Source organism: Bradyrhizobium uaiense, assembly GCF_010811875.1.
Taxonomy (GTDB): domain Bacteria; phylum Pseudomonadota; class Alphaproteobacteria; order Rhizobiales; family Xanthobacteraceae; genus Bradyrhizobium; species Bradyrhizobium uaiense.
Genome location: NZ_VKHP01000020.1, coordinates 1 through 57,671 on the forward strand (window position 1 = coordinate 1; position 57,671 = coordinate 57,671).

The 57,671-nt window shown below is 58.4% G+C and carries 46 protein-coding genes and 1 pseudogene; 21 read left to right on the forward strand and 26 right to left on the reverse strand.

Annotated elements, in window-relative coordinates:
- Positions 1-256: 256 nt before the first annotated feature.
- Positions 257-496: a hypothetical protein gene (locus tag FNJ47_RS07740; RefSeq protein WP_163152265.1), complete on the reverse strand. Its 240-nt coding sequence runs from the start codon at positions 494-496 to the stop codon at positions 257-259.
- A 171-nt stretch (positions 497-667) separates the two neighbouring features.
- Here FNJ47_RS07740 and FNJ47_RS07745 point away from each other — a divergent pair, with 171 nt between their 5' ends.
- On the forward strand, positions 668-1,264 hold the full coding sequence (locus tag FNJ47_RS07745; protein WP_163152267.1) for a hypothetical protein: 597 nt from the start codon (positions 668-670) through the stop codon (positions 1,262-1,264).
- A gap of 141 nt (positions 1,265-1,405) precedes the next feature.
- Here FNJ47_RS07745 and FNJ47_RS07750 read toward each other — a convergent pair whose 3' ends face one another.
- Positions 1,406-2,020, reverse strand: coding sequence for a hypothetical protein (locus FNJ47_RS07750; RefSeq protein ID WP_163152269.1), 615 nt, complete (start codon positions 2,018-2,020; stop codon positions 1,406-1,408).
- Between the two features lie 1,496 nt (positions 2,021-3,516).
- Here FNJ47_RS07750 and FNJ47_RS54645 point away from each other — a divergent pair.
- A pseudogene (locus FNJ47_RS54645) lies at positions 3,517-4,047 on the forward strand (DNA-directed RNA polymerase subunit alpha C-terminal domain-containing protein); the annotation flags it as partial.
- Between the two features lie 273 nt (positions 4,048-4,320).
- Here the strand turns inward: FNJ47_RS54645 and FNJ47_RS07765 are convergent.
- Both FNJ47_RS07765 and FNJ47_RS07770 read right to left on the reverse strand, forming a co-directional pair.
- Positions 4,321-5,244 carry a nucleotidyl transferase AbiEii/AbiGii toxin family protein gene (locus tag FNJ47_RS07765; RefSeq protein WP_163152271.1) on the reverse strand — a complete coding sequence of 308 codons (924 nt, stop codon included), beginning with the start codon at positions 5,242-5,244 and terminating at the stop codon, positions 4,321-4,323.
- Positions 5,241-5,876: a type IV toxin-antitoxin system AbiEi family antitoxin domain-containing protein gene (locus tag FNJ47_RS07770; protein ID WP_235999634.1), complete on the reverse strand. Its 636-nt coding sequence runs from the start codon at positions 5,874-5,876 to the stop codon at positions 5,241-5,243. The genes FNJ47_RS07765 and FNJ47_RS07770 overlap by 4 nt, the downstream gene beginning before the upstream one ends.
- A 68-nt stretch (positions 5,877-5,944) precedes the next feature.
- Between FNJ47_RS07770 and FNJ47_RS07775 the strand changes: the two genes are divergently transcribed.
- Positions 5,945-10,000, forward strand: coding sequence for a helix-turn-helix domain-containing protein (locus FNJ47_RS07775; protein ID WP_163152273.1), 4,056 nt, complete (start codon positions 5,945-5,947; stop codon positions 9,998-10,000).
- 1,350 nt (positions 10,001-11,350) lie between these two features.
- Here FNJ47_RS07775 and FNJ47_RS07780 read toward each other — a convergent pair.
- The 3 genes from FNJ47_RS07780 to FNJ47_RS07790 all read right to left on the reverse strand — a co-directional run bounded on the left by FNJ47_RS07780 (position 11,351) and on the right by FNJ47_RS07790 (position 16,046).
- Complete coding sequence (locus FNJ47_RS07780) at positions 11,351-13,579, reverse strand: hypothetical protein (RefSeq protein ID WP_163152275.1); 2,229 nt, start codon at positions 13,577-13,579, stop codon at positions 11,351-11,353.
- Positions 13,580-14,186: 607 nt separating this feature from the next.
- The gene (locus FNJ47_RS07785; protein WP_163152277.1) at positions 14,187-14,540 is read right to left on the reverse strand and encodes a hypothetical protein; all 354 of its coding nucleotides are present in this window, start codon (positions 14,538-14,540) and stop codon (positions 14,187-14,189) included.
- Between the two features lie 267 nt (positions 14,541-14,807).
- Positions 14,808-16,046 carry a cytochrome P450 gene (locus FNJ47_RS07790; RefSeq protein WP_163152279.1) on the reverse strand — a complete coding sequence of 413 codons (1,239 nt, stop codon included), beginning with the start codon at positions 16,044-16,046 and terminating at the stop codon, positions 14,808-14,810.
- Positions 16,047-16,982: 936 nt separating this feature from the next.
- Between FNJ47_RS07790 and FNJ47_RS07795 the strand changes: the two genes are divergently transcribed.
- Positions 16,983-17,861 carry a radical SAM/SPASM domain-containing protein gene (locus FNJ47_RS07795; protein WP_163152281.1) on the forward strand — a complete coding sequence of 293 codons (879 nt, stop codon included), beginning with the start codon at positions 16,983-16,985 and terminating at the stop codon, positions 17,859-17,861.
- A gap of 1,068 nt (positions 17,862-18,929) precedes the next feature.
- Here FNJ47_RS07795 and FNJ47_RS07800 read toward each other — a convergent pair.
- The 3 genes from FNJ47_RS07800 to FNJ47_RS07810 form a co-directional block, all read right to left on the reverse strand.
- Entirely contained in the window at positions 18,930-19,670 is a 741-nt protein-coding gene (locus FNJ47_RS07800) for a hypothetical protein (protein ID WP_163152283.1), read from the reverse strand.
- Positions 19,671-21,386: 1,716 nt separating this feature from the next.
- On the reverse strand, positions 21,387-21,827 hold the full coding sequence (locus FNJ47_RS07805; RefSeq protein ID WP_050420720.1) for a VirK family protein: 441 nt from the start codon (positions 21,825-21,827) through the stop codon (positions 21,387-21,389).
- Positions 21,828-21,963: 136 nt separating this feature from the next.
- Complete coding sequence (locus FNJ47_RS07810) at positions 21,964-22,194, reverse strand: response regulator (protein WP_163152285.1); 231 nt, start codon at positions 22,192-22,194, stop codon at positions 21,964-21,966.
- A 969-nt stretch (positions 22,195-23,163) separates the two neighbouring features.
- On the opposite strand from FNJ47_RS07810, the gene FNJ47_RS51095 reads away from it, so the two are divergent.
- Positions 23,164-23,508, forward strand: a complete 345-nt coding sequence (locus tag FNJ47_RS51095) for a hypothetical protein (RefSeq protein ID WP_235999636.1) — start codon at positions 23,164-23,166, stop codon at positions 23,506-23,508.
- A gap of 1,657 nt (positions 23,509-25,165) precedes the next feature.
- On the opposite strand, the gene FNJ47_RS07820 is transcribed toward FNJ47_RS51095, so the two are convergent.
- Entirely contained in the window at positions 25,166-25,393 is a 228-nt protein-coding gene (locus tag FNJ47_RS07820; protein WP_163152287.1) for a hypothetical protein, read from the reverse strand.
- Positions 25,394-25,492: 99 nt separating this feature from the next.
- Between FNJ47_RS07820 and FNJ47_RS07825 the strand changes: the two genes are divergently transcribed.
- Genes FNJ47_RS07825 through FNJ47_RS07835 form a run of 3 tightly spaced genes read left to right on the forward strand, consistent with a single transcriptional unit; the run spans position 25,493 to position 28,305 of the window.
- Positions 25,493-26,182: a response regulator gene (locus FNJ47_RS07825; RefSeq protein ID WP_163152289.1), complete on the forward strand. Its 690-nt coding sequence runs from the start codon at positions 25,493-25,495 to the stop codon at positions 26,180-26,182.
- 26 nt (positions 26,183-26,208) lie between these two features.
- A complete protein-coding gene (locus tag FNJ47_RS07830) occupies positions 26,209-27,663 on the forward strand; it encodes a type II and III secretion system protein family protein (RefSeq protein WP_163152291.1) in 1,455 nt (484 codons plus the stop codon).
- 9 nt (positions 27,664-27,672) lie between these two features.
- Positions 27,673-28,305 (forward strand): CpaD family pilus assembly lipoprotein, encoded by a 633-nt coding sequence (locus FNJ47_RS07835; protein ID WP_163152293.1) that lies wholly within the window; start codon positions 27,673-27,675, stop codon positions 28,303-28,305.
- A gap of 183 nt (positions 28,306-28,488) precedes the next feature.
- On the opposite strand, the gene FNJ47_RS07840 is transcribed toward FNJ47_RS07835, so the two are convergent.
- The 11 genes from FNJ47_RS07840 to FNJ47_RS07890 form a co-directional block, all read right to left on the reverse strand.
- On the reverse strand, positions 28,489-29,526 hold the full coding sequence (locus tag FNJ47_RS07840) for an EscU/YscU/HrcU family type III secretion system export apparatus switch protein (protein WP_163152295.1): 1,038 nt from the start codon (positions 29,524-29,526) through the stop codon (positions 28,489-28,491).
- Positions 29,523-30,338 carry a type III secretion system export apparatus subunit SctT gene (gene sctT, locus FNJ47_RS07845; protein WP_163152297.1) on the reverse strand — a complete coding sequence of 272 codons (816 nt, stop codon included), beginning with the start codon at positions 30,336-30,338 and terminating at the stop codon, positions 29,523-29,525. Before sctT ends, FNJ47_RS07840 begins: the two co-directional genes overlap by 4 nt.
- 696 nt (positions 30,339-31,034) lie before the next feature.
- Entirely contained in the window at positions 31,035-31,310 is a 276-nt protein-coding gene (locus tag FNJ47_RS07850) for an EscS/YscS/HrcS family type III secretion system export apparatus protein (protein ID WP_025038819.1), read from the reverse strand.
- Between the two features lies 1 nt (position 31,311).
- Complete coding sequence (gene sctR, locus FNJ47_RS07855; RefSeq protein WP_050420712.1) at positions 31,312-31,977, reverse strand: type III secretion system export apparatus subunit SctR; 666 nt, start codon at positions 31,975-31,977, stop codon at positions 31,312-31,314.
- Entirely contained in the window at positions 31,970-33,025 is a 1,056-nt protein-coding gene (gene sctQ / locus FNJ47_RS07860; protein ID WP_175068357.1) for a type III secretion system cytoplasmic ring protein SctQ, read from the reverse strand. The genes sctR and sctQ overlap by 8 nt, the downstream gene beginning before the upstream one ends.
- Positions 33,026-33,082: 57 nt before the next feature.
- Positions 33,083-33,619, reverse strand: a complete 537-nt coding sequence (locus tag FNJ47_RS07865) for a hypothetical protein (RefSeq protein ID WP_163152299.1) — start codon at positions 33,617-33,619, stop codon at positions 33,083-33,085.
- Positions 33,595-34,950 (reverse strand): type III secretion system ATPase SctN, encoded by a 1,356-nt coding sequence (gene sctN / locus FNJ47_RS07870; protein ID WP_163152301.1) that lies wholly within the window; start codon positions 34,948-34,950, stop codon positions 33,595-33,597. The genes FNJ47_RS07865 and sctN overlap by 25 nt, the downstream gene beginning before the upstream one ends.
- On the reverse strand, positions 34,947-35,570 hold the full coding sequence (gene sctL / locus FNJ47_RS07875; protein ID WP_163152303.1) for a type III secretion system stator protein SctL: 624 nt from the start codon (positions 35,568-35,570) through the stop codon (positions 34,947-34,949). Before sctL ends, sctN begins: the two co-directional genes overlap by 4 nt.
- On the reverse strand, positions 35,567-36,187 hold the full coding sequence (locus tag FNJ47_RS07880; protein ID WP_163152305.1) for a nodulation protein NolU: 621 nt from the start codon (positions 36,185-36,187) through the stop codon (positions 35,567-35,569). The genes sctL and FNJ47_RS07880 overlap by 4 nt, the downstream gene beginning before the upstream one ends.
- Positions 36,188-36,209: 22 nt before the next feature.
- Positions 36,210-36,986, reverse strand: coding sequence for a type III secretion system inner membrane ring lipoprotein SctJ (gene sctJ / locus FNJ47_RS07885; RefSeq protein ID WP_163152335.1), 777 nt, complete (start codon positions 36,984-36,986; stop codon positions 36,210-36,212).
- Between the two features lie 95 nt (positions 36,987-37,081).
- Entirely contained in the window at positions 37,082-37,603 is a 522-nt protein-coding gene (locus tag FNJ47_RS07890; RefSeq protein ID WP_235999638.1) for a nodulation protein NolB, read from the reverse strand.
- 193 nt (positions 37,604-37,796) lie between these two features.
- Between FNJ47_RS07890 and FNJ47_RS07895 the strand changes: the two genes are divergently transcribed.
- The 10 genes from FNJ47_RS07895 (at position 37,797) to FNJ47_RS07940 (ending at position 47,995) form a co-directional block, all read left to right on the forward strand.
- Complete coding sequence (locus FNJ47_RS07895; protein ID WP_235999640.1) at positions 37,797-38,510, forward strand: secretin N-terminal domain-containing protein; 714 nt, start codon at positions 37,797-37,799, stop codon at positions 38,508-38,510.
- 288 nt (positions 38,511-38,798) lie between these two features.
- Entirely contained in the window at positions 38,799-39,428 is a 630-nt protein-coding gene (locus tag FNJ47_RS07900; protein ID WP_163152307.1) for a hypothetical protein, read from the forward strand.
- Between the two features lie 614 nt (positions 39,429-40,042).
- A complete protein-coding gene (locus FNJ47_RS07905; RefSeq protein ID WP_165445590.1) occupies positions 40,043-41,848 on the forward strand; it encodes an HrpF/NolX family T3SS translocon protein in 1,806 nt (601 codons plus the stop codon).
- An 849-nt stretch (positions 41,849-42,697) separates the two neighbouring features.
- Positions 42,698-42,994: a hypothetical protein gene (locus tag FNJ47_RS07910; protein ID WP_163152309.1), complete on the forward strand. Its 297-nt coding sequence runs from the start codon at positions 42,698-42,700 to the stop codon at positions 42,992-42,994.
- Positions 42,995-43,067: 73 nt separating this feature from the next.
- On the forward strand, positions 43,068-43,274 hold the full coding sequence (locus FNJ47_RS07915; protein ID WP_163152311.1) for a nodulation protein NopA: 207 nt from the start codon (positions 43,068-43,070) through the stop codon (positions 43,272-43,274).
- Between the two features lie 115 nt (positions 43,275-43,389).
- The gene (locus FNJ47_RS07920; protein WP_163152314.1) at positions 43,390-44,280 is read left to right on the forward strand and encodes a SctD/MshK family protein; all 891 of its coding nucleotides are present in this window, start codon (positions 43,390-43,392) and stop codon (positions 44,278-44,280) included.
- Between the two features lie 219 nt (positions 44,281-44,499).
- Complete coding sequence (gene sctX, locus FNJ47_RS07925; RefSeq protein WP_235999642.1) at positions 44,500-44,853, forward strand: type III secretion apparatus assembly protein SctX; 354 nt, start codon at positions 44,500-44,502, stop codon at positions 44,851-44,853.
- Between the two features lie 2 nt (positions 44,854-44,855).
- Positions 44,856-45,284 carry a type III secretion apparatus assembly chaperone SctY gene (gene sctY, locus FNJ47_RS07930; RefSeq protein ID WP_163152318.1) on the forward strand — a complete coding sequence of 143 codons (429 nt, stop codon included), beginning with the start codon at positions 44,856-44,858 and terminating at the stop codon, positions 45,282-45,284.
- 8 nt (positions 45,285-45,292) lie between these two features.
- On the forward strand, positions 45,293-47,404 hold the full coding sequence (sctV, locus tag FNJ47_RS07935; RefSeq protein WP_163152320.1) for a type III secretion system export apparatus subunit SctV: 2,112 nt from the start codon (positions 45,293-45,295) through the stop codon (positions 47,402-47,404).
- Between the two features lie 105 nt (positions 47,405-47,509).
- Complete coding sequence (locus tag FNJ47_RS07940; RefSeq protein WP_235999650.1) at positions 47,510-47,995, forward strand: tetratricopeptide repeat protein; 486 nt, start codon at positions 47,510-47,512, stop codon at positions 47,993-47,995.
- A gap of 369 nt (positions 47,996-48,364) precedes the next feature.
- Here the strand turns inward: FNJ47_RS07940 and FNJ47_RS51100 are convergent, their stop codons facing one another.
- Positions 48,365-48,550 (reverse strand): hypothetical protein, encoded by a 186-nt coding sequence (locus FNJ47_RS51100; protein WP_163152323.1) that lies wholly within the window; start codon positions 48,548-48,550, stop codon positions 48,365-48,367.
- Between the two features lie 788 nt (positions 48,551-49,338).
- On the opposite strand from FNJ47_RS51100, the gene FNJ47_RS07950 reads away from it, so the two are divergent.
- From FNJ47_RS07950 to FNJ47_RS07960, 3 genes are all read left to right on the forward strand, one after another.
- Entirely contained in the window at positions 49,339-50,049 is a 711-nt protein-coding gene (locus FNJ47_RS07950; protein WP_235999651.1) for a hypothetical protein, read from the forward strand.
- 889 nt (positions 50,050-50,938) lie between these two features.
- Positions 50,939-51,688, forward strand: a complete 750-nt coding sequence (locus tag FNJ47_RS07955) for a P-loop NTPase family protein (RefSeq protein WP_163152346.1) — start codon at positions 50,939-50,941, stop codon at positions 51,686-51,688.
- Positions 51,689-51,748: 60 nt separating this feature from the next.
- On the forward strand, positions 51,749-52,468 hold the full coding sequence (locus FNJ47_RS07960) for a hypothetical protein (RefSeq protein ID WP_163152325.1): 720 nt from the start codon (positions 51,749-51,751) through the stop codon (positions 52,466-52,468).
- A 226-nt stretch (positions 52,469-52,694) separates the two neighbouring features.
- On the opposite strand, the gene FNJ47_RS07965 is transcribed toward FNJ47_RS07960, so the two are convergent.
- The 3 genes from FNJ47_RS07965 to FNJ47_RS07975 all read right to left on the reverse strand — a co-directional run bounded on the left by FNJ47_RS07965 (position 52,695) and on the right by FNJ47_RS07975 (position 57,205).
- On the reverse strand, positions 52,695-54,515 hold the full coding sequence (locus FNJ47_RS07965) for an NEL-type E3 ubiquitin ligase domain-containing protein (RefSeq protein WP_163152327.1): 1,821 nt from the start codon (positions 54,513-54,515) through the stop codon (positions 52,695-52,697).
- Between the two features lie 663 nt (positions 54,516-55,178).
- The gene (locus FNJ47_RS07970; RefSeq protein ID WP_244485016.1) at positions 55,179-55,424 is read right to left on the reverse strand and encodes a hypothetical protein; all 246 of its coding nucleotides are present in this window, start codon (positions 55,422-55,424) and stop codon (positions 55,179-55,181) included.
- 185 nt (positions 55,425-55,609) lie between these two features.
- Entirely contained in the window at positions 55,610-57,205 is a 1,596-nt protein-coding gene (locus FNJ47_RS07975; RefSeq protein WP_163152329.1) for a hypothetical protein, read from the reverse strand.
- Positions 57,206-57,671 lie beyond the last annotated feature (466 nt).

Here is a 57,671-nt window from a genome sequence, read left to right on the forward strand (position 1 = left end):
AGGTCATTCATCTTGTGCGCACGACAAATCCGAAGCCCGAGCAAGATCCGAGCCACGGCTATTCGTTCGTTCCACTGTCGCCCGCAGGGAGCGGTAGACGCAACGAGGCTTTTCTCATGACGCGGCCACGCCCTCGGCATGACGGAAAATGAGCTTGAGCAATTCGTGGGCGCTTTCGAACACAACGAGCGTGCGGCAGTTCAATCGGAGCAACAACCTTGATTGCAGGCATCTCAATTTCTCCAATCCGCTGTATCTAAATTAGTCCCCGAGATTTGAGCCGTTCATTGCGGGCGGCCTCGCTCCGAGCCGCTTCAATCATCTCTTCGGCTTCACGCTTGTGTGCCTCGTTCAATTGGTGCCTGCGGTTCCATAGAGCGAAGCCGTTGATACCAACAATTAGAACAGCGAGCGTTTCAATTTCCCAAGTACGACCGGAGAAGAGATAGTCAAGCAAACAAGCAATAGCTACAAGGATATTGGCCCAATAGATCATTGCCCCCTCGTGCGCGAACGCCCTCCAAACCTTGTCAGTCCGCTCACCCATGGCGCGCCCTCCAACTCGCGAGGGCTCAACCTAGACGAGCCTTGTAAAAGCCGCAACGGATTGACCGCCCGTCCGGCGCTACTCCTCGACAAATGACTTGCAAGAAGGCATCCTTGCTGAATGCAAAGAAGACTTCTCTTCGGCCTGATTGTTTTCTTGGTTATCCTCTCGGCGATCGTTGCGATCGTTGGCTTTGTCCAAGCCTTCGCACATCTTGACGAGAGCAAGCGGTGCTTTTCGAGCGGCTTCGCGCACGCTCAATGGCCAAAATGGATCGGCTGCGCTGTCGCCGCGCATGAAAGCTTGTCTGCCGGACTGATTGGCGCTGCTGGAGCTTTGTTTGCAGCAATCATCGCCGCTGACGCTGTCTGGCAGCAAATTGCGGACGCTCGGCGGCAAATGCGGCTAGCTGATCAGCGCCGCGAGAGATTTGAGCTTTATAATCTCCGACGGGTCGTTGATTATTATTCTCGACTGCTGAAACCATTCGACGAGGCTCCCGGAACCGAAGATATCAAGCACGTACACGGCCTGAACACGCTACATAAAACGGGAAACCTCGTGGCCTTCTTCGGCTCTGCCGACCTGCCATCTGAGTATCAAGGCATCGTGCGCGAAACTTGGGAACGGTTGAGCAGCCTCAACTCGGCTCTCGATGAGGTACAGAAAAATTGGCATGGGTGGCGCGCCAGATATCAAGGGCCGAGCCGAAATTAACAGGAACATCGGCGATGTAGTGGCGAGCATGCGCGAACATCGTAACCTCGCACAGTCGGAATTGGATAGTCGAACTGCGGCTTTAGAGCTGCAGGGTTAGACCGCCGAGCAGCAATGCGATCCGTTGCGCCGCCCGAGGATTTACGTGACTTTGAGCGGGTATTGTTTCGTCGGAAACTCTTGGGCACCGTGAACACCGTAATCAGTGAACGGCCCGTCATAGCCAATTAAAAGGAAAGTCAGCTGCCGCAGCAACAGCTCGGCACGATGGATATTGTTGATCAGCCTTTGACTGTCCTTGGACGAAGGTTTCTTTAAGTCCCTCAGTTTTGGGTCCACGTGCCGATTGCGCAGATTTTGCCAAGCCTTGACGCAGGTCTTCTCCACGTGGCCCGTTTTGGCGAGCGCGTACATCACATCCTGCGGGCGTTTTTCACCCAAAACGCCGATTAGTCCCTCAGCTCGCTTTGTTTGATCTTCTGGGAAGGATTGTTTGGCGAGCCATGCCCGCATTGCTCCCTGAATGCGAGCAATTTGTGCAGCTTTCTTCTTATCGGCTTTAAGGATCACGAGGCTGGCAATAGCTTCCACGGCGACGGATACTCCAACCGCCCAAGCGTCAACGGAGTTCGCAGTGGCTTCGCAGGCATTATAGAGATGATAGGCGACGGGGTTCCAGTACGTACCCTCCGTGCGCTTTGCGACATATGCTAGATATTTCTCAAATAGCTTCCACACTTGCTTGTGAAAATCCAATGAGACCGCTGAAATCGGTTGAGTGAACTGCGTTCGCGACGATTTTCGCCAAGGCATCGCAAGTTCGAGCCGAAGTCCCCCACGGGCCGCACTCACTCGCGCGCGCCAAATTGCCGTCTTAGCAGTTACATACTGTACCGCTTCTTGCACCCTTAGATCGAACGCGAGAGGAAATTTCCTCTCGGATGAAACCTCAATTGTCGTTGCGCCCGATCTCTTGCGAACCACAAACTGCGAACCGCGCGCTTCAAACTCCGCGTGGTCGGCGACCAGCGTGTTCCATCTTCGTCTTTGAACTCGCTCATTTGACGAAGTGGGATTTCAATATCTTCGAAGAAATGGAGGCGCAGATAGTGTTTTGACCGAGATTTATAGAAGAAGCGTGGCGATTGACTGCAATCTTCCGCTTACAATGATGCTGATGTCGTCTGGGTCGCCGAAGTCCCAACTTGGGTTTGGCACAATTCGTGCTGCTGTCCACTGCACGCCGTTGTGTGTAGTCGGCTCATCGATGCTTTCGATGTCACCTGCAACAGTGCTTGTTGCTCAAAGAGCGTCCAATATTCCAGGAAGTCAGGAGATCGTTGTCGGGCAGGAGCGACGCCGTTGTGCTCTGCCGCGATCTGCAAGAACATCTCGCAAGCATCATGGAATGTGAGCACCGCGGCCGCCGCAAATGGCTCTGGCTTGTGAGACTGATCTACTCCGAGCCCATACAAATATCGCACGAACGCAAGTCGTCGGTTCAGGTCCCTAGTGAGCGGTTGCGGCGTTGACGACATCAATCCACCTTGGTGTTCTGAGGCTTGCGCGGCTTCGCGGACTAACGCCTCGACCCGCAGCCAGACAGCGCGGCGGGGTAATATCTCGGACCCATCCTTGCATCAGAGCGCGCTGCGCCGCTTCGCGCAAGATGTTGGGCCGCCCTAATCTTGGCCCGTACAGCCCATCCCATTTTGCGTTCTCTTCTTGTTCGTAGACCAATCATGTGAAACGATCAGGCGAAGGAAATCCTCTTCATGTCCCTCAACGATGTGTATCGGGATAGACACTACGAGGCTGGTAACGTCTACATTGCCGGCTCTTTGTCTGGGCGTGTCATCAAGATCGGCACGGCGAAAAACATGGGGAGCTATCCGCGATATCTTCAAAACAAGAAATATGCCAGCCTCGACGATTGGCAAATCCTCTATTGCGTTTGGGTAAACGAGGGCGCGGGAAGGATTGAACACGACGCGCGAGCGCGATTGCAACAGTACAAGACTATGAGGGGCTATGAGAAGGACGGACGCTGGCAGAAGGGGCGCGAGATTTTAAAATGTTCTTTCAGCGCCGCCCTAGAGGCGCTCACTGCTGCAATCGGCGACGATAAGAAGTCAAACGAGTGGCAATCAAACCATTGTCGCTACTATGAGTTCGGACGGTACAGACCTAGCCCAGTTTTCCAGAACGATATCATAACCGAGGCCGCGCCGGCGCCCCTCGAAAAAGTGCGCTTCAACAATATTTTTCTGATGAAGGTCGACGAACTTGAATTGTCGGTTCGTTCGGCAAACTGCCTGAAGAACGACAACATAATTTACATCGGCGACCTCGTGCAAAAGGCCGAAGCCGAAATGCTCCGCACGCCGAACTTTGGTCGGAAGGCCCTCAACGAGATCAAGGATGTGCTGGCGCAGATGGGTCTGCGTCTCGGGGTGGAAATTTCAGGTTGGCCGCCGGCCAACCTCGAAGAACTCACCAAGCAATTTCAGACGGTATTCTTCAAGAAGGTCGATGAACTCGAATTGTCGGTTCGTTCGGCAAACTGCCTAAAGAACGACAACATAATTTACATCGGCGACCTCGTGCAAAAAACCGAGGCCGAAATGCTCCGCACGCCGAACTTTGGTCGGAAGGCCCTCAACGAGATCAAGGAAGTGCTGGCATGGATGGGTCTGCATCTCGGGATGGAAATTTCAGGCTGGCCGCCGGAGAATGTCGAAGAAATTTCCAAAGCCGTTGGGCTGCAGTACCCGCTGTCGTAGCGCCTTCGGCCTTCTCGTCGCGAGCGAGGCGATAATCTTCGGCTCAACGCTGCTGTTCGATGAAGGTGACGAGCACGAAGCATTTGCTCACCTTCGTTCATTAATCTGCGTAAGAGGATCTAATTATGCTCAAGCGCTGAACGGATGCAATGTTCACGCCTTGGGAAAGGAAATCGTGTGCATCGATCTATTGGGGATTTTCAATTTGATGAGACGGGACAGGACATAATCGGAATCATCGCTCAATTTGAAAGGCCTGCGCTGCGTCTGCATTTACTCCCAGGCGCTGCGGTCAGGGCTCCAGCGACCGCTCGCACTCTCTGGCAAAGCGAGAGCAGCAAGTACCGGCTCGAAGAATCGCCGTAGCTCTATCAGTAGCTCGTTGAATGGCGGCGGTGGCAGGGTCGGAGGGTTGCGGCGCAAGAACCCTGTCCAGAGCGCCTGCTTGTCTGCCATCTCCGCAAACTGCGGCGTCAGCGCCACCGGCATCTCCGTCGGCGCGGCGGTCTCCCGCCGTTGTAGGGTGCCGGCGACAGCTTCGACCAATGTGGAGAGATCGAAAGAAAAGGTTCGCGACGTAACCCAGATGTCGTGGAAATCTTTGATCCGACCGTTGGCCTCACCGAAGCGGATCATCGCTTCAAATTTCTCTGCCACCACGGTCTCGGGCGGATACATTAAGACATCGGCCGCGGGCAGATCGGGCAACAGGCTGGGGAAATTCTTCCGACTAGGCGCGGGATAGACGCGGTCGCCAAAACCGATGTCCACCTGGACAGGGATGACCGCCGTGCCCAGGCAGCCACTCAGAGTCAACCTAACGCCTTGGTATTTTTCTTCCTCTCGGACCGCCTCCACCCGCAAGGTGGACGGGTCAAAGATAATGGCGTCGGCCGGCATATCGACCTGGCAGATGCGGGTGAACAGTTCGGTGATTGCACCGGGGTCAGGATCTCCATGTCCGAGAAGGTCGAGATCACCCGTAGGCCGGAAGACCTGTTCCGGCCAGGTCACGAAGAGCATGGCGCCCTTGAGGATATATTCGTCACGCGCTTCAGTCTGGCTCAATCGGAAAAGCAAGCGCTCAATCGCGTAGCGTGTGAGGATACGCTGATAGTCGTCGCCATGCGTCTTGGCGTGGTTGAGGAGACGCTGACGGATCGAGGCGCTCGGGTTTTTGAGAGGCTTGGGTGTCATTGCAGCGCTTTGAGATAGGGACGGATACGCTCGGCCACGCGATCGATCTCGGCGTAGCGCAGAATATCGGTCACGGTCGTCTTCCGCATGCGGAGCGCATCCCGCAGCGCCTCGATGGCGACGTCCTCGCCGACATGGCGTCGATGCTTGAAGCAATCGGCGATGGTCTTCGCCACGCCGTAGATGGGAACGTCGACACCTTCGACCTGCACATGTTCGACACCGGCCGTTAGCACCTCGCCGGTGGCACGGACGATCTCCAGCGGCAAGCCATCGGCCTTCGGTGTCCTGGCTTTGTGTGGTATGGTCAGCCAGACGGCGTGAGGCAGTTGGGTCGTCAGCCCGTGGTGCCGCAGCGCGCTTGCAAGACTGATGACGCCGTTGGGAACGGCCCTGGCGGCTTCGGCAAGATTATGGGCGATGTCCTCTCCGACTCGTTCCGGATCCTGGTAGAGTCCTCTTCCGAGTCGAATGAGTTCCCCGCTGTCCGTCAGGCGCTTCAGATAGATCAGCGGGATGCCCGCTGCCTTGAAGTCTCGAGCGCGGGCGATGCCTCGGTCTTGGACCAGACTGAGGGCGCGCTCGCGATGATTTATATGACGTTTCGCCATCTTGTTATCTTTTGTCGGCAAATTTTAAATCTTGCCGACGATAAAGAACATTTGGGGAATCGCAACTGACGTCATATATTTCGTATGACATGTCTCCGTCCAGCCCCAACGTCGAACTGACCCCAAAGCACGTGCGCGCTGCGCGCGCCCTGCTGGCTTGGTCCCAGCAGGACCTCGCCAAGAATGCTGCCGTGGCGACCTCGACCATAGCCGACTTCGAGCGGGGCCGCCGCACGCCAGTGGCCAATAATGCGCAAGCTATTCGCGACGCGCTGGAAACCGCCGGCATCAGCTTCCTGCCGACCGGCGCGGTGATCGGGCCTCCGATCCCCCGCATCGCCAAGTCCGAACACCCTGGCGCGCCGATCCGCTGGGTGGACGCCGAAGATCTGGCGGTCTGGGCAGACCGCTTCGATGGCGCGGCGAGCCTGCCGACACTGCTGGCCCACCTGATCCGCGCCACCTACGGGCCTGCGGTCGAACTCCGCTTTCCATCGGACGAAGGCATACGGCATTCGGGCTGGGACGGTCATACCGTCGCCACCGAAGGGGGCACTTACGTCCCGCAAGGTGAAGCCGACTGGGAAATCGGCAGCCAGCGCGGCGGAATCGCGCAAAAGGCGACTGAAGACTACAGGAAACGGACAGCGAAGCCCGCGCCGCTGAACCCTGCAACCTCCACTTACATCTTCGTCACGCCCCGTCATTGGCCGAAAAAGAGTGAATGGGCTGAGGCCCGAGAGATCGAGGGTCATTGGCGCGCTATCCGGGTCTATGATGCCGACGACCTCGTCCACTGGATCGAGCAGACCCCCGCCGTCGGATTGTGGCTCGCCACGCGTTTGGGCAAGCGGCCTCCCGGCACCCGTCAGCTTGAAGAGCTCTGGGAAGAATGGTCACTGGCCACCCAGTGGCCGCTGACTGAGGATCTGGTTCTGAGCGACCGGGACGAGGACGCCGCTGAAGTCCTGCGCTGGCTCCGCGGCGAGCCGTCGGTCCTGTCCATCCAAGCGACCACGACCGAGGAAGCCGCCGCCTTCTTCTATGCCACGTTGAATACACTGCCGGACGAGGCGGCTGCTCACTACCGGGCACGGTGTCTCGTCGCAACTGACGCCGCGGCCGCTCGCGCACTTGCGAATGCGCCAGCGCCGCTGATCCTCGTGCTCACTGAACCGAACCCGGGTCTCGCGCGCAGTCTGGCGGAGCGGGGACATTTTGTGTTGCAGACGTACGATGATCGTCCGGCGTCGCCTGGCGAGATCCGGAAGCTGGCGCGCCCGTCTCGCGAAGGCATCGCTAGCGCGCTGATCGACGCCGGTATTGCCGAGGCAAGGGCGCACGCGGTTGCGCGCGATAGCGCGAGGAATCTCGCCATTCTCCGACGACTGATTCCGACAGCGCCAGGGCGCCTTCCTAACTGGGCGCAAGAGGCGCCGCCGCGCGCCTTGCTCGCGGCGCTGCTCGCTGGGGGATGGGATGACGAGTCCGAGGCGGACAAGGCCAAGGTTTCCCAGTTGGCGGCTGAACCCTATGACGATGTTATCGGCGAACTCGCCCGATATGTAGGCGAGTTCGACAGTCCGCTGCGCAAGATCGGCTCGACTTGGCGAGTCGCCTCGCCCCCGGACGCTTGGCTGCTGCTAGCGCCATATCTAACGGCTGCGGACATCGGCCGCTTCGAGGCAGTAGCTCACGATATCTTGGGCTCGGTCGACCCTCGTTACGACATGGACCCGGACGATCGCTGGATGGCTTCGGTCCGTGGGGTTCGCCCAGACTATTCCGGACTGCTGCGCCACGGTGTCGGCGAAGTGCTGATCCTGCTCGCCCTGTGGGGCGACAAAGTTCGAACGATGCCGAACGCTCATCGGCGTGCGGACGCGATCGTCCGCAAGCTCTTGAAGGATGCCGACAAACGACGGTGGTGGTCTCTCTCGCGAGACTTCAGACTGCTCGCGGAGGCATCGCCGAGCGCCTTCCTCACGGCCATCGAGGACAGCCTTAATCAGAATGATCCGCCGATTCGCGCATTGTTTGGCACGGACGAGAGAGGTCTGACCGGAACGGAGCATCTATCCGACCTGCTTTGGGCTCTCGAATCGCTGGCCTGGTCGCCGGAGCTTTTGCCACAAGTGACGCTGGTGTTGGCCAGGCTGGATGCAATCGACAACCCACCCGGTCGCTACATAAACCGCCCGGCTAACAGCCTTCGCCACATACACCTGCTCTGGTTGCCGCAAACTTATGCGCCCCTCGATCAGCGCCTGCGCACTTTGGATCTGATCCGCAAACGCGAGAGCGACGCGGCCTGGAAGCTGATGCTAAGCGTTCTGCCGAGTGGGCACGATACATCCAGCCCTTCGCCGGCCCCGCGTTGGCGCGACTTTACAGTCGACAAGATAGAGGCGGTGACCTGGCCGCTCATCGCACGCGGCGCCACCGCCATCAGCGAGCGCATCTTGGCGGATGTTGGTCTGCACGTTCCGCGCTGGCTCAATCTGCTCGACCGGTTTGCGGACATAGCGCCGGATCGCGATGCAGCCATCGATCTCCTCGACAAGGCTGAGCCGCAGATTAGGGCCGCGTCGGAGCGATCGGAGCTGTGGGCCGGACTCCGCAAGCTGCTTCACCATCATCGACAGTTTGCCGATGCCGATTGGTCGCTCCCCGCCGCGGAGCTTGATCATCTTGCGATCATCTATGACCGCCTAGCTCCGTCTGACGTGCTCGAGCGGGTGGCATGGTTGTTCGAACCATCGGTGAACCTGCCCAACCCATCGCATCAGGGTTGGCAAGCGAACGAGCGCCAGGTCGACGAAGCGCGGCGGCAGGCAGCAAGGGAACTCTTCTTGGCACAAGGCGTCGACGGAATCCTTCGGCTAGCTCGTCTTGTGTCGACTGCCGGCTACATCGGCAAGGCGCTTTTCGAAGTCGGTCTTGATGAGCCGGACATCAATAAACTCCTAGAGGCATGCCTGCGCAGCGACGATCCGCGCGAGCGCGACGTTGCTCACGGCCTGATCATCTCAGTGTTCCGAGATCGAAAGGAGCCGTGGGCCGCGGCGCTCATCGCCAAAGCGCGTAAGAAGAAATGGGGAGATACCGCGCTTCTTGCTATCCTGCGCGCATTGCCCCAGCAGCGTTGGACCTGGGACCGGGCAGCGGAGGCTGGCGATGCGATTGAGCAGGCTTATTGGAAGCGTGCGCCAATCCTCTGGATAGAAGAGGACAGCGAGGCCGCTGCCTTCGCCGTGCACAAGCTGATCGCGGTTGGTCGGGCACGGCATGCTGTGCACCTCGCGGGACGCGACCAGCAACATCGCCTGCCAGGCGATCTATTGATGACGATGCTGACGGAGGCGGTAAAGCAGCCTTTTGAGGAGAATAGCGACGGCAACGAAGTGACGACGTTCCAGCACCATGTCATCGAAATCCTCAATCGGCTGGAATCGGAGGTGACCACGGATACGCTGGCTCGATTGGAATGGGCCTATCTGCCGCTGCTCCAGCATTCGCGGAGACAGCCAAAGGCTTTGCTAACGGCGCTCTCCGAACAACCGTCACTTTTTATCGACATGCTCCGTGCTGTCTTCAGACCAAGCGAAGATAGTGGCGTGGTGGAGCCCGAACCGGCCGACCCCGAACGAGCGCAGGCCGTTGCCCATCTGGCCTACCGGTTGCTTGATCTTTGGAATCGGCTCCCCGGGACGCGGGAAGATGGAACGATCGCCCCCGAAGCGCTGAAGACCTGGATCGAAGAGGCGCGTTCGCTCGCGAAGGCCGCTGGACGAGGTGACATCGCCGACAGCCGTATTGGAGCTATTCTCTCTGCATCGCCGAATGGCACTGATGGCATTTGGCCCGCCGAGGCTGTGCGGGAGGTCATCGAGGACTGCGACAGCAAGCCAATGTTCGACGGCTTTTGGATCGGAAGACGAAATCGGCGCGGCATCACAACGCGCATGCCACGGGACGGCGGCAAGCTGGAGCGCAGCGAGGCTGCAAAATACCGGAAGTTCGCCGCGGCGCTCGCCTACGAACATCCTCGCACAGCCAAAGCTCTCGACAGCCTTGCCGACAGTTACGAGGAGGAGGCGCGCCGCCACGATGAGAACGCCGAGCGGCTTGATTGGGAGCCTTAAGCTCCGCCGGCCGACCAGCCACGAGAGAGCAATTTTGGGGCACTTTCCATGACACCGTTGCCGCCACGCCGTGTATGCCATCCGAAATTGGGCGCGGCCCGCGCCTTGGCTGGCGTACGAAGCCATCGTCATTTTGGGCGGTTCGCCAACCCATGCCGGCGAAGCGCGATGTGAGCCGGACGATGACAACGAGTATGGCGCCAAAGCAATTGCGAAAGCGCGAACGAGTTGCACCCCTACACGGTGCCACGGGTCACCACCTGGACGGCCGAAAAGATCGTCAGTATCCTTGAGGACGGGACTGAGAATGATGAACCCAATCTTGCATGGGTGAGCGATACCCCAACCGAGGAGCGCGAGGTACTATTTCTGGGCGGGAATCTGGATGACTATCCGACCGCTAGCGAATCGAATCCGTACAGAAAGTCAGAGACGAGAGGCTGAGGCTAAAGGGTGCGAGAAAGCGCGACATCTCTTGTCGCGCTGCTCGGAAGCAGCGTTCCGCGGCATCTATAATGCCTGATCTGGGTGGCCAGCGGGGGAGTTGGTCGGGTAGCGCACGTCGACCATCAAAGTGTCCGCCGAGATCTGTACCGTCTTCAAATTCGTCGCACTTGTCGTCGTAGGAAAGCGAGGCATTTCGCTCGCCGATAGGCCAATATGGCCCCGTTATAGTCGCCAGAGCTCCACGCTCGAGTCCGCAAAGGCCAGCAGAGCACAACGAGCTTCCCGCCACGCCGACGCGGTCGTGGCCGTCACAGGATCAGTGTTTGCAGAGAAGCAGCGCCGCCCTCACCGGCTGGGGCACTCGGAAGAACGAAAAGCCCCAGCACCTTCTGGGGGCCTGGAGGCCGGGATGCTGGGGCTCTCGTCGCCTTATCCAAGTGAAGCAAACGGACAGGCGGGCTCATTGTGCATTGCGAAGTCGATTCGTCAAACCAGAGCGCATCGTTCTCTTTTGGCATGCCAACCATCCGAAGCAACCCCTCTGGAGGTTTACTTGTCAGTTGGCGGCGCACATGCAGGCCTTTCGCAACGAGCGCGACGACATCCGGCCGTATCGTCTTCGGGATCACGCACATGTTTCTCCGGCTGCCGCGCTCAGCGGCTGGCTTTCGGCGCCACCAATTGCCTCATAGTGAGAGCTTACTTGCCCGTGATCGAAAATGATCCGACTCTCCGGCCGACGAGCCTCTCGTGGATTTGGTGCGCGTGTTCTCTTCTTCCGAACTCCACCCGTTGGGGAGGTGGAACCTGAAGAGCCCGGTGCGGCTCAGGTAATCCGCCGAGCCGACCTGGAGGCATGAAAGCTGTCATCGAACGGCATACTGCCGCAAGACAAGAAGCTCACTAGATTCCCAGTCGCCCCATCTGCGCTGACACGTGCCCAGCATCGGAAAGGTGGTACAACGCCTGGCCGCCAGCTGCGCTGCTCAACAATGACTTGCAAAACGCAGGTGTGAGCTTGCCGCGGTGGATCACGACGTTGTTGTGCCCCTCGGCGGCTCGAGCGTTCTGCCAGTGCCGATTATAGCCGCGCTGTTCATCGGACTTCACGTGGCAAGCGGCGAAGTCACGGTCCCCCAGCATTGGCAATTGCCAGGCGTGTACCGGCCGCTTGGTATGGATGTGCACCCACATCGGACTTGGCCTCGCACCACTGCTCAGCGCCTTGGGCTGCAGCTTGACCTCGAACAGCTTCCCTGGCTCTTCCTGCAAGGCGCGCGGTGGATCGACTGGCGCCAATTCCCCCGCCGCCCGCAATTGTTCAAGGTACCTTTGCGACGGAAACGCATAGGTCTTCATGCAATCGCTCGTGATTGCCGCCTTTCGCACGTTCAATGAGTTTGCCTGCCCCTGCACCTCGGACCGCATCGCCTTGAGCCGAAATATTTTTTCGTGCACTTCGGGCACTTGCACCGGCGTGAGCAGGCCCCGGCGGCGAGGCTCCTCCAGCGCGACTACACAGGCCTCAATCTCGGCAGCCTGCGTCTGCAAGCGCTTACTGACGAGATCCAAGACGTGGTCGGCGTCCTCGGGCTTCATCTGGCGCGCTTGCGAGATGGCACTTTGCTGAGCCGGCAGATCGAATTGCACCAGCTCGTCCAGTCGCTCGAGTAATCCCGCCAGCGCTTTCCTGGAGGGCGGAGCCTGCCACATCTGGAGGTGCTCGGTAGCAGAGGTTGAAGCGCTCGCGCGTGCCTCCTCCGCGGTCGCGAGTTTTTTGGTACCGAGGTCCGAGAGCACGATAACCTTGCCGGTCGGGGCCGTGGCCGCATCGGGCCTGGCGAGTTGCGGCTCGGGCGGGCGCGCCGTCGAACTCCCCTCGCCTGCGGCCGCTGCGCGCCTTCCTTTACCCTTTCTGCGCGCTCTGCCGCTTTCGCCCACCATGGCGGTATTTTCCGGCAGCGCAGCCCAAGCCGGCGGTTCAATTGTGGCTGCCAACTTTGGCTGCACTGCCAGCAACCGCATGACTTCGTTCGCCGTAAGCCACGCACTTTCCACGATCTGGTCCAGCAACTGCAACGGAAGGTCAGCTCCTGATCCGGCTTCCCTCAGCGTGGCAACCATGGAGCTCACCCCTGAAGCGAATTCCGAAAGCCGCTCCATGACACCTTCCAGAACGGCGCGATGCTCGGCGTCGAGCGGTGCCCCGTTGCTGTTCAGAACGGCATGGCCGGTCGAGACGAATGCTGGAAAAACATCTTCGATGAAGGTCCCGAGCAGACGCACCCGCCCGTTCTCGTCCATGAGGGCTTCGTGCGCGTCTGGTTCCAACGTGCTCGCTTGCGAGTCAATCAAGAGCTCCGCGAGAGCTATCCGGGTTTGCAGATACATGCACTTCGTATTGAGCGCATGGCCGGTATGCAGCCTTAGTGCGGCCTCTTCGGCCTTGCGCATCGCGGGCGTAGCGCTTGGCAAGTCCGCAGTAGCTGCGCAGACGGATTGCATCCGCTCCAAGCGCAGTGTCTTCTTTCCCCACCACTCCATGTGGGCCGCATAATGTTCCGCCACGCTTGCAACCGAGCGGCTCAGCTGGTGGGGCGTTGCGATGCCTTTCAACCTCTCAAGGCATCTCAACGCTTCTTTTCTCTTCTTCTCCAGTTGGTCAACAATCTGCCTGGCCACGGTGTTACATTGGGTGGCTGCGTCAAGCACGTCATCGCGGAGAAGGCGGGCCCGATCGTCGGGCAGAATGCGACGCGCCAAATTTGGGGGCAGATCGGTATAGTAGTCCAGAGCTGCTGAGCCTGCCCTGACGACTTGGTCGATCAGCTCTTGCGCCTCGGGCAAGTCCCGGGCGCGCATGGCGGCTTGACGACAAGTTTCAAGCTCCTCAAGGAGACTCTCCAATCTTTGCTTTGCTGCTCTGATCTCGTGCCGCGTTGGCGCCACCACATCTGACTCTGGTGGCTGGCTCGCGAGCGGCACGGCCCGCTCCTCCGGCCCGGAGCGCATCCGCTCCACGACGGCGTCGAAGGATTGACTGCGTTCCCCCGGGACGACGCCGAGTTCGCCGGTGCTGTCGGCTGCTGCCGCCCCAACATGCGATTTCCCGGATCGGCCAATGCCCGTCATGCTTTATCTCCGATTAAGTCGACGATGTGCAGCCTGTCTGGATAGACCGCTTGGCTGACGAGTAGCTGACCAAGAACGTTCTCCAGGGATGCGCAAAAAAGCGTATGTCGCCTGTGGTTTCATTTCCCGTCGCAGCTCCTGTGTTGCTGAAGTGCGGGGATGACCGCGTGAGTTGCCGGATAGTCAGCTGAAGCACATGACCGCGGACTGACCTGTCCTGGTCGTGATCTGCTTTGCCGAATGCGACAGTACCGGCCGCGAGGCGATCCGTGATCATCCTGCCTCCTGACCAGTGGTGTGTTCACACGAACTGGACGAAGCCATCCAAATGCTGGAGAGCACCAGGCAACGCTGTGGTCGGGCAGAAATTGGCCAGCGAAGATTGATCAAGACCTACGGCCGCCCCGTACGCGTCTCACTATCCGGCAAGGAGACTTCGAGAAGAGTTTACGAAGCCAGCGGCCACGCACCGCCCCTGACGAAGCGTAGAAAGCCGATCAGCAACAACATTAGCCCCGGCCGAAGCGAGCAGAACCGACGATGCGCAGGTCTTTTGCAACTACATCTCGGCGAAGCTGGTACCCATCCAGGCTCAGTCAGATCAGCCTCATAGACATACGGCAGCGAGCGTACCAAGCGCACCGAGCATCAACCTGATCAGCGAACCGGTCGTCGAAACGTCTCTAAAGAGGAGAAGAGTGAGTATCGGCTCGACAACCAGAATAGCTCCCACCGATATTGCGACAATGATCCAGATATTCTTCAGATGCATGTAGCCCAGCACGTATCCGAAAACGAGAAGGATGCCACCGAAAGATATCAGGAGAAACATCGGCAGGAGCATTGTCACATCCCCGCCGGCCTTTCCAAACCGCCTTGAGGCAATCAACTCGGCGATGATCGAAATCGCTTCTCCAAGGAAAATCGCAGCCACCGCTACAATCTTCAATATCAAGCTCATCGGCTGTCCATGGCGGCCCGGATATGGGGAATTGGAGGGCACCGTTGGTGTTGCTTTTTCGCTTGTCAGGCGCCTGCACGGCGCCGGGCCGGCTCACCTGTCGCTCCTTACGCGGGCTCGTCAACGCCTGCCTGATTGCCGACCGGCTCGCGACATGCAGCGATTGTTTGGCGCCGATCAAGCCGCTTTCGCTAGCGGCGTCAACGAATGCGGTTCAAGACGAGCCCAACCGCACCGCGTGCCGCCTGCCGCCGACGCGATCAGGGACTAGGCTGCAATCCGCACTGGGAGTGAGGAATAGCCGTGCACGAAATTAGATGCGATTCGCTCGGGTTCGCCGACAACGCTTACGTCTAGCCCTGCACGCAATATTTCGTCCCAGAGGATGTTCAACTGCAGTTGTGCAAGATGCCGACCAACGCACCGATGGATACCAAATCCGAACGATAGATGCTGCCGCACATTCTTGCGGTCGATCACAAAGCTGTCGCCATTCTCGATGACTTCTTCATCCCGGTTGCCAGAGATATACCACATAACGACCTTGTCGCCCTTGCTGATCTGCTTGCCGCCCAGAATACAATCTGCCGCCGCGGTGCGGCGCATATGGGCGATCGGTGTCTGGTATCGAATAATCTCCGACACGGCGCTCGACACGAGCGCAGGGTTATCGCGCAGTTTTCGCAGCTCGCCGGGGTACTGATTCATGAATAAGACGCCGCCGGTCATCGAGTTGCGGGTGGTGTCATTGCCTCCGACGATCAGCAGGATCAGATTGCCGAGAAACTCATCCGGCTTCATATGGCTCGTGTCGGGCGAATGTGCCATCAAAGAAATCAGGTCCAGGCGCGGCTCGGCATTAATGCGCTCGTTCCAAAGTCGCGTGAAATACTCAAGACATCCGGACAGGATTGTCCTTCGCTTTTCCCAGCTGTCGATGGCATGGCCGGCTCTCGGAGGTGTAACAGCTACATCTGACCAATAGGTCAGGAGCCGTCGGTCTTCGAAGGGAAAGTCGAAGAGCGTGGCAAGCATCTGCGTCGTCAGCTCGATCGAGACCATATTCACCCAATTGAACGGATCATTGCGCGGCAACCCGTCCAGAATCACCCTGACCCGCGAGCGGATCAGACTTTCAAACTTCGCCAGGTTATCCGGTGCAACTATCGGACTTACGGTATTGCGCTGCCCGGCGTGTTTTGGAGGACCCATCTTAATGAAGCTCGGGGTCCAGTGCTCGTCAGGCACATCGACGATCGTGACACCCTGTTCTGACGAGAATGCCTTATGGTTTGTATCCACCGCGACAATATCGCGGTACTTCGTGACGGACCAATAGGGGCCATAGCAGCTGTCTTGGCAGTAGTGAACGGGATCCTCCCTTCGCAGCCGCTCGAAGTACCCCCATATGCTATCATCCTGAAAGCGCTTGGCTTCGCTAACATCCAGCTTGCTCAGCGGGATACTCGACGCCTCATCGGCTCTACGTGCCGATCTCGCTTTCATGATGGTCTCCGCAGATTTTGTTCATTCGAGAGCATACGGGTCCGCATAGTCGCTCTCCACGACCGCCCTGATGTGTTGGTTGCGAGCATGTCCTCGCTCCAACAGAGTATCTCAAAGCGCGAGCCGGCCTCTCCTACCATTTCTGGCAGGACAGATCGCATTGACTTTCTAAGTCGATCCAATCCAGTAGACCTTAGAACCATCACGGCAACGCTGGCATCGCCTGAGATCGGCTATATCGTTGCTCGAAATCAAATAGCTGACATGCCACCACAGCTTTCCAGGTCTTGAAGATCTCAAATGCGAACCTCTTTGGCTCCTCACGGCCGCATTGAAGCTATTTTTGGGCCGCAGCGCGTGCGGCGACAATCATTAGCGCTGCTCATCCTCCATGACACCACTTAGCCGCAGCACCACCGAGAGTACGCAAATGTTCTGTTCGACCCGACAAACGCCTGCTTGATCCAACATCCTGGCGGGCAGCCCAGCAACTGAACGAGACAGGAGCTCTCGAGGACGATCGTCTCCGAGGCTACGATGCTCAATCGCTATCCACCCAGTTCATGGCCGCGGAACCATTCGCAAGGACGATGGCTTGCGCGACAAGTAAAAAGGATGGTCCGGACCCTGGCACCGTCATAGGCAGAACTCCAAATAGCCCTTTCGCCCGGTCAGCTTCTGATCAGCATCGCCGCTGCTCGGCAAGCTCTGCGCAGACCATTGCGACGAGGAGGCCAGGCCTGGCACCCGGCTCACGCGAAAGCTAGACGAGGATGTCAGTGACAGCGAACGGTACTATGCGCAGTCAGCACGTAGAAAGCGGTATCGACCCCGAGAGATCGGTGCCACGTTCAGCAAGCGCGTTGTCGAACCCGGCGCATTGCCGACCGCCCCTTGCCCTCCTTCCAGCAGTTCGACCTGAAAGGATCAAAGAGAATGACGGCATACCCGACGACGTTGCAGAATCTGCGCGCGGCCGATCCTGGTAGCAAGGTATTGGAGATAACCACGACCACCGGCTGCATCGTCAGATGTTCTTATTGCTCCCAGGACAAGTTTGCAGATCGCCAAAGGCTCGTATCCCAAGCCAAGCATCTGGGTGTTCAGGATTTCAAGCAATGTCTCTCACGCGTACCGACAGCTACCGGCATTAGTTTTGCCGGATATTCGGAGCCCTGGTTGCATCCGCATTGCACCACGATGGTTGAGCATGCTTACGCACGCGGCCACGACGTCCGGATCTTCACGACCCTTGTTGGTATGAACGGAACTGACGTTCGGCGCTTGCAAGTGCTCCGGTTCAAGACTTTCGTCGTTCACGTACCCGACGACGGCACCTATATGAACAGCCGCCTCGTCGGAAAACACTACATCAATGTCATGCGCCGACTGATTGAGGCAAACATTCCCTCAATTCAATTGGTGGTCCTGGGTAAAATCCATCCTGATCTAGCCGACGTAATCCCCGCCAAAAAGCTACAACGCTTGCGGCCGCTGAGTAGCAGGCGAGGACGTATAGATCCGAGAATGATCACCTCCCGGCAGCCGATCGCCGGCACTCTGACATGCAACGGGAAACAGCAGCATCGGAATGTCCTTCTTCCAAACGGCGATGTTACTTTGTGCTGCATGGATTTTGAGCGGCGTCATGTCCTTGGGAATCTTTTGCGCGACGAGTACGAAGATCTGTTCCAAGGCCAGATATTTAGCGAAATCGCCGACCGCATGAACGGTACGGATGGCTTTCTGCTTTGCAGGACGTGTGAATTTGCCAAACCGGAGCCGGAATGTAGGAGCCCTGCCCGCGCGCTGTGAGAATGGCCATACCGATGGAAGCGGCGCCGCACCAGCTGGACTAGTGCCAGAAGGCGGATCAGAGTCGCGCTTCAGCGAAATGCACGACCGGGGACCAGCCCTTAGGAGAGCTCCAAGGATCGCCTATGTTCAACTGGTGCGACTGGAGGTGGTAGATGCTTTTCCCGCAAGATGCCGGACGATTTGGCTTCGCAGTTGATCTCGTGCCTCTCGATCGATCCAGAAGCCGTCTTCAGTAATTCAACGATCCGCTCTCCAATGGGAGTTCGAACGTACAAGAGAGCGTAACGGGCCTGACCCACATGCCCGCCATGACGAGACCAACGTTGCGCTTGCAATTCAGCGAGGTGGGTAGCTGCAGAATATTCCATCCACGATCGATTACAACGACATCGACTTGCCGATCTTGCCAGGAAAACCCGCACACGGCGGCGCTGGTGCCCTCCCACAAACCATGCGATGTGGGCATCCGACAGACTCGTTCCCCGGGAGGTCATCACCTGCACATCGTGAGAGCTGCCGCAGAATCAACTGCGACATTGTGCGCTGATCTTCCGCTCAATGGGACGCTCATAGCGCAAACAGTATTGGCCGACTGCCGTTCTCATGAGGAGAGGGATTATCCAGCTGAAGGAGCGATACGCTCTCCTCTCATCAATTGAGAACTCGGCCAATGGCAGACCTATCATCACGATGACAGGCGTGGAATCGTCGCGATCGCGAGCTGAGCGTTGGATCGAGATCCCCGCTCCGCATTGCAACTCGAACTTCAGCTCAAATCTTTTGTCATCCCGCGCTGTCCTTTTCGCGACGCGAACACACTGCATCGCCTTTGGGTGCCGCCCTTGTTAGCTATCATTCTCTGTCTTGCTTGGGGGCCAAGTCAGGTTTTGGACAGCCAACGCCAGATTCTGCGCGGCGCTTCCTCTCTTCGCTGTGGGCGATCTGGTTTGTATTCTGTCGTTTGTCCCGCAGGTGTTGGCTCAGTTTTCGAGACGGATAACGACTCCGTCAGCTTACTGTATTAGGGCGCCGCGCCGAGCACACAATCAAGCGCTGCCTTTGATCTTATTCCATATGCAAGGCGTTCCAACCCCTGAGGACCCGGGGTGCCAGTCTGGTATCGACGAGTTTGCTCCAGGACTTGCCTACTTCGATCCAGCGGCATTTTCGCGCGGGCAAGCTCTCCAGCACTTTTTGGGCAATAGGTGCGAGACTCGCAGCTTCGGAGGTTGGGTCAAGGCCAGCATCTGCAAGGATTTTCACGGCTGCCTCTTTGGATCGCATCCACGCCGCTTCGGTGAACCTGCTCTCCGAGAAATACTCGAAACAGGTGCGAAACGTCAGAGCACGGCCGATGACCTTATGGTTTGGTAATCCCGTCTCACTGAGCCATCGGCGCAAATGGTCGCACCATTCCTTGTTGCTGAAGTCGAGAAGATTGCCACCTTCGAAAATCAAAAGCGCCGCCATGCCAGCGATTTCACATCGTACATCCTCATCTTGTTTTTCGAACCATTCGCGGATTGCTTGCAAGGGCGTCCTCGGCATCTCGGCCGCGCCGGTCCGTTTGAACGAGACGACGTTATCCAGTGGGGGCATGCGCGGCCAAGGCTTCCCCTTTGCGTCCCATAAGACCCAACGCTCTGCGATCGCTTTTGCTTCTTCCGGTGATCTGGTCCGCCAAAGCTCCTTGAGCGCCTCGTCGACGTAGTATGAAACATCCGCCTTCAGGCCACGTGTACGCGCGATTGCTGCTAGGCGTCCGGCGTCAAGGAGCCGGGCCGCGAAGTTGTTCTCTGCGTTCATTTTCCGAGGTCTTTCGCGCCCTCTCCAGCGCGTCCCGTTCATTCTGCTCTAACCGTACTACAAGCCTGCCGTTCACGTCGTTGAAAGTTAGCGGCGACGTGACAAGACGCCCGCCGGTATCGGCCGAGCAGACGCCGTCTGCCTTATGTTACGCACCGCTAACTTCAGTGGCCAGCCACGGCCGCAACTTGCGATGGTAGCCATGCCCGGAAAGCCCCTAGGCATGGCTAGGGGTGTGCATTCTTCGTGCCAAGCAATAGTCGACAGTTTGGATGACGTTTGAGTTGGGTTTGTCTGCTTCCCGACATACTAAGGTCTCGATCCTAGCAGTAGAGCTTGTCCGCAGCGGGCTCATCTTGATGCTGCCGTCTCCGCAACCACGCGAGCGACGTCGCTGGTGGATCGAAAAGCCTGCTGTTTTCGCTATTGGCGCTTTAAATCGGCACCCCTGCAACAGCGCTGGGCTCCCTCATGGTTAGTTAGTCCGTCCGGTTCGTAAAAAATTCCTGCTCCAAGCTGGTTGCGGTCACTCTTAGACACACAACCTGCGTTCCAATCATCTCAATAGCAGTCTGGCCATTGGTGATTGTGCCTTCTATCTCAGGCGTCTTCAGAATCTTCCGACAACGACGGCAGTTTAACGTCGCCGGCACGTGCATACGAGAGAGATGCACTGATACCCAATTAGGATAATTTTCATTCGTCGAATTTTGGACAACTTAATGAGCGTATCGCGTGCGGAGATCGACTCTAACAAACAGATCGTTCCTGTCCGAGGCGAATCATTTCTTTCCTTTCTTCCATCGCCAAAAAGGGGATGACTGGCTCTCAACTCTTGACGAGGTCGATCGGTGCCGTGTTGTGTTTGCCTTAATCGAATAAGTAATCTATCGAGTTGGCGCGTCGGCTTCGCCGACTTGGCTCGACGCGCGCCGAGCCTCCCATCCGCCCTTCGATTAGCCCCCTCGCGAGGGGCTCCGCCCCCGGCGCCCACGAGGACCGTTGCGCTCGCCGCGGCCGTCTCCCCAGCCTTCCGCGCTGCGCTTATGCAGGCTGAGTGATCCCCTCGGCAACGTCGTCCCTGCGGCGCCCCCGGTCTCAGTGGGCTGGGCATGACGGTTCAGCGTGGAAGTCTGCGCTGAATCGTTACCCCAAAAGGAAAACTGAAAAATCAAGAATTGCGTCCAAACGACGGCTTAAGCGGCGTGCAAACCCACCGCGGCAGTCGCGGCACGATCTTAAGCGGGATGGTTCAATCACGTGACCACATTTGGAAGCACGAAACTCTCAGATGAAAGGACCAAAAAGACGCGGGATGCATGATACGAGCGCATTGTCGGGCGGCCGAGGAGTAAGCGTCATCATCGCGGGCCAGCAGCTTGAGCGGGTTGAATCCTCACAGGATCGCAGATCAGGTACGGACGTACTTTGGAAAGACCCGTCTGGAATGTTCAAATGACAGGCCTGTCTCCGAACAATATGAGGATAGCCGGAACCGCCGATCTTCCGATAACTGAGGTTCAATGAGGATCGATGGCCGTCGTACGGTACCTTGAGACAGCAAGTTCGTGCACTCGATGCGCTTCAGGAAAAGACGGCCAGAAACAATCTGGCCGTCTCTCACGATCGAAACCATCCGTCATGACCTGCGAAGGGCGTTTGCACGGTTAAAGGATCAAGGTTTCGAAGTGCGTCCTCCTGCGCTGTTCTCTTCGTTTACCAGATGAACTTAGCGCCATCCGGCAGTTCGCAGATGAATTCGCCCTGGTTCACGAGTTCGGTGGTCCCGACGACAAGCTTCGAAGCCCGCACCGTGAGCCTGCCTTCGCGGCTGAGGCTATGGCGGATGTACTCGGTCACGGCATGTCCGGAGCTGTCCACCGTTTGGTGGGCATTGGCGAAGCTAATGCCGTTCTGGGGGGTCACCCTGAAGGCATTGATGACCAGACCAGCCTGAGTTGCCGACGCAGCTTTGCCACCCTCCGCGGCTGTACAGCGGCTCATGTCCAGTACGAGCTTCACATTCTTGCCGGTCTGCAGGGCATGGAGCACCTCGGTGTATTTCGGCGAGGGCTCATCGGCTCTCGCCATCGTGCTCACGCCTACGGTCGAAAGCAAGGACAATACGATCGCCAGTCCTTTGCCAGTACACTTCATACGCTCTTCTCCCTCGATAAGTACCACAGATCGCACGTTGCAAGACGTCGTGTAAGCCGATTGGCGGATTTAAGACGTCAAGCGTGCCTGCGACAAAAGACAATTTGCCGCAACTAGGCGCAAGTGGTTGTAACGGCTATTCCGACGTCACAACCTCGTAGGTCAGGTTTGCTAAAGCGGCTCGCCCCCGTGCGAAATCGACTAGATCGATTTGATCGAGCGTCGGCCGCTTGGAAACCACAAAACGGTAACCGGTCGCGCTCGTCCATTGCAGGTCCGACGGCTGAGAGGATGCCGTTCTTGCATCTTTGTAAGCAAACGACTTGAAAAGAACACGGCGGCCCGTCGCATCCGCCAGCTTGTCCATGTGATAGCCGGGCAAGGACTGCTGCCCCAGAGGGCGTACCCGCAAAGAGGTGGTGGTGGAGCGAACCTGGCGCGGCGGTCCGAACGAGCTCAGTCAAGGGACCCGATCTCGGCCCATTCGAAACAGCAACGACAGAGAGCACAAGACAGCGCCGACTTGTGATCCCTGGCTTTGCGCGTCTTCCTTCTGGCTGACGATCGCCTCACTGACCAAATCCATCCGGCTCCCCTCAAAGGCCAAGGCAAATGGCTTCCTTCCTGGTCCGTCAGCTTCTCGAAAGCTGCGTCTGCAATAGTCTGCGCCAATAGTCGGCACTCGAACGGAGACTGAAATCAATGTTGATCCCCGGAATGCCGCCGACACTCCATTCGAGGTTCACGACGTGCTGCAGCAGCCGAGCCGGATCGACAGGCAATCAGCCGAGCTTAGCGCCCAGACCAGCGCACCCCACACACAGTTCCGAGAATCAAGCAAGCTTTGAGCAGCAGATGGATGACCTGGACCTCAATGACCAGGATTCGGTTTTGCCAAGGTCGGATTCAGTCTCGTCAGTGGCAAGCTCCACAACCGGCACGTCGTCGTCTGCGTCGAACCAGGCGGCCCCGGAAGCCGGTTGCTCTCCAGCCACATCATTTGTCAGCGCGCGCGCCCAACTTGCCGCAACACTGACAGGTGCCACTCTTGAAGCACTCCGGAACGAGATCAACCTTGCCGAGCAGAAATCGGCACGTTGGTCACCGGCGACCGCACCTCCCGTCGATCGGGACCGCGTATTCGAGGACGTGGCGGGCTCGTCATATGTCACACTGCGGCGCTTTCAGAATCAGAACAGCGATTGCAAGCCGCGCAAGGAAGAAAACACAAGCGCAATATCGCATGTCCGTAACACGGCTCGGGATCACTCTTCCGTTGTATACCCGCTAGCTAGAGCGCTATCCTCTGGACCTGGCGCGCCAAGCTGGCTGGCATATGCGCGGCCAGACGACCACATCTGCCTTCGTATCGTTGGTCGAGGATCCGGAAAAACTCGCCGTTTCGCGCGATACTTGGGCGAGAGCGATCGCCAACAATGCGGACGCGCAGCACACCTACACGGTACCGAAGTCCGCGGTCTGGACGCCTGACGACGTGCTGAGCAGCATCGGTCATGGAATGAATGCCGACGATCCGGACCACATCGACGGGGACGTCGATTTGATGTGCTCACTCGGCAGAACTCCAACCCGAGAGACTGAGCGCTTGTTCCTGGGCGGCAATTTGGAGAACTACCGGACCGCCAGCGAAGCAAATCCCTACAAGCGCGGGAGTAATTAATAGATACTCTGTCGACCGCGCCATTTAGCAGGTTCGCTTGGGTTCATGCACCAAGACAACCACCTCAAGGTAGACCTGGAGCACGGCACACCTCACGCGTAACAGTTTGAGCATAGGGCGTGGCGCGACCGATGTCTGATCAACTCACCGATCGAACGGGGCAGCCCCTACGTAATGCGCTACGTGCGGTTGAGGGCTCCGAGAGGGAAAGTCGCACTACGACGGTCGGGAGGAGCTGGCCGTTCGGGGCATCCTGGTATCTTGGCTGCGTTCCGACATCGCACGGCATCAATTTGTTAGTGGCCATCACGGGTGGCCGGAGGCGTGACGAGGTAAACCTCTGAACGCGAAGCATCGCCCCTTTTAGCTGGCTCGACCTGACATTGAACGCGCGATCAACGCTTTGGCCGCGATCGCTTCAGCTATTCACTCGTCTGCGACCGGCGATACTGTTGCAGCAGGGCCGATCCGTCACCTGGATGTGTTCCATCAAAACAATCGATTTTGCTGGTCACACCTAAGCCCCTCATAGTCGACCGCGATCTATGGAGGCAGCATTCAAAATGACGTCTGGTAATCGATTCTCTCCTCAGTTCCTTGATGATCAAATTGGCTCGCGCGATCGCTCGTCCGCATCTCGGCTGTTAGCCCATGCCCGTCACGTGAACGCATACCCGCCCCTGTCTTCCCGCAATATTGCCACGCATGAGGCGGATCCGTCGATCGTCCGATTGTGATGCCATGACTTTTCCCAAAGCCTGGCACGAACGACTGGCTCTTCGTGCACATCCATGGCTCTGGCGCTAAGCTTGATCGGACGGCGAAATGCTCACGACCTGGATAGCGCAAGATCGCCATGCGCAGGTCGATGGTCTGGTCCAAACTGTATCGCCGCTATCTCACAAGGCGTTCGAGCCAGACGGCGCCGCTACAAGCAGTCGTCAAAGGCGCTTGAATCTCACCTAGCGTCAGATTGTAGGATTTCCGACAGTCTCGCGACAGAGCCCGCTCGCGTGAACCCTTCCTGACAGGTGGCAAGAATTGCGAACGTCTCAAAAACTCAATACACGGCCGCTCCGCCTCGTTACACTACTCGATGGCTTCTCCTCAGAGCGTACATCGTGCATCGCTTCTGCGCACAGCGGAGGACGACGCGCCCCACGCGTAGCCAGGCCAGGATCCAGCGGGCGAGAAGAACGCGGGCAGTCGCAATTTTGTCCATGCCGGTCACAAGCCGAGTTCGAGATCAGATTATTGTTTCGTGGTTTACCCCGTGTGACGACACAGAGCCTGCGTAACCACCTCAGGCGATGCGCGCTCGCAACGCCGGACTCGATTCCTCCTTCGTTCGCAGCATTCGCTCCGCGGCGGCATGGGAGGACTCCGGCGCGACCGCACTTCTGGACGGTTGGTACCTTGCGCGGCAATCACCGGCCAACGAGAGGATGTCTATCCAGCCGACAGGCGTATTGATCTTTCGCAGCGCGTGAACTGTCTTAAAAACGCGAAAAACCTTGCATTGCCGTGGCTTGACGACACTACAGGCTCAGCAGCCTAGCAGGACCGACCGCGGATTAAGACGAATTGGGGGAGTTTCCAAATGTCAGCTTCGCTAGTCTGTTCGGCCAATTCAGCCGCTCTCGCCTGCGATTTCGTTTCACTCGCGCGGTTTGGCGCAATCGCTCCTGCAGGCGGCGGCCTCGGCCCACAGATGCATCAGCGTGCTGCCACGGCTTTCAACCTTGTTGGAAATCGCGGAGCTCTTGCCGACATGCAGGATCTTTTGAACGGTGTCGCCGGCGGACGCGATGCGCGGCAGGCCGCCTATCCGATGACGATAGACCGGCAGACATTGATCGCCTGCCGCTATGCTCCATCCTGGCATTTCCGACTTTTCGAATTCACGTCAAAGCGGCCGCCCACCGGGCCACATGGTCAACCGTGACACGCTCAAGTCCTGCCGAGGATGGACGAGAGGCAATGAATGCGAATTCTCCTGGTTGATCATCATGCGGACTTTGGCCGCGCCGTGAAGGAAGCGCTCTTGAATTGCGGCTTCGCCGTTGATGTGACGCGCACACTGGATGAGGCGTCGGCCGCGCTGGAATGCGCGAACTACCACATGGTCCTGCTCGAATCTGTCTTGCCCGACGGAGACGGACTGGATTGGCTGAAGCAGTTACGGCGCGAGGGACGATCAATGCCGGCGATGATGATGAGTAGTCTCAATGATCTCAGCCGCCGAATTGCAACTTTCAATGCAGGTGCGGATGATTTCCTGCCCAAGCCCGTGTCTATCGACGAACTCATCGCCCGCATGCGAGCCATCCTGCGACGATCGACGCAAATGACGGCGCCGGTGGTGACATTTGGCAATCTGCATTTCGACCCGATCGCAAGGCAAGTCTCGGTTGGCGGCCGGATACTGAGAATTGCGCGGCGCGAAGTGTGCATTCTCGAACATCTGCTCAACCGCGCCGGCCGCACCGTGCCGCGCACATCGCTGGAAGATAGCTTGTATGCGTTTGACGACGAGGTCTCGACCAACGCGCTGGAAGTCGGGATCTATCGCTTACGCGCGCATTTGAACCAGGCCGGTGCGACGCTCAGGATCAAGACCGCGCGCGGGGTCGGCTACACTCTTGAACTCGTCGGCGCGGCATCGGCTGCCTAGCAATCTAACTTGAAAGCAACAATCCCTTGAAGGTCGTCAAGAATGCTGCCGGCGCCAATCTGCCGATGGTCATGATCGCGCAACGCTCTGCCGCTCTGCCCCGCTTGTGCTACGTCCTGTGCGGACTTGCTCTGCTATTTCCGCTTGCCGGCGCAGCCGAGACAAAACGGGACGGCAAAGGAGAGCCGCCACGTGCGGCGCCTGGCAGCACCACCGGCACGCTCAACCTCACCTCCTCACAGGGCAAGACGGTTCATCTGAACGCGCCGGCAGCGAGCATTTTTGTTGCCGACCCGGCGATCGCCGACTATCAGGCGCCATCGAGCAGCACGATATTCGTATTTGGCAAAAAATCCGGACGAACCAGCCTGTTCGCCTTGAACGAAAACGGCGAGGCTCTCGCCGAGCTGCGCGTCGTTGTCACCCAGCCGATCGAGGACCTGCGTGCCACGCTGAAGGCTGAGATCGGCGATTATCCGATCCAGGTCAGCTATACCCCACGCGGCGCAATCCTTGGCGGTACGGCTCCCAACGCCGATATCGTCGAGACGGCCAGGAAGGTGACTGAGCAGTTTCTCGGTCCGGGAGCGCTGGTCGTCAACAAGATTCAGGTGGCAGGTTCGCTGCAGGTGAATCTGAGTGTGCGGGTGGCAGAAGTCTCCCGCAGTGCCGTCAAGGACCTCAATATCAACTTCACGGCTTCCGGTCCGAACGGCGCTTTCCTTGCCACCGGAAAAAGTGGCGGTTCCGGGCCGGCCCGCGGCGGCGGCACGATCGGCATCGGGTACAGCGCTGGCAATACCAACCTGAGCGCTGTTCTCGACGCACTCGCCAGCGAGCACCTCGCCTCGATCCTGGCTGAACCGAACCTGACCGCCATGTCCGGGGAATCCGCAAGTTTTCTGGCAGGTGGCGAATTTCCGATTCCGGTGATGCAGGACAACCGGCAAGTCTCGGTCCAATTCCGACAATTCGGAATCAGCCTGGAGTTCGTCCCAACCGTCCTCAGCAATAATCAGATCAATATCCATGTGAAGCCTGAAGTCAGCGAACTGTCGAAAGAAGGCGAGGTCAGCGTCAACGGAATATCGGTGCCCGGCCTCTCCACGCGTCGTGCCAGTACTGTCGTCGAGCTTGCCAGCGGTCAAAGCTTCGCCATTGGGGGGCTCATCAGGCGCAATTTCAGTACCGACATCGGCACTTTTCCTTGGTTAGGCGATGTTCCGATCCTTGGTGTGCTGTTTCGCTCCTCTTCATTTCAGAAGCAGGAGACCGAACTGGTCATCATTGTCACTCCCTACATCGTCCGACCGGGATCTGGCCCGGGCAAGATGAGCGCTCCAACTGATCGCATCGGGCCGCCTTCGGACGCAGGGCGCACCCTGACGAATACGCTGGCTGGTTCATCGAAGGGCCGTGAGGCGGCGCCCGCCACGGCCAGATCGGGTGCGACCATCGGTGCCGGCTTTATCATTGAATGAGGACTGCCAATGACCTTGCGACACCTATGTCTTTTGATCTCAGTTGCGGCGGCCCTTGGCGGATGTGCAAATAGTGCTGCGATTTCTTCCGGACCGGCTGGACAAGCGGCTCGGGTGGAGCAGAAGACCAGTGTCCTGCTGCTTCAAAATCTTCGTCGCAACGAGAGGTACGGCCTGCGGGATTTCATTGCGAATGCCAGCCGCGGCCGGCGCGATGCACTCCAACTCGACGTCGCCGGCTCACCGCGGCTCGTAGCGCAGGTTGCCCATGAGGCGCGCGCGATGGGCATTGCCCCCTACAATATCCGCCTGTCCGCCTCTCCCGTCGATCTACCCGCACATTTCGGAGTCCGGATCGAGGCAATTACCTACGAAGCACATCCTGCCGCCTGTCCGCCGCTCGCTGTCACCGGCCCTTCTCTAGGCGACAATTCGTTCGATCCAACGCTTGGCTGCTCAGTCCGCAATAACCTCGCAGTCATGGTCAACGATCCTGGCGACCTGCTAGGCAATGGCGCCGTCATGCCGACCAGCGGTGATCGTGCAGTGCTTCCCATCACAGCTCGTGGGCCAGCGGCGACCGGCAATCGCAGCAATTTGGAGGAAGGAACCCAAAACAGGGGGGCGCCAGAAACCCAATAAGCGGCTCGCAACATCCGCGCAGGACGAACGACGCTGGACACTCTGGTTTCCATATCAGTCTTGCGATGGGCCGACGAGGCTCCTGGAATCCTGTCTTTGCTCGGCCGTTGTTTTTGGATCGCGCAGCTTGTACCAGGTTCTGCGACAATAGGGTCTTCGCCCGAAGGTCTGAACGTATCGACGCTATACAAGGCCGGCGGCAAACACCGCCTTTGCGACTCTCTCGAAACAATCCATCGGAACGGCCTTGCCCATCGCACCTTTGCGGATCAGCTGCCGCGCCAACACATGATCCTCGACGATGCTCAGACGCTGGGCCCGCGCCTGCGCCAGTAACTGTGACGCCACCGCGCCTTCACCGCGGCACACCAGCACCGGGACGCCTGTCTCGCCCCGAACGTAGCGCAGCCCAATCACCGTCGCCGGTCCACTCAGTATCAATGTTGCCCGGTGGATGCCGAGCGGAGACTCGTTCGCCGACTCGCGACGGATCCTGCGGTGTTCACCCTTGATGTGCGGATTACCATCCTGTTCCTTGGACTCGCGCTTGGCCTCGCTCTGCGTCATGCGCATGTCGCGCAGGAATAACCAACGCTGAATGAACAGATCGGCCAGCCCACCAATCAAAAAGGCGCCGGCAGCAATCGTTATCAGTACTTTCAGCTCGTTAAAGACAAAACCAAGGCAGCTTAAATCGCACACCGGCAAATAGACCAGCGCCCTCCAACCTGCGAGCACAGTGAAGAGGAACGTGGCACCAAGAACCAATACTTTGACGAGGGACTTTCCAAGCTCGACAAGCGAGCGCTGGGAGACAATCCGCTTCAGCCCTTTGACCGGATCCAATTTCTCAAAACTGGGTTTCAACGGCTCGACGGAAATCGTCAACCCGCCGTTGGCCAAGACGCCGGCCAAGATGGCGGCAACCAACGCCGTACCCAGGATGGGAGCTACGGCTGCCATAGAAAGGTCCATCAATCCGACCAACGCCTGCCCGACCGCGCTGTTGAACGGCCGGCCCTGCAGCTTGTCGATGAGCCGCACGGCTTCGCGCCATGCGTCTACGATCGGGCCCGCCCTGAAGCACAGGCAGCCGAAACCAGCGCAAAGGCTTGCCGCGGTCACAAAGTCGGCGCTGCGCGGGCTCTGCCCTTTCTTACGCGCGTCCCTCAGCTTCTTGTGACTTGGTGGAAGCTTTTTCTCTTCACTCGTGTCGTTCATTTCAAGAACTTCTCGAGCCACTCCAGCACACCGTCGAACTGAACGATCTCGGCTCCCATATATTCGATCAGGAAGACGGCGTAGCTCACCATAATGATGCCAAAGGCGGCGTTCTTGATAGTCGGAGAGAGGTCGTTCAGCTTGATTTGCGGCGCAAAGCGCCCGAGCAGCATGAGGGATACGTCAATCAGAAGCAGCAGAGCCAGCACGGGCCCGGCGACCACGAGGGTCGTATGCATGATATGGTCGAGAAGCTTGATAAACTCCATTGCCCCCCGCTCGGTCAGGGGCGGTAGCAGTCGATACACGGGCCAGATCAGATAACTTCCGTAGAGGCACCTGACCATTGTCTGCAGGCCCCCCGATACAACGAAGATCGTAACCGCCGCAGTTCCGAGAAAGAGCCCCATTGCGGAGGTTTGACTGCGCGTCGCAGGATCGTCTACCTGGCTTGAGATGCCGCGCTGGGTATCAATGATGTCACCAACCGCTTGGATGCTCCAAAGTGGTATGCTGAGCAGAAAGCCGAATAATAGGCCGATAAATATCTCCTTCACGCCGAGGAGCGCGACCGCAATCATACGGGTGCCGGGATCCAGCGTCTGCAAGCCGCTCTTGATTTGCATCAAGCAAGGCAATCCAATCACAACCGTCGCGCTTGCGCGGATCATCCCGCTAATGTGCGGCCGGGTGAATACCGGATGAACCAGCATAATGCCAAGCGCCCGGGCCGCGCCAAGTCCGGCCGCAACGACGAATTCGACGGCAGTCTGAACCAGACTTTGCGTCTCGGTGGGTGACAACGCATCCATTTGAGCTCAGCTCGCCGCTCGCTTCAAGCCAATCTAATCGCCCGTGCCTCGCCATGATGCGAGTCGTCAAGCACTCTGCTGGTCATCTACCTCGTGTCCTAGCGGTTGCAGAGCGACACCTAGCGCCAGGCCAGGTCAAGCGCTTCAACTCTCCGCAGCCACGGCTGTCGCCAATAAGGTATGACCATTTCAAGATAGGACCCGCCGAATAGCGCCGCTGCAAGGCCAGCAAGCCAAGCTCCTTCGAGTCTCACCGGCCGCAGGGCGGTGCTGATGATCTGGAGCTTCGGAGCTTCCATCAATTCAACAGTTTGCGGAGATCGGTCCCGGGCGGCACCTTCATCGCGGCATGATCCATCAGAACGTCAAAACCGTACGGCCGCTTGAGATCAAAGCGGTTCGCCTGTCCCCCTAGTTGATAACTCGCCAGGTTAGACATCGAGGGCCAGGCCTTACCGCAGGTCATTCCATCGTGAGCAAGATTTGAATTGAGTGGATGTCAATTTCAGACGAGATCATTCTTCCTCCGAAGGCCCATCGAGCCGAACAGGACAGTTCGGATATCTATCTGCCCATGCTAGTGAGGCGAGCTTTCGGTAAGCTGACGAAACTCGCCTCTTCTGGTCACGGTTCACAATGAGGACAGACAAACGCGACGCCATAGCTTTAGGCTTGGTCAGCCTTGCGTTCCCCGCACTAATACCTCGCTGTGAGCGCGGGGAACTCAGTGAAGATATGCTGGGCTTGTTCGATTAGCGGCGCGCTCAGCACCGGGGCAAACAGAACGAGCACCGCGACGACGACGAGGAGCTTCACTGTCAGTGGCAAGGTTTGATCCTGCAGCTGGGTTGCTGCCTGCACGATGCCGATACCCAATCCGGCCACGAGAGCTGCCAGGAGCGGCGGCAGAACCCAGATCATGAACAGGACAAGTGATCGGCTCAGGTGGGTGAGGATGCTGGCTTCGTCCATCTCAACCTCCGGGCGTTGCGTAGCTTAACACCAATCCGTGCATGAGCCGCGACCAGCCGTCGATTGTGACGAACAGAAAGAGCTTGAAAGGAACGGATATCATTGTTGGTGACACCATTGACATGCCCATGGCCATCAGAATTGTCGTCACGATCAGGTCGATCGTGATGAACGGAAGATAGAGAAGGAAGCCAATCTCAAATGCACGCTTAAGTTCCGAGATCAAAAAGGACGGCACGAGAATTGCTAAATCATCGGCTGATGCGTTGCCGCGCATCTCATCCGACCAGATATGTTCCGTCGATGACAGGAAGAACGTGCGCTGTTCCTCAGTGGTGAACTTTTTGAGGTGGGCGCGCAGCGGCTCGCTGCCCTCCTTGGCGGCGATCAACCAGTCGTCGGCGGTTTGGTAGCGAAGTTGCGGATCGGTCACGCGATTGTAAGTCTGCTCGAACACTGGAGCGCCTATGAACACGGTAAGAATCAATGCAGCGCCATACAGGACGATATTCGGCGGTATGGACTGAGTTCCGAGCGCGTTGCGAACCAGGAAGAGAACGACAGAAACCTTTATGAAGGCGGTCGTTGTGACGACTGCGAACGCCAGCAGGCCAAGGCCGACCGTCGCCGCAAGAAGCGCAAGGATGCTCGGTTGAATGTCAACCATTGACTGCCAACCTGCTACGTAACCGGATCCCAAGCGCCTCACCGATGCGCACGATGTCGCCCCGGCCGATCAATTGACCGTTGGCTACAATATCGACTGGACCGTCCAGCGGCCGCCCAAGTTCGAACACGTGTCCCTCGTTGATGCTTCTCAACGTACCCAGCGGGATAGGCCAGCGGCCGCATTCAAAGACAAGCGTGATCTCAACACTGTCGATGTCGGCTTCCGAGGGCGGGATTGCTTGTTCCGTTTGGGAGCGTATCGTCATATCTACATACCTTAGAGGATGGGGCTGCAGGCGGAATGGTCCGCGAAGGACAAGTCTGTCGTCCGCGGCCTGCGCCGGCGCCCACAACTTGTCCGCCGTGAGGATCAGCTGGCTATGGGCAAAGGGAATGACGTCGGGCAGCAGTGCGTCGCCGGGCTGTGCTTGGCGAAGGAGCCTGACAGGCGCCCGCAGCGAGCCGATCTCTCTCGCAATCACGACCGGCAATTCCGACGAAATCTTGCCTTGCTCTCGCGGTAATTGGCCAATCGACTCGCCCAACAAGCGGAACGCAGAAGGAATCAGACCGTCAAGAGGCGCGAACAAGAACAGGCGGGCCTTTCCTGCCAGCGCTCCGATGGCAACATCGAGCTCCAGATAGGGGTCTTTCGCCGTTGCGTCTTCGATGCGGATCAGCTGCACATTCGATGCGAGCACGTTCTCTAATCCAACGATCCAGGGTGCCAGTGCAAGCTCGAGAACGAGCGAGCGGGTTGGGTCGGAGGGTAAAGTAAGGCCCTGCTGGACTGTTGAAATCAGTGTCTCGACGAGAAGGCGAGGCAAGGACAAAACAGCTGTCTCGCCTCCGGCGCGAAATACGCAGTCGAGCATTGACATGGCATATGGCTCGGCCTGCCAGACCAGCCGGCTCACACGGATGGATAGCGGCTTGTCGCCAAGGCGGCTCTGCAGGACGGTGCGCCGTGCGGCAATCTCGTTGACCCACGAGACCACTTCATGCGCCAGCTTCACCGCTGGCTGAAAGAGTGCGGGTTCAGCCACGGCACTTACCGACAGGTTGCACAGGCGCAGTTCGCGACGTCATAACAGAACCAGCCATTAGAATGCCCCGCCGATCGTCTGGCTGCGCGAACCACCCTGATATCGGAGCAAAACTTCATCGTCGGCGTCGATTTCGGCCGCAGACTCCGAACGGACGGCGGTCGCTCGCTGGACATTTCCCTCAATCTCTTGCCATTTCTGGCTCGCCGCCGAACGCCCGGCCCATAGTGCCCGCGCTTCATTCACCGCCCGCTGGGTCTCCTCGTGCGCGATGCGTGCCTGCACAAGCGCCTGACGCGCCGATTCGATCTCTACTGCCAGTCGCCCAAGGACGAGGTGACACCGTCGATCGAGTTCGGTCACGGACGTTGTCTCGAGCTGCGCCAGTTCCCGATAAAGTTCAGCTTCGACCTTGGCGCGATGCTTCTGCGTGGCTTCAAGATCCTTAGACGCCCGCTGCAGCGCGTCGGCTGCAATTCGGCGGTTGTCTTCCATGCTCGACAATTCACGAAGCGCGCTTCGCTCCCTCATGTCTTTCACCAGCCGCAATTTCGACGCTTGCACGGGATTCAGGCCGTGAGACGCGACATCCATGAAACGGTCTCCTCAAAGCTGGACGGCTCGTCCTGTCCCTGGCGCAAGAATGCGCGCAGTTCCTCGATTGACCCGATTGCCCGATCAGTCAGCGGGTCGCTGCCGGGCTTGTATTCACCGACCTTGATCAGGAACTCAGCTTCATTGTAGCGCGAGAGCAGATCGCGGAAGACGGAGGCCGCCTTGCGATGTGGCGCGGAGGCGACCGCATCCATGACACGACTTCGGCTCGACAGCACGTCGATGGCGGGAAAATGCTCGCGCGAAGCCAGTGCGCGCGAAAGAATGACATGACCATCGAGAATGCCGCGCGACTCTTCGGCGATCGGATCGCCCGTGCCGTCACCTTCGACAAGCACTGTATAGAATGCCGTGATGGAGCCCCGCTCCCCCATACCCGCGCGTTCCAACAGACCGGGCAGCAGCGCAAAGACGGAAGGAGGAAAGCCGCGCCGGGTCGGAGGTTCTCCCGCGGCGAGGCCGATTTCGCGCATCGCACGGCTAAAGCGCGTCAGCGAATCCATCATTAGAACGACCTGCAGTCCTTGATCACGAAAATACTCCGCGAGTGCGGTCGCCATATGAGCGCACTGCGCCCGCTCCATTGCGGATCGATCGGATGTCTCAACGACAACGATCGTGCGCGCAATGGCATCTCCAAGATGACGCTCAATGAATTCACGCACCTCGCGGCCGCGCTCTCCTATGAGTGCAACTACGGTGACATCAGCGGCCGCCCCTTTTACAATTTGCGACATCAGCGTCGACTTACCGCACCCAGCATCTCCATAGATTCCGATCCGCTGACCTTCGCCACACGTCAGAAGCCCATCCAACACGCGAACGCCGAGAGGAAATGGTTGCTCGATGCTACGCCGTTTCATCGGGTTGGGTGCCCTGCCGCGGAGCGGACAAGTATGGACCGTCTTTATGGGCCCCTTGCCATCGAGTGGACGACCGAAGCTGTCGATCACGCGACCGAGCAGGCCGGGCCCGACTGACACTTCCTGCATGCGCCCGGTTGGGACCACTTCCGCGCGGTGTGACAGGCCCGCCATATCGCCGATAGGCGTCAGCAGAACCCCATCCGGCAACAAACCGATGACTTCGGCCTCAAGCGCCCATCCGGATGCGTGATCCTGCAACAGGCAAAGTTCTCCGACACGGGCCCCTGGTAATACGGCATGAAGTAACGTGCCGATCGCCCGCGTGATCCGTCCCCGCACAGCACGCGTATCGACGTCCTTTGCTGCGGACCTTACAGATGCCAGCGCCGCATGCAAATCTCCTTCTCCGGCCGCTTGATCATGGTCTGATCGTTGCATCGTCACGATTCGCCTTCCTGAGAGGACGGATCAAGCCTGAGACGCAATTTGCGGAGCTGTGCGGCAAGTCCTAAATCCACATTGCCGAACTGGCTCCACAGAACGCACTGGTCAGGCCCCATAGCCGGGTCCGGATCAATTCTGACTCTCGGCCGACCATCCGTCCCGTCGAACGCTTGGAATTCATGTCTTAGTGCATCAGCGTTCACAGGAGACACGTGAAGGCATACTTCTGCGCTGCCATATCTTTGCTCGACGGCGTGACGAACGGTCCTTACCAGCATCTCCCCGGGATCAAAGGAGCCCAGCAGGTCGGTCAATATCTCAAGGACGAGCTGTGGCAACTCCTGCTGCAGAACGGCCTTTCGCCGGGCCACATCGGAAGCAGCTCGGGCGATCAGCTGCGCCATTTCGTCCGATCCTGACCTAAGACCCTCGCTGTGGCCGCGCTCCCGCTCTTGCTGATGGGCTTTGCTTGCCCAGCTGCGAACCTGCCGCAGATAGCGGTCGGCTAGCGCACGCGTCTGCACCGCATCGTACCAGATGCCGAGTTCCGCGGCTGGTATGAGTGGACCAAGCGGCCGTATCCGTGGGCTATCTGGCCGGGCTATTTCATCGGCCGTCATGCCGCTGGCGCCTCGCTGGCCAAGTGGGCTACCACCAAAGACAGCAAACGACTCGCTGCGTTGTGGTGTTCGGCTGCTGGGGATTCGGCGGCGGTCCCCACAGGTAAACGGAAAAGGACGCGCACACGGTCAAGCTCTGATGCGTCCTTGAGCCAGGCACCAAGGCACGCATGTCCGTCATGTTCAATCTGGCTCGATAGTTTATGCGGATCGACAATCGATGTGGTCGCGACCGCGCCAGATAAGTGTCGGATTGAGAACGCCTGCGCTTCCGCACCAATATTTTCGATCAGAATCGCCACATCATGCTTTGACACAAGCTTCAGCACCGAGCGGGCGTGCCAGATACTGCCAGCGAGCAGGGCCGCCCGACGCGGATCATGCCCGAGCAGAACGTCCCTGCCCCAGTCAGTTCCGTTCGAGGCCTCCTCACTTTTCAGCAGCAATTCGGCCAGTCTTTGCTGCAGCCTCGGAGTCTTCTGCAACTGCAGTACTGTGGTCTCCGACAGGAGCCCATCAAGATGGCCGGCCAAACGGCTGGGATGGATCAAGGCGGCAAACTCGCGCAGGCGATCGGAATGCGCGTTGAGTAAATGATTTTGGTCGCGGGATACCATCGATACGGACCTGAATGCCCGCCTACTTCGCATCGGAGGGGAGCTTTTTGCCAACGGACTGGACCGCTGGCTTGCTGGCACCACTGCCGAGATTCATCAGCTTACGCCAGGATTGGCGAAGTTGGCCACCACGTACGCTCAGCAGTACGCAAGATAGGATGCCCAATACACCGAGCGCACCTCCTGCGCCGATCGCAATGGGAGCCGAGACGAACCTGGTTGACTCGTTTGAAGCTGCCGCTGGCGTAACCGAGACCTCATGCTGAGTCCGCTCAACGGGCACGAACACGACCGCCACCTTGTCGTATGATAGACCTTCGATGCTGTTGGCGACGAGCATCTTTATCTGCGGCAGCAAGGCTGAGAGCTTCGCGTTGGAGGCGTGCCGAATGAAAACCGACGCCGAGGACGGGGTTGCATCCTGCCGCAAAAGATCATTCTTCGGCAGAACGACATGAACACGGGCGGAGAGAACCCCATCAATATCGTTGATCGTGCGCGACAATTCTTCGCTGAGGGCATAGACGTAGCGGGCCCGCTCCTCAACCGGAGAGGCAACGAGCCCCGACCCCTTGAACACCTCACCAAGGCTCTTGAAGGGCTGGCGCGGCAAGCCCTGGTCATTTAGCAACTCGATGGAATAGGCGAGCTGCTTTTCCTCGACCTGAATGGTGCTCGTCCCATCCTTGCCGATAACCCGGATGGCATCGACACCCCTGCTCAGCAGCAGCCCAAGCATCTCGTTAGCGTCACGCTCCTGAACTTTGGTATACAGATCGGTTTTGCAACCGGTGAGCATCGGTAAAAGCAGCAGCAGAACAAGAGCATGAAGCCGCTTGCTCGCGGGCCGACCGTTACCGATCTTGCCTTTCGTCAAGACAGCCAACGGCCCGCTCAGCCTGCCGATAGAAGCTTATTCAGAGATGAACTGACGGCACCTGTCCCTTTGGAGATGAGCGAAACCTGGACGACGCCGCTGTAAACATCGCGCAAATTCGTCAGCGCCGAATCGAAATGATCCGCACCTTCCGGCTTGTCCGCCGAATGCACCTCGACTTTCTGCGGCCGCAGGAGCGGTTGCGCGGCCGGCCCAAGCTGGAAACTCTTCGCAGGATCAGGGTCGCCGACGAGCGTCGGCGAAACTGCACCTCCAGGAAATGGTTTGCCCTGGTGGATAGCAGAAATGCTCTGAAGGACGCGATCGCCAAGCGGGCTCGCCGGCGTGACTGCGCGCTGCACTTCCGGCACCAATGACACCGGCGCGCGCTCGGTCACAGAAGAGGCGCCCCCTTGTTTCAAGGCGGCCTGCGCGAGACTCTCGTGAAACTGAGCGTGTGCCAGCGAACAGCCGCTGGAGGCACACTCGACGGGGTTGGTGGAGACCGACGCAATTCCAAGCCACATGGGAGAAATCATTTCTGTCACGTTGTGAGATTAGCCATTCGCTCGCATGAATAGGCTGGCACCCTAGAGAGGCAAGCTGACCAAAAGCTGACGAGCATCTGTCATCGAATGATCACGGTTGGCTTCCAATTTCCGGCGAAGCGTCGGCCTCCAAATTTTGGGACGAATTCCAGTGCTTAGTCTCAAGTAGAAGAAAATCGCAGAAATGCTCATCTCGTCTACAAGGCTGCATATCTTGAAGAAAGTTCTCTATGTTGGTGTTTTCATTTGCTTGGGCGCCATCAAGGCGCTCGGCGCCCCGCTGGCGCTGCCGTCGACGCCGTATAGTTACACAGTGCTGGATCAGGACCTCGCGGCCGCGCTGCAGGAGTTCGGCAACAACCTCAATATCAGAGTCAATATCAGCACCGGGGTGAAGGGACGAATTCGCGGGCGAATGCCGGATCTCCCACCGCGCGAGTTCTTCGAACGGTTGATCAATCTCTACAATCTTCAATGGTACTACGATGGGCTGGTGCTCTACGTATCTGACGCGCATGAAGCGCAAAGTCGCCTTCTGGTGCTGAGTCCGATCAGCTTTGATGCGTTCAAGGCGGCACTCGATGCACTCAACATCTCGGATGAGCGCTACATCGTGAGAGCCGTACCGGGCGATGGCCTCGTCTTCGCGTCCGGTCCGCCTCGCTTTATCGCACTTGTGGAGCAAACACTCAAAGGACTGGTGACGGAGGCACAGGCGCGACGAGACCCCATCGGAGTCGAAAAGCCGCCGCCGCATGAATCGGTTTTGATGCTGTTTCGTGGATCTTCCAGCGTGGTCGTTCGCGAAGGACGACCGAATGACGCTCCTTCGCCCGAGCTATCACATCAAGACGGCGTGGCTCACGCGCCCGATACTGGCAAGAGAAGGAACCGATGATAACAGACGGGTCAGGAAGAGATGTGATTCCTCTGTTTACGCCCTCCGTCAGCTTTTCGAAAGCTGCTGCTGTCATTATCAGAGGGCAGCTGTCTAGCGGCTAGGTCGCAAGATAGGCAATAAATGTCCGGCCGGCGCCATGGATGCTCGAAACGGAATCCTGGCGAGCAATGCTTTGCCTCCTTAGCGCTTTATACGAACCTTGGAAAAGCTCCACCAAGTCCGTCATGCAAATGAACTTCGTCGCATCGGATGAAAGCCACTCTTTACTGCAAAAGGAGGAACAGGATGGACTTCAATGCGCTAAGCGGAGCAGACGAGAGTCCACACGCCCACTCGGCCTCATCGCCCGACGATCGAACTGAGTTTGAGCGTGAACTGATGGCATTGTATGAAATGCCCGAATACAACCAGGACCTGATTTGGCAGGAGCTGGGAGGCCAAGCATCGCGCGGCGAGCCGTCATTGATTGGCAGCGAGCAGTCCAATTCCCAACAAGCGGCCGCTCAAGATCGCGCGGAACCCTCCGATTTCGGCAAGAACCCGGTTTGGCAAGATCTTGAGCCTGGACGCATGCAGGCGGGGTCACCTCACGCCGGACGGTCCCGAGGGCGGCCCGCGCTGCCCGTACGCGTCGCGCCGCCGGAACTTGGCGATTTCGTCATGGCGAACGGATATCTCGCCAGGGACAACTGGGTCTTCATCGGCCAAACAGCTACGCCTGCTCAGATCGAGATGCTGAGAGGCCGTGACGTCATGCCGAACAGAAATGTCCGGACTACAACGTTCACCATCCTGGGTGTGCCTCACACAGCGCAATGGCGAGCAGAAGGGTTCATTCGTCTCGAACCTTCGCTGGACGCCGCCCTTGGGCCTGCAGGTTCGGGCGGACACCCGCCAGGTGACGAAGTCCAATGACATTGACAGATGCAGAGGTGCATCTGAGATCCGAGGCGTCCGGAGTACCATGCGCCGCTCAACTTTTGGGCGATGGATTGATTCGTGCGTCCACCCCGGCAATCTGATCCGATTATGCTGCATCGGCCCGATCGGGCAGACGCCAACAAACTTGTTTGACGCGCAAGCGCGAGCTGGCCGCGCGCTGGTGAGTTGCCGAAAGATGCTGCGGAACCGGCGATGTGTTGCATGAATCAGCGCACGCGAACCCTGCGAAAGGCGGCAGACTCGTTGACCTGGTTGTCGCGGAGGCGAGCGATCGAGCACCCAAGCAAGCCGACGCCGAGTTGAGACCCGTCGCCGCCTTGAGCGACGTCATTTCTCAACTCATTGTGAAATCCTCTGAGCGCCGTCAGCTTCTCGAAAGCTGATCGCTCTTACCATACGGCGTGAATATCTAGACGGCGATATGCCTATAGATTGTAGCCAAACCGAGCGCTGGGGGCGCTGTGCAATCGGAAGCAAGCGATAGGAGCCATTGAATCCTATCGACATTTCTTGCTCGTTGTTCGCCGCGATCTCAGGCTGCGCCACATAGCCAGCTTGTGGTGCGATCTCAAATCAGAGGACGTATGATGTCAGTCAACAATCTGCCGCTAACCACCAGCTCGAATTTGGCTTTGTCGGGGCTAGCTTCCGGGCCCTCGCCGGCGCGTGACTTTTCAAGCTTCGAGGCGGTGCTGGTCAGTTTGTCGTTGAAGGGCACGACTGACGAGCATTCCCCACCGCAAGGTCCGGCGACCGAGGACTCGGCCAAGCAACTGACGGAGGAACTCACGCAAGAGGTGCGGAACATCATCCCGCCGGAGATTAAGGCCGCACTGGACGCATGTCAGGAGACCCCCGAGCCGTCCTCTGAGGAAGCCTCCTCCGCTGCGAACGCCCCAAAGATCGCAGAAGCTCCCGTACAAAGCTCCAGAATCACGTGGAACAGCGGCACCCCGACTGAGGCCGAGCTGCAGATTGTGTCGGTGCTGATCCGACACAAGGACAAATGCCCGCTGGATTGGAAATCTCTGGGGGATTTGGCCAACGATCCCTCCACACCGCCGGATCTAAAGGCGGCGATCGAGGCACTGCAGCGAGACCCCGAGCTCTTCTACGCGATAGGCTCGCAAGGCGACGGCCGCTGCGGCGGTAAGATCAAAGCGGGTGATCTCTCCGGCTTCTCCGATCACCACCCGCAAGTTGCTGAGTTCCAGGAGCAGCGGGCAAAGAACTATACGCAAAACTACATCCCCTCCGACGGCAGCGGCAATGGCGAGCCATCGGTTATGATGCTGACCGATGCATTGCGCGAGCTCTATCGCTATTCCGACAACCTGCCCAAGAACCTAAGCATTTCGGATTTCAAGCAGATCGTCGACGGCGAAGCCAAGACGGGCAAATGCCCGCCGCAGGTTCTCGCGGCCGCTCAATACTTCCTCGACCATCCGAATGAATGGAAGCAGTTGTATGGCGGCTCGATAGACAAGGTCCACAAAGAGGACTTCCTGCAGGTTGCTTCATCATCGGTGAATCTCACAAAAGCCGAGCTCGATACGCTCGACACGATCAGCAAGAACCAAAGCGCCTTTTTCGGGAAGGGCGACCTGACGCGGGAAAAGCTGGCGAGCATGGCCGACGACAAGAGCCTCCCGCCCGAGGTGCGAAAGGCGGCATCCCAGCTGCTGTCCGACCCTGTGCTGTTCGGGTTGATGAACAACGCGATTACGGGCTACAAAACCCACCACAAGTTCTTCGACTTCGGCGGCGGCCATACGGTCGATTCCGGTAATATCAGCAAGAGCGACTTCAACCAGTTCTTCAGCAACATGTCCGGTGCGAACCGCACCGTTCAACATGTGAAGACGCATGCCGCCCGAACGGCCGCCGATAAGGACGCGGTCGCCGACATGACGATGGGCGTGGCAGACCAACCCGACGTCAAGTCTCCCAAAAAGAACGGTGGCGCTTTCATGCACGCAATCAATGACGTGCTCAAGGTTGGCTCCAAGGTACTCGACTGGGCTGCGACAGCAGTCGGTGTACTTAGCTTCATTCCAGGCTTGGGCGAATTGGCCGATCTGGCGTCAATGGTGCTCGAAGCCGAAGCGCAAGCTGCAAATGTTCTTCACACGGCGATCAGCGGTGGCAACATAAAGCAAGCGCTCGAAGAAGCCGGCCTGAGCCTTGCGGCACAGGCGGTAGGCTGCATCGGCGGCCCTGAGGTCAAATTGGCAATGCGAGAAGGCTTGGTGAAGCAGGCAATTCAAGAAGCGGCCACGGCGGGGGTCAACCTCCCGGTTTCGGTAGCCCAGTCCTACGCGGAGGACTACCTGAACAACTTGAAGGCTCGCATCGAGTCCGACCGCATGCAAGCTGCAGGCGCTAACGCCTAGTCGGATCACACTATCTGTCAAGATAAGGCTGAAAACGCCGGTCGAGCTTGTGCGGCTTACGCGCGGTCGGGTCTCCCTGCCGAGCAGTCGGTCGCGCAAGCTCTACCATCCTCGATACCGTCCGCCGGATCCGAGGAACTTGTCTCGCTCTTCACTGCGCACAATCTATGTGGGGCGCGCCCGATCGCGCGAGGGCCGACCTCAAATCCAGTCTGCCGCTGCGAAGGTCAATCGGCTGCATACGCAGCCCGGCAAGAAGGTCGATGCATTAAAACCGCGCGACAGAACCGGTCAGAGGTGCGGAGCCTGCCGGCTTGCGCAAGGATCAGGAGCATGCTGATCGCAGAGGACCGCTTCTCGAGCGGCAGGCTGCTGTTCGCTCTCGTGAAGGCGGACCCCGATGGACGGATCCTTCATGAGCCCTCCAGGACCGAGGGATCATCCTTTACCGCTGAATCGCCGTCAATCTCGCTTTCCGCCCCGCTCCAAACCAGGTCAAGCTCCGTCCCGCTGCGCCCGGCCGCAAGAAAATTGTCAAAAGACCCCGCGGGCATCGAAAGTGACGTCAGACCGGGACTGCAGCGCGTCGACTTCAAACGCGATCTATTAATAGTCGCGTTAACATCCGCCTGCTCAAGCTTTCGACTTGATGAGCAGCGATCCGACCCGAACAAGCTCCACAAACGAACGTTTGTCCTGGTACATACCATCTGATCTGCAGCTTTCGCAGATCCAGCATCGGCCCATTGCATTTTGTAGAACTCGTCAGCTTCTCGAAAGCTAACGTTTGCACATTGGTGGGCGGAGACTGCCTCCATTGGCACGATCGAATTGACATAGGAGAACCCGATGCGCGTTACAAGCTCCAGCGCCACTGGGCACGTTGATGCCGACCTCCATGCGGCTGGCGGCAAAAGCAGCGGCAAAAAAGGATCTCATAAACCTGACGAGCGCGATGATCATGGCCGATCGCCAGATGCGAACATTCCCGTAAACGGCGGCGCGTCCACTCCAGGCGGAACCTCGCGAGAAGCCGCTATGCAGCAAGCATTCAACGTCGCTCTCGGAGCCGCTGCTCTACAGCTTGCAAATAGTGCAATGAGTCATTTCGACGACGTCATGGCCGAAACAGAAGAGGATTCCTGACGTCGCATGTTGCGGCGTCAGGAAAATAGGAGCCGCACGTTGCGGCGAAATTCAAGCAAACAGGAGAACTAATATGCCTAAAGGTGTTGGTGCAGCTGGCACCGCTGCTGCTGCAACCGCTTCCACCGCCGCTGAAGTTGCTGGAGAGGCGGCATTCCAACGGCAAATCGCCGCTCTGACTCTCACCAGCACCAAGGCTGCTGAGCGGGATGTGGAACTTCGCGTCGTCTCGACCGAGCTCTCGACCGTCAAGAAAGCAGCCGATGAGCGGGTGCAGTAAAAGATGAGGCGGGGCGACGTACGTCGCCCACTTTCCCGGGCTGCTTAGTCCGTGAAGCCGCAACGGGCCGTACGGTTTTGCCGTACGGTTCCGTTCGCAGTTCAGGAGAGCGACCGTGAATGAACCACATTGCCCGCGTTTCGAAGTGCTGCTGGGATGTTATTCCGGGTTGACGGGCAAAGTAGGGGTCGGATCGTGTCTGGTCGGCAGCAGCCTCGATGCTGATTTGATCTTTGTCGAACAGGGCCTCGAACCGCACCATCTTCGTGTCACCCCGCATTCCAACTCGATCGAGATCGAGGCACTGGCGAGCGACGTTCGTGTCGAGGGGCATGAGACTGTTTTGCCAAACACGCCCATCGTTGTCCCTCTTCCTGCCGTCCTTCATGCCGGCGAAATGTCGATCCGGTGGTCTATCGAGGGTCTCGAAAAACCTGGCTCTATTGATCGCCGGCGTGTATCGCTCGCCAGACTCGCCATGGTCGTGATCAGCCTTGCCGCGGTTGGCACAGTCTCGACCAGTTTTGTCCAGACCGACACGGCTACAGTGCCGAGTTCGTTGCCTCCTGCCGCCGACGTTGCACCCAAGCTGGCGCTCAGCGCTCCTGATGCTCTGGCCACCGATGCAGCTGCGGGTCTGCTGCAAGAGGAAGTTCACAGAGCGGGCCTTGTCGGCATCAAAATCGGTTCTGGAGCCGGCGTTGTCACGGCCGACGGCAGCATTACGCCCGCTGCACTCGCCACTTGGCAAGACATCCAGCAACGGTTTGATCGCGATAGCAACGGCGCTTCTACGCTCGTCAATGCAGTCGTCGTCAGAGATGAAAAGACACCCTCCGCAGTTGGGATCCAGGCTGTGTGGCGGGGCAGTGACCCCTATATCGTCATTGCCGGTCAAAAATATTTTGTTGGCGCGCTCTTGAGCAATGGATGGACCGTCAACGGGATTGAGGAAGGGCGTGTTCTGCTGAGCCGGAATGGCCGGCTTGCCGCTCTGTCCTACTAGCCTTTCAGGCCGCAGGTAAGGAAGCAAAGTGCCATGACTAGGCTGCCCCCGAATTCCGTCGAGCCTGGCCCATCTTTTCAGGGACCAAGCGTTGATCATCATGCATCTGCCATCACGCCGGTCAATTCTCGAGCCAGGTCCATCGGGATTGACCGGACGCGTGGCAATGACGAGAAGAGCCACAGCGCGTTTTCCCGACATAGTGACGCACCGGATCGCTTGGTTGAAGCCACGATCGACAGCGCGCTTGAGCTCGGTTCGATCAATGCGATTTCGCGCGTCAATCTCGACGAGGCTCGCGCCCAGCCAGGTCAGATTGAGCCAGGCTCGGAACTCGCTTGGCTTAACGGGCCTAATCTCGCGCATAGCCTGCTCTCGTTCGTGACGCCGCGCCTACGTCATTCGCACGTTCTGCGTCCCGAGCAACACGGCCCTCTTTTGGAGCGTTTAGCCAATACGCTATCTGCCGCCCCGGAGGACTTGGTGGCACGTGAAGGAGCCGCCCTTCTGCAGCTGGAGCTGCAGCGGTTAATCTTGCTCCGGCAGAGCCACAACGGCTTGATCAAAGGCTAGCAATGGCCGATCCAGACAAATTGCAACACGTCACATCTACACAGCCGCCAAACGTTTCCGAAGCCGATGCTCTCGAGCTGGTCACTGGGCCGGAGCGAGATTTGCTCTGCGTGCTTTCTTATATCTATCTTTCGTGCGGGCAAAGCGCAAAGAGCCTGGCTCTATTGCGGCTGGTTGCTCACGAACAGTCTCGAGACATCGGCCTGCTGCGGATCCTGGCCTATGCTCTCATCTCGGAGCGTCGCGGTGACGAAGCGCTGTCGGTATTGGATCGGCTTGACAAACTAGATGACGAACCGTCTTCGTCTCTGCCCTTGATGCTGATGCGCAGCCACGCCCTGCGTCACGCCGGCCGCATGACCGAAGCGCAGGCTGTCTTCAAACGCTATGTTTCATTGCGCGGCACCACAGCTCCAGCCAAGCAACAATAAGGCTTCTCATGGCCAACGTTCTACGAAATCTCATCACGCGCGCCCCCGCCCACCCGGATTTGATGGTCGCGCTGATGCTTCTTCTGGCGATCGGAATGATGATCATGCCGATCCCGATCGTCGTAATCGATATGCTGATCGGCTTCAATCTGGGCTTTGCCATATTGCTGCTGATGGTCGCCCTGTATCTCAACACGCCACTCGACTTTTCATCCCTGCCGGGCGTGATCCTGATCTCCACTGTTTTTCGTCTCGCTCTTACCGTTGCAACGACGCGGCTGATCCTGTCTGAGGGTGACGCCGGCAGCATCATCCATACGTTCGGCGATTTCGTCATATCCGGCAACATCGCCGTCGGCATTGTCATATTTCTGATCGTAACCATGGTGCAATTCATGGTTCTGGCCAAGGGCGCCGAACGAGTGGCAGAGGTGTCGGCGCGCTTCACGCTCGATGCGTTGCCGGGCAAGCAGATGGCGATCGACGCAGAGCTGCGCAACGGCCATATCGACCAGTACGAAGCCCGCAGCCGGCGCGGCGTGCTGGAGCGGGAAAGCCAGCTTCACGGCGCGATGGACGGCGCCATGAAATTCGTGAAGGGCGATGCCATCGCCGGACTCATAGTCATCTGTATCAATATGCTAGGTGGCATCACGATCGGCTCGCTCTCCAGGGGCATGTCCCTTGAGGAGGCGATGCATCAATACACTATCCTGACAATCGGTGATGCGCTCATTTCGCAGATCCCAGCGCTGCTGCTGTCAATAACAGCCGCAACCATTGTCACTCGTGTCAACGGTCCTTCCAGACTCAATCTCGGCGCCGATATCGTCAACCAGCTTACGGCCAGCACACAAGCGCTCCGGCTGGCCGCCTGCGTCCTGCTTGTGATGGGACTCGTTCCTGGCTTCCCTTTGCCCCCCTTTGTCATACTGGCCGCGCTCTTTTCCGCCGCCAGCTTTGTCAAGGTTGGCGTGCCAGAGAGCAAGACCGCTCCCAAGGCCGGCGTCAGTCCCACCGGTTCGACTCCCGCGGCCACGCCGAGTCAGAAGCAAACCGTGCCGGCCGAAGCACTTCCGATTACCCTGTTGCTGGCGCCGAACCTGATGAAGGCAATGGACGTGAGGGAACTCGAGCAATGCGTCGCACGGGTTTCAGCACTGGTCTCAGCTGATCTGGGTATCACAATTCCACGTATTCCCGCCCAAAGCGCCAACCACTTGGCCCGATCGCAATTCAGTGTGGCCGTCGAGGGCGTGCCCGTAGAAGAGGGCGCTATTGATCCGACAAAGCTCTTGCTTGATGACGACGTAGCGAACATCGAATTGAGCGGCATCCCGTTCTGGCAGGATCCAGACACGAATCGGATCTGGATCGAACAGGGCCATGCGGCTGCTCTCAAAGCGGCCGGCATAGGGCATCACGGACCGAGCGAAATCATCGCCTTGCGCGTCCGGTCCACGTTGACGCGCTATGCACAGCGCTTGGTTGGCATTCAGGAAACGCGCGAGTTGCTTGGCCGGATGGAGCAGGAATATGCCGATCTGGTGAAGGAGGTGCTGCGCACGACCCCGATCCCTCGGATCGCGGATGTCCTTCGTCGTCTGCTGGACGAGGGCATCCCGATCCGGAACACCCGCTTGGTTCTGGAGGCGCTTGCGGAATGGAGCGAACGGGAGCAAAACGCTGTACTGCTCACCGAATATGTGCGCTCTGTTCTGAAGCGGCAGATCTGTCACCGCTATGCTAACGCACATCGCGTTGTGGCTGCCTTTATCGTCGAGCGCGAGACTGAGGATATCGTGCGGGGTGCCGTGCGCGAGACCGCCGTCGGCCCGTACCTCGTTTTGGAGGACCGGCAAAGCGAAATGCTGCTCTCCCAATTTCGCCAGATCCATTCAAGCATCGCGCGCAGCCAGAACCAGCCAGTTATTCTAGGTTCGATGGATATCCGGCGTTTCGTTCGCGGCTTTCTCACCCGTAACGGAATCGACCTACCTGTCCTTTCTTATCAGGATCTCGCCGCAGATTTCACGGTCCAGCCGATCGGATCCGTGAAGCTGGCAGCTGCCAAGGACAAGAGCCCTTCCCCGGGCAGTCTCCTGAGCGCTGCGAGTTGACACGGCACAGCAGATCATCGTGAGCAGGCTATGAATTCAAATGGAACCAGACGTCGGCGGCGCTTGTGCTTCGTTAGTCCAGGCCCATGGTCGACTCTGCCTGCGATGCTCACTATTGTGATGCTCACCGGTTGCGCGAGCCCGTCCGATCTTTCACGCCAGCAGTGGTCCACGTCAGACTTGGCAGGCGGCAAAGAGTTTGATCCCGCCATGCACGAGCGCATCTCGCGCGCTCTCGTTCATGCCGATGAGCAGAGTCTGCGCGCGACCTTGGACCAACAACCGGACAACGTCAGTGCGGCAATTTCGCTTGCACGGGCCTTGTTGGCGCGCAACTCCTCAGATGAGGCACTTCAGGTACTCAATGAGGTACTGTTGGCAGCCCCCGGCGACCTGCGCGCATTGAATGCAAAGGGCGTCGTGCTCGATCAACAGGGGCGCCACGAGGAGGCGCAAGTGCTATACCGTCAAGGCCTCGCGATCGAGCCCACAAATTCGATGTTGCGCAACAATCTCGAGTTGTCGGCCGCACTTGAAGGTAAGACGGACATACGAAACTTCAATCAGGAGTTACAACCTGGCGACGAGTAAGCATTAGCCGGATCGAGATCTCACAGCCGACAACGGTAAATCGCGGATACCTATCCACGTCAGTCGGCTGGCCGACAGACAACTAGATAATGATCACGTGCAGAGGTTACAGGCGCATTTGCTTTCGAACGATATTTGTCGCGAGGAGCGCAACTTTATCGTGTACATCGGGAGAGCCGAGCGCCATCTCTTGGCTGGATGGCGTGAGCCCGACACGCCCTCGCTTCGATGGAGCAGGCCTTTACCCTCAATTAGAAGCCAGTACGTCACCGATCTTTCACACGAATTCGTAACTAGGTCACCTGGCCAACATTCTGTATCTGAGTTTACCAATTCTTGGGTAGCGGATCTTTGGATCGCCCGGTCACTTCAATGAACACGTGCAGGCGAACAGTTAAAATATCTCTCAAGCTCCGTAACCGCGCGCTCCTCCCACTCTATAGCTTGCGCCAGCAATGAGCCGCCTTGTATTGGCCGAAATGCGGCAGCCTGCCGGCACAGAGACGCTATCGCGCGATAGCGGCGCACGTTTTCCATAACGGCCAGTCCGGTCATTTGCGGATATTTCCCCTGCTGTCCCAGGCGAGAACTTGCTGCATAACAGTTTTCGATCCGTTAGCGGCAAGGGCGAAAGGCGAGATTGGTTGGCAGATTCTTGCCGGCCTGACGGCCGATGAACCTTACCCAGGAGGGGATCCTCCATCAAACGCGCCTCGGCGCTGCCGGGCCAAGGGCGCCGCTGCTCCGCATTTTCTCGGCATACGGTTTCAGCCAGGCAAGAGTATAGATGAAGAACAGGAGCGAGGGCACGTCTCGGCTTGCACGTCAATCAAGCGACCTGTGATACTGGTTGGCTTCCAATGTGAGAAGCGGAGGCCAACGCTTTGCCAACCCCCGCGACGAGACCAAGGTTTGGGATCGACTCCGGCGCAGATTGACGTCCATTGGTGTCAGTCCGAACCTCGGTCCCATACCACACGACAGGGCTAATTCTGCGCGGTCCAGACCGACCGATCCGTAGCCCGAACCAGCGGCGTCGCTGGATCTGGAGACACTAACAGTACCTGTCAGTGTCACAGCCCTGCCGAGGCAGCACTCTCAGCGTCAGGCGCATCATCTTCCGCCTCAGATTGAGAGTCGGGCTTTCGATTTGCTGCCCTTGGCCCCAAGCACTTGCCGCCCCCTTCCGGGTGACGCTTGGGCCAAGGCGGACGTCTCCGACCTAGACTCAACTCGCCAAAACAGATGGGTGACGGCACGTGTTGTTTGCAACAGACTGCTTAACCAGCGCTCGGTTAACAATGGCACGCTTGAGCGCTCGCACCGCGATTAAGGGCACTCAGATGATCACGCCGGTTCGACGGAACTGGAGTCCAAAAGAACTATTCAATTCTCTTACACCAGCGATGTTCAACGCTGAGCCGTCGGCTATACGTGCGCGTTGGAATAAATTGTGGCCTGACCTGTACACGGAATATGACGCCCGTCACTTGAAACAAGAGCTAGCCGACCGAAACCTCATCGTTAGCGATGAAGCTGCGGCATTCTTCAGCGCGTGGGCGATCGACGAGGAGCGCCACACCGATGGCTTCATCCGCATCATTGAACTCGTCGCTAATGGATCCGAAAAGGATCTTCGGGAGAGATTGGCCGCTCGGCCTCACGATTTTGGTCCAATCGTTGAACACCTGAAGGACGAGTTCTCCCTGATGGTTATGATTGCATTTGATGAGATGTGCACTTGCCGTGCCTATGCAGCAGAGAAGCCCTTCTACGACTCCCTTGGTAACAACACGCTTCATCACTGGTTGAGGGAGGTGATTGCGGACGAGGCGGTTCACTCGATGAACGCTGTAAACGTTATCCGTGCACGCTATCGCGACCGCATTGGCCAAGTGCACTCAATTCTCGACAATCTAATCCGCGCGACTGAAAGTCTACGCTATTCCGGCGCCTTCGTCCTCGACTACTTCGGCGCGGTGTACTCTACGGAGCTGCTCGCCGACTCTCGCCTCATGACTATGAGAAATATTGCCAGGCCATTCACGGTGTAGAGCAGAATGTTGACCGCGAGCCTGTCGAAACTTCAGTCGGCGCCACATCGCCGCCCTTCCCGTAAATATCCATCGTGCCAGTTGGCTCCAGCTTTTCGTTTGCGTTCGAGCGTTCCGAATTTCTACAACCGCGTCGGGAAGCCGCAATTCGACGCCCGCTCTTCTGCAAGTCCGCCTCAGCTAGATGCGGTTATCGTCGCGCGCGATGTTGTCGGACACGCCGCCGGACCGGCCGCTCCGGCTTCCTGCCGTCCTCGTCCGCGACAAGATAATTCTGCTTCGACACGGATGCAGGATTGCGATTTGCGTCCTCGCGGATTTAAGCACTCGCACATCCCGATACCCTCCCAGGAGGGCGAGAGAGAGCTCGTTTCAATCCATTTTTAGAACTGATGAGCCACATTCTAGCGAAAACGTCATCATGCGTCTGGAGACACTAGATCGGGCCAACCCATGTCGAACGAGCTAGATTCGCGACTTTCCTCCCGGCCAGTGTAGCACCACCTCGATCTGTCTACATCGAAGCTACAAGCTGACGCAGCGTAAGATTCACCTCATTTCCACACCGATCCAACGATCGCTAGATAGAACGCTATCGTTATCGCAACGACCACCAGCCTCACGGTTGATCCTTTGGTGGCTGACCTTTCGGCTACTCACAAACCTCACGTAGATCACGAGCAGGAGCGATTACTTGCTGGTCGCGACGTGCGTCGGCGTCTCAATCACACGACGCAACTCGCCCGATGTTGAAAACGTTCGTCAACCTGAGGAGCTCTCTCATCGAAAATTCAATTACCCTTCTTTCTGCCATGTTCTCACCCAAAGCAGAGATGCGCCGATTGCGCACTTCGCGCGCGGCAAGAGCGAGTGTCTCAGGAGAATTTTTATGGTGAAGCCAGTTGTGATTGTGGTGGGCGCAGACAAGGGAGGAGTCGGCAAGACGACCGTATCACGAACGCTGCTGGACTACTTCAGCGTCAACAACGTGCAAACACGCGCCTTCGATACGGAGTCTCCGCGGGGAACGTTGAAGCGCTTTTATCCCGCGATCACCGAGATCGTCGACATGACAACGACCGCGGACCAGATGAAGATTTTCGATACCCTGAACTCCGGGCTATCCGTCACCGTCATCGACGCTCGCGCCGGATTGCTGTCCACAGCACTGGCCTCCCTGCGCGACATCGGATTTCTGGATTCAGCGCGGTCCGGCCAGATTACCTTTGCCGTGTTCCACATCCTAGGATCGTCTATCGCTTCGCTCGACGAAATCGCGGAGACCGCTACCTTCATGAGCGGCGCAAAGTACTATCTGGTCAAGAATTTCATCAATGACACTCAGTTCTTCCAGTGGGACCAGTCGACCTATAATTCCTATTTTCACCGCATCAAACAGGCGACCGAGTTGACCATCCCGAAACTTAACGAGATGGCCTATGAGCAGGTCGAAGTCGCATCCGTCCCGTTCGTAGATTTCGTGGCAAACAAGGGCCGCAACGATGAGCCCGCGAACAACTCCTTCGTGCTACGCGGTTATGTCCGGCACTGGCTGGCAAATGTCTGGAGCGAATTTGATCGCATCAACTTGACGGAATTGGCCGGCGCCAAGTCCGCTACGCGGAGTGGCGAGAAGTAGTCGCATATTCTTGCGGGCCAAGAGCAGGCCCATATACGAAACGAGATTGATCTGCTGGCTATGTTAGCGACCCCTATCTACATCATCTGCTCTCCTAGCCCGCAGGTCGGAAAGACGCTCATCGCTCGCGTCCTGAGCGAGTTCTTGCTGCTGAAAGACGGCACTGCCCTGTCGTTTGATGTCAATCTAAAAGAGCCATCACTGCTCGATTACTTGCCGAAGATCACCGAGACCGCGGATGTGACGGACACTTACGGCAAGATGCAGTTGATGGACCCGCTTATCGTCCATGACCGGGTACCCAAGGTGATCGATCTCGGCTTCCATGCCTTCGACGAATTCTTCAAGATGTGCGCGGAGATCGGCTTCATGAAGGAGACGGCGCGCCGCTGTGTCGCTCCTATCATTCTCTTCATCGCCGGCGCTGACCGCATTTCCTTTCGCGGTTATGACACACTGCGGCGGCAGATTCCGTCAGCATCGCTGGTTACCGTCCACAATGAATTTGTGCTGCGCGGCGGACTACCTGAAGTCATGGATGGCGAGCGGGTGCTCCAGATTTCGGCGCTGCCGCTGTTTCTCAAGAGATATATAGACCGACTTGGCTTTTCTTTCACCGGATATCTGCGGGACGAAAAGGACTGGTCCACGGAGTTGCATCAGTGGATACGACGGAACTACACGATGTTCCGCGATCTAGAATCGAGTTTGATGCTGCGAAGATCCTATCGATCCCGGGGGACGAACATCGAGAGCCTGCGTTGCACAAAGGCAACTTGAGGCCGGGACTACTCGCCATCCATTTGTCCAGCTTATGAGCAGTCGTTAGACCGACCGTCCAAGGGCTTTGGCGATATGAAACGCACTGTGCGAATTCCCGCCTGGATTGGGTGCAAATCGGCGTACTTTTCCTTGAGCTCATCCGCACCCAATCGCGCGACCGGCAACTACCCCTTGGGCTTTGCGGGCGGCCGAGAGGCATGGATGACCTTTCCAGCGGAGGAGCTCATAGCTCGAAGCCGAGCTTCCCGAGCACCCGGTCCATGACCGCGCCTTTGATCTCGCGCGCGATCTCGTTGCGTATCTGGGCACCGAACACCCGCTCGGCATCGGCGTCTCCTGTCAGACCATCCTCCGCCAGCCGCCGATCCAGGCGGGCTTGAAACGGCTCGCCCATCGCGTCGACGATCCGTTCCTGCATCTCAGCATAGTCTTCGGGCGCGATGCGCCTTAGCACACTTTCCCATGGCCGCCATCGGGTCGCCAGGAACTGCGGAAATTCCGTCGCTTCCTGGTTCCGCACTGCCGTCTCGGCCCTGGCGACATCGTCCCCGGTAACGTGAGAGACGCTCATGAAGCGCATATCGGGAGCGATGTGCCGCAGCTCCAGCGCATCACGCAGTTGGGTTTGGTAGGCAAGGTAGACCTCGATCTCATCGACGTCCGTGTCCGGATCGGTTCGACGAAGCGAGTTGACGGTCTCGCGCGCGATTCGGTCCAGGGCCTCCATGCGAAACATGACGCGGCCGTGCTGGAGCAGTTCGCCAAGGCGTCCGTCATAGGCGCCGTCCTCGACATCCGCGTTCAGGCGTGTGCTCTGCATGCCGTTCCAGGTCAAAGTGATGCGATCTTCGCAGCTCGCACTCGCTCCGGAGGCCAGCTCGAAATACTGCTCGCGCAGATTCGGCCTGATGGCTGCCTGCCGCAGATCTTCGGCGACCGCGCGCCGGAACGCGTCGCTACCATAGTTCACGGTGCCGCGGAGCCTGTCGAGAAAGCGTGCATAATCTAGGGCACCCGGCTCTTCGGCGAAGGCCTGCCAAGCGGTTATTGCTGCCGACTCGCCCTCGAGCCAGTGCGCGACAACCTCCTGCAACGACCGCGGCTCAACTTGCACCGCGCCTGCGGTGGTCGGGAAGAAAACCTGCGGGCCAGCATAGTCTCCGGCATGCATGGCGGTCGCCAGGCCGGCTTGCACCGCGTCGGACAGGGGATTGTTCTCCAGATCAACACTCGCGTCCCGGCTGAGCTGTGTCAGCACAGTCGCGGGCACGTTGGTTAGCTGGTTGTTGCTGGCGGCAAGCCATAGCAGCCCGGCCGGAAACGTCTCGGGCAGACTGGTCAGCCGATTATGGCCGGCACTAAGCCATTCAAGCCCGGCCGGAAGAGGCTCGGGCAGATCGGTCAGCTGGTTATAGTCGACATTCAGGCGCTCGAGCCCGGCTGGAAGCTCGGGCAGACGAGTCAGCCGATTGCCCGCGACGTCCAACTCCTGAAGCGTCGGTGGAAGGCGATCGGGCAGGCTGGATAACTGATTGTTGTCGACATTCAGGCGCCGCAATCCAGCCGGCAGCTCTGCGGGCAGGCTGGACAGCCCGTTGCTAATGGCATAGAGCCGCCGCAGACTAGGCGGAAGCGCGGGCAGGCCGGTCAGCCGATTATTGTTCGCGTGGAGCCGCTGCAGACTGGCCGGGAGAGCTTCGGGAAGGCTGTTCAGCTCATTGTTGTCGACATTCAGGCGGCGCAAGCCGGCCGGGATCAGAACCGCCAAGGTGGTCAGGGACAGGGACGACAGATCCAGTGGCTCATTGAGAACGCCCGTGTCCCTCCAGGCCCTCATTCGACTTACCGCCAGCTGCCGATCCTCATGCTGCCCCTGCCCGTCTTCGGCAGCCCAATCCGTCAAGACCTGATCCGGCAAGTCCGCAGACGCCTGCGTATCCGTCAATGCTTCGTCCCATTGCGATGAGACCGGAGACCCTGGTTCGGAGCTTTCCCAATCGGAAGCTTCGGAAGGAGTCCCAGCGCCAAGCTGTTCTGCATTCATAAATGTCGTCTCTTCGGTAGCTAAAGGAAGCGAATACACCGGGAGCGGCGTATCATGAAGCCGGTAGAGCCCCGCTATGGATGCGCTGCATCGGCTGACGAGAGCACATCACGAAGCGGTCGCCACGCAGGGCTTGGTGTGATTACTCTGCGCCCGATGGCGACCGAGGACCAATCTCAACGGGCCTCGCTCACGGATCGGGGCTGATACCGGAATCCATCTCCCTCTCCTGCGATGCCTGAGCACATCGAGCCGGCCTTGCCAGCGATTAGGGACATTCAGCCTACGAGATATAGCTGTCGACAAGCTGACGAGCGGCGGCACGCCGGCAGCGTGATGCTGACAGGACAGCGACGTTGCTGCTTCTGTGCCGCCGAGGTCGGCTAACCCTTCCTGGGAGACGCTGTGTTGATCGACGAGCCGAACGCTAGCAGATTTTTGCGCGTAACGCGCCTCCTCGCCGAGGGCCGATGCGTTTAATCAATCAGCAAAGTCGACCTAAATGATAAGCATCCAGCTATCAGTGACCGAGGTCATGATCCTCAAGCTCAACTGGCGCTTTCGCGGATTGCGGCAGGCAAGAGCTAATTTCGCTCGCGGATCCCTCCCAAGTCCGACAGACACCGCACATCACTGTCGGGACAGAATTTCCTTACGTTGCGCTCAGTGTAGCCAACCCTCGCCGCGACCAACGAACTCAAGCACCGACTGCGCCTGGTTGATCTCGCGCGACACGCGCTTCAATATCCGTATTGCGACCTCTTCCGTCGCGATCAACCCCGCTCTTTCGCAGGCCAGCCCGAAATGATACATCACCTGTTCGTCGGATGGCGCGATACGATTCTGAAACAAGCTGATCGTCAATGATGAGAGCATATGCTCGACGACGTCGTTTTCAGCCTGACTCACGAATCTACGTCCTTCTGATTAGTCGCTCAATATTGTGCAGTATGGGCGTCGCCGATAGAGCTATGACACCTCTCATTGTTTCGGGTTGTCGTGTCATGACGTCGCCCCATGAGTATCGAACACCACTAGCTGGCTTTCTTTCCTCGATCACCTCATCTGCTAACATCGCGTCTCCTCTCACGGGCCTACGCGGTCTCAGACGCGAGTTGCAGCTCCCTGACGATCTCGGTCACCCTCCCTTGCCCGGCGGCGTGGTGCGGCCACTTGCTAAAGCCACACAGCAAATTCTCCGCTTCCAGCTTGGTAAAATTAAAGAGCCTGATACCGCGACCAAGGACCTCATTGACGATCGTGATCGTGGCTTGGCGAACGGCACTTTCTTGTGGCGATCTGTTGAAGCCGATCAGCAGGCCCCTGAGATCCTGGGTAGTGAAATCCGAGAGCGCCATCCTCCGATCGGCGCGGCGAAGGACCTCGCCTGCGAGCACGACGGTCACTTGACCGCACGGCAGCTCGTCCGGCCAGTTACCGAAGCCGCTGACTAGGTTCGCAAGTCCCTGCTGTGAGAACTCGCAGAGCTGAGCGGCGCGGCGCAGGACCTCGCGAGCGAGTGCGACCGCGGCTCGGCGAGACGCGGCCTCTTCGGGCCACTTACTAAAACCGTTCACCAGGTTTGACAGCCCCTGCTGAGTCAGATCGGGGAGCTGGGCAGCACGGCAAAATACTTCACCCGCGATCGCGACCGCGGCCATACGGCAAGTCGCATCTTCAGGCCATTTGCAGAACCCGTTCACCAGGTTCGCCAATCCTTGCTGGGTATAATGCGGAAGCTGGACGGCACGGCGCAGGAGCTCACTTGCGATCGCGACTGTTGCCTGACGAGATGCAGTCTCCTCCGGCCATTTGCTGAAGCCGTTCACCAAATTCGCCAGATCCTGCTCGCTAAACTCGTGGAACCGCGTCGCACGTCCAAGCACTTCGGTTGCAACCGCGATGGTGACTTGACCACAGGGCAACTCCTCAGGCCACTTGCTAAAACCGTTTACAAGGATGGCCAACCCCTGCTGAGGGAAATCGGCGAGCCGGCGGGGGCGCCGCAAGATTTCCAGTGCAAGCGTGGCCGCGGCTTGGCGCGAGGCCGCCTCTTCTGGCCATTTGCTAAATCCGTTTACCAGGCTCACCAACCCTTGCTGTCTAAATTCAGAGAGCTGATGGTGGCGGCTTGCTCGGCGGATGACCTCGCCCGCGATTGCAACCGCGGCCTGTCGAAAGTCACTCCCTTCCGGCCACTTGCTGAAGCCGTTTATCAGCCCTGCCAGGCTGAGATTGTTCAATTCTTGAAGCGATCTGCTTTCCTCGCGACAAAATTTGGCTATTCGGACCGCCCCATGGCGACATTCCGCTCTCCTGGCGTGCCTGCCGAATGATGCCGCAAATATGGAAAGCGCCCTGATACCGATCTTTCTCATCAGAGCATGGTCCAGCTGCGACACGCGAGAAGCTATTCTCTCGCAAGTATCCCGACCCGCCTGACCTCCAGCCCTTCGGCTCACCGCATTGCATGTCGTCGCATAGCCCCACGATTTCTCTGCACGGATGCTTTCCTCGAAACTCGGTAGAAATCTGGATTGAAACTCAACGGCTGCTTGTTGCAGAAACACCGGCAGGTCCGCCTTGCACAGTTGCTTGTCGCGCCTGACGACTGCAGTCGAGAATTCAACAATGCCGACAGCGCGATCGATTTCGCTTAACGCCGTCGTGAGACTAGTTTGAACGGACATAAGACCTTCCGAGCTTTCATCGAAGCACCCTGCGGCTATATGCAAGCAGTCATCGCCTCTGGCTGGATATTAATCGTCCACGCTCTTTGGAGCATCTGCCTGCGAGCGCCGGGCTGTTCACTCTGCGCACTTGCCCTGCGCGACTAAAAACGTGATTGCAGTTGTGGCCAACCACATTTTGCTGCCCGTTTCATTTCATCGTTCCAGCCATATGGCGACACCATTTGCCAGCCCTTGACAATGGCTGGCCCAGCGTTCCCGTGGCGATGGTGCAACTGCTCTTCCTGGCCATCGCCCGAACAAGATTGGCAATCAGCAAGCCATTCCCACCTCATCTCGATTTGCCAATGAGCCGTCGACGCGCGCCCCATCCTGAGCTTTGTGTTGATGCATCGGCAATTCTACAACCTGTCGCAGCGTGAGATTCAAGCTGTAAATCGACCTCCTGAGGCGCAGGCCGATTGTA

What these genes read in the sequence shown, in the direction of transcription:
- sctV (WP_163152320.1), top strand. Translation starts at nt 45,293, where the DNA reads ATGGCCAACGTTCTACGAAATCTCATCACGCGCGCCCCCGCCCACCCG.
- sctL (WP_163152303.1), bottom strand. Translation starts at nt 35,570, where the DNA reads ATGACGGCCGATGAAATAGCCCGGCCAGATAGCCCACGGATACGGCCG.
- FNJ47_RS07780 (WP_163152275.1), bottom strand. Translation starts at nt 13,579, where the DNA reads ATGACGGGCATTGGCCGATCCGGGAAATCGCATGTTGGGGCGGCAGCA.
- FNJ47_RS07900 (WP_163152307.1), top strand. Translation starts at nt 38,799, where the DNA reads ATGGACTTCAATGCGCTAAGCGGAGCAGACGAGAGTCCACACGCCCAC.
- FNJ47_RS07960 (WP_163152325.1), top strand. Translation starts at nt 51,749, where the DNA reads ATGTTAGCGACCCCTATCTACATCATCTGCTCTCCTAGCCCGCAGGTC.
- FNJ47_RS51100 (WP_163152323.1), bottom strand. Translation starts at nt 48,550, where the DNA reads ATGACCGGACTGGCCGTTATGGAAAACGTGCGCCGCTATCGCGCGATA.
- FNJ47_RS07940 (WP_235999650.1), top strand. Translation starts at nt 47,510, where the DNA reads ATGCTCACTATTGTGATGCTCACCGGTTGCGCGAGCCCGTCCGATCTT.
- FNJ47_RS07895 (WP_235999640.1), top strand. Translation starts at nt 37,797, where the DNA reads ATGCTCATCTCGTCTACAAGGCTGCATATCTTGAAGAAAGTTCTCTAT.
- FNJ47_RS07910 (WP_163152309.1), top strand. Translation starts at nt 42,698, where the DNA reads ATGCGCGTTACAAGCTCCAGCGCCACTGGGCACGTTGATGCCGACCTC.
- FNJ47_RS07880 (WP_163152305.1), bottom strand. Translation starts at nt 36,187, where the DNA reads ATGGTATCCCGCGACCAAAATCATTTACTCAACGCGCATTCCGATCGC.
- FNJ47_RS07800 (WP_163152283.1), bottom strand. Translation starts at nt 19,670, where the DNA reads ATGAACGCAGAGAACAACTTCGCGGCCCGGCTCCTTGACGCCGGACGC.
- FNJ47_RS07975 (WP_163152329.1), bottom strand. Translation starts at nt 57,205, where the DNA reads ATGTCCGTTCAAACTAGTCTCACGACGGCGTTAAGCGAAATCGATCGC.
- sctJ (WP_163152335.1), bottom strand. Translation starts at nt 36,986, where the DNA reads ATGCTCACCGGTTGCAAAACCGATCTGTATACCAAAGTTCAGGAGCGT.
- FNJ47_RS07745 (WP_163152267.1), top strand. Translation starts at nt 668, where the DNA reads ATGCAAAGAAGACTTCTCTTCGGCCTGATTGTTTTCTTGGTTATCCTC.
- FNJ47_RS07765 (WP_163152271.1), bottom strand. Translation starts at nt 5,244, where the DNA reads ATGACACCCAAGCCTCTCAAAAACCCGAGCGCCTCGATCCGTCAGCGT.
- FNJ47_RS07850 (WP_025038819.1), bottom strand. Translation starts at nt 31,310, where the DNA reads ATGGACGAAGCCAGCATCCTCACCCACCTGAGCCGATCACTTGTCCTG.
- FNJ47_RS07740 (WP_163152265.1), bottom strand. Translation starts at nt 496, where the DNA reads ATGATCTATTGGGCCAATATCCTTGTAGCTATTGCTTGTTTGCTTGAC.
- FNJ47_RS07905 (WP_165445590.1), top strand. Translation starts at nt 40,043, where the DNA reads ATGTCAGTCAACAATCTGCCGCTAACCACCAGCTCGAATTTGGCTTTG.
- FNJ47_RS07825 (WP_163152289.1), top strand. Translation starts at nt 25,493, where the DNA reads ATGCGAATTCTCCTGGTTGATCATCATGCGGACTTTGGCCGCGCCGTG.
- sctY (WP_163152318.1), top strand. Translation starts at nt 44,856, where the DNA reads ATGGCCGATCCAGACAAATTGCAACACGTCACATCTACACAGCCGCCA.
- FNJ47_RS07795 (WP_163152281.1), top strand. Translation starts at nt 16,983, where the DNA reads ATGACGGCATACCCGACGACGTTGCAGAATCTGCGCGCGGCCGATCCT.
- FNJ47_RS07805 (WP_050420720.1), bottom strand. Translation starts at nt 21,827, where the DNA reads ATGAAGTGTACTGGCAAAGGACTGGCGATCGTATTGTCCTTGCTTTCG.
- FNJ47_RS07955 (WP_163152346.1), top strand. Translation starts at nt 50,939, where the DNA reads ATGGTGAAGCCAGTTGTGATTGTGGTGGGCGCAGACAAGGGAGGAGTC.
- FNJ47_RS07785 (WP_163152277.1), bottom strand. Translation starts at nt 14,540, where the DNA reads ATGAGCTTGATATTGAAGATTGTAGCGGTGGCTGCGATTTTCCTTGGA.
- FNJ47_RS07820 (WP_163152287.1), bottom strand. Translation starts at nt 25,393, where the DNA reads ATGCCAGGATGGAGCATAGCGGCAGGCGATCAATGTCTGCCGGTCTAT.
- FNJ47_RS07835 (WP_163152293.1), top strand. Translation starts at nt 27,673, where the DNA reads ATGACCTTGCGACACCTATGTCTTTTGATCTCAGTTGCGGCGGCCCTT.
- FNJ47_RS07810 (WP_163152285.1), bottom strand. Translation starts at nt 22,194, where the DNA reads ATGGACAAGCTGGCGGATGCGACGGGCCGCCGTGTTCTTTTCAAGTCG.
- FNJ47_RS07840 (WP_163152295.1), bottom strand. Translation starts at nt 29,526, where the DNA reads ATGAACGACACGAGTGAAGAGAAAAAGCTTCCACCAAGTCACAAGAAG.
- FNJ47_RS07790 (WP_163152279.1), bottom strand. Translation starts at nt 16,046, where the DNA reads ATGAAAGCGAGATCGGCACGTAGAGCCGATGAGGCGTCGAGTATCCCG.
- FNJ47_RS07890 (WP_235999638.1), bottom strand. Translation starts at nt 37,603, where the DNA reads ATGATTTCTCCCATGTGGCTTGGAATTGCGTCGGTCTCCACCAACCCC.
- sctT (WP_163152297.1), bottom strand. Translation starts at nt 30,338, where the DNA reads ATGGATGCGTTGTCACCCACCGAGACGCAAAGTCTGGTTCAGACTGCC.
- FNJ47_RS07865 (WP_163152299.1), bottom strand. Translation starts at nt 33,619, where the DNA reads ATGGATGTCGCGTCTCACGGCCTGAATCCCGTGCAAGCGTCGAAATTG.
- FNJ47_RS07915 (WP_163152311.1), top strand. Translation starts at nt 43,068, where the DNA reads ATGCCTAAAGGTGTTGGTGCAGCTGGCACCGCTGCTGCTGCAACCGCT.
- FNJ47_RS07775 (WP_163152273.1), top strand. Translation starts at nt 5,945, where the DNA reads ATGTCTCCGTCCAGCCCCAACGTCGAACTGACCCCAAAGCACGTGCGC.
- sctR (WP_050420712.1), bottom strand. Translation starts at nt 31,977, where the DNA reads ATGGTTGACATTCAACCGAGCATCCTTGCGCTTCTTGCGGCGACGGTC.
- FNJ47_RS51095 (WP_235999636.1), top strand. Translation starts at nt 23,164, where the DNA reads ATGCGCGGCCAGACGACCACATCTGCCTTCGTATCGTTGGTCGAGGAT.
- FNJ47_RS07965 (WP_163152327.1), bottom strand. Translation starts at nt 54,515, where the DNA reads ATGAATGCAGAACAGCTTGGCGCTGGGACTCCTTCCGAAGCTTCCGAT.
- FNJ47_RS07950 (WP_235999651.1), top strand. Translation starts at nt 49,339, where the DNA reads ATGATCACGCCGGTTCGACGGAACTGGAGTCCAAAAGAACTATTCAAT.